This window comes from Clostridium sp. MB05, assembly GCF_046581255.1.
Lineage (GTDB): Bacteria > Bacillota > Clostridia > Clostridiales > Clostridiaceae > Clostridium.
The window spans coordinates 2,207,303-2,264,973 of the sequence record NZ_CP174370.1 but is presented as its reverse complement, the minus strand read 5'-3'; the positions used below and the strand labels follow the sequence as shown (position 1 = coordinate 2,264,973).

General features: G+C 27.6%; 52 protein-coding genes (2 of these 52 running past the window's edge). 10 read left to right on the top strand and 42 right to left on the bottom strand.

Going from position 1 to position 57,671, the window contains the following annotated elements; all coding sequences use genetic code 11:
- Window positions 1–3,222: the 3' portion of a hypothetical protein gene (locus ACH36K_RS10570; RefSeq protein WP_411167591.1), read on the top strand. Its footprint begins 1,734 nt before the window's first position; 3,222 of the gene's 4,956 nt are visible here — the last part of the coding sequence; its start codon lies off the left edge, out of view; the stop codon is at window positions 3,220–3,222.
- A 17-nt stretch (window positions 3,223–3,239) separates the two neighbouring features.
- On the opposite strand, the gene ACH36K_RS10565 is transcribed toward ACH36K_RS10570, so the two are convergent.
- The 9 genes from ACH36K_RS10565 to ACH36K_RS10525 form a co-directional block, all read right to left on the bottom strand.
- Complete coding sequence (locus tag ACH36K_RS10565; protein ID WP_411167590.1) at window positions 3,240–3,521, bottom strand: DUF4176 domain-containing protein; 282 nt, start codon at window positions 3,519–3,521, stop codon at window positions 3,240–3,242.
- Window positions 3,522–3,637: 116 nt separating this feature from the next.
- Window positions 3,638–4,366: a hypothetical protein gene (locus ACH36K_RS10560; protein ID WP_411167589.1), complete on the bottom strand. Its 729-nt coding sequence runs from the start codon at window positions 4,364–4,366 to the stop codon at window positions 3,638–3,640.
- Window positions 4,357–5,649, bottom strand: coding sequence for a hypothetical protein (locus tag ACH36K_RS10555; RefSeq protein WP_411167588.1), 1,293 nt, complete (start codon window positions 5,647–5,649; stop codon window positions 4,357–4,359). The genes ACH36K_RS10560 and ACH36K_RS10555 overlap by 10 nt, the downstream gene beginning before the upstream one ends.
- A 2-nt stretch (window positions 5,650–5,651) precedes the next feature.
- Window positions 5,652–5,972, bottom strand: coding sequence for a hypothetical protein (locus ACH36K_RS10550; RefSeq protein WP_322382055.1), 321 nt, complete (start codon window positions 5,970–5,972; stop codon window positions 5,652–5,654).
- 9 nt (window positions 5,973–5,981) lie between these two features.
- Entirely contained in the window at window positions 5,982–6,329 is a 348-nt protein-coding gene (locus ACH36K_RS10545; protein WP_411167587.1) for a hypothetical protein, read from the bottom strand.
- 22 nt (window positions 6,330–6,351) lie between these two features.
- Window positions 6,352–6,654: a hypothetical protein gene (locus ACH36K_RS10540; protein WP_411167586.1), complete on the bottom strand. Its 303-nt coding sequence runs from the start codon at window positions 6,652–6,654 to the stop codon at window positions 6,352–6,354.
- A gap of 169 nt (window positions 6,655–6,823) precedes the next feature.
- On the bottom strand, window positions 6,824–7,186 hold the full coding sequence (locus tag ACH36K_RS10535; RefSeq protein ID WP_411167585.1) for a hypothetical protein: 363 nt from the start codon (window positions 7,184–7,186) through the stop codon (window positions 6,824–6,826).
- Window positions 7,187–7,220: 34 nt separating this feature from the next.
- Window positions 7,221–7,355 carry a hypothetical protein gene (locus ACH36K_RS10530; RefSeq protein ID WP_411167584.1) on the bottom strand — a complete coding sequence of 45 codons (135 nt, stop codon included), beginning with the start codon at window positions 7,353–7,355 and terminating at the stop codon, window positions 7,221–7,223.
- Window positions 7,356–7,370: 15 nt separating this feature from the next.
- Window positions 7,371–7,616 (bottom strand): hypothetical protein, encoded by a 246-nt coding sequence (locus ACH36K_RS10525; protein ID WP_411167583.1) that lies wholly within the window; start codon window positions 7,614–7,616, stop codon window positions 7,371–7,373.
- A 664-nt stretch (window positions 7,617–8,280) separates the two neighbouring features.
- Here ACH36K_RS10525 and ACH36K_RS10520 point away from each other — a divergent pair.
- Entirely contained in the window at window positions 8,281–10,104 is a 1,824-nt protein-coding gene (locus ACH36K_RS10520) for an LTA synthase family protein (protein WP_411167582.1), read from the top strand.
- A 57-nt stretch (window positions 10,105–10,161) separates the two neighbouring features.
- On the opposite strand, the gene ACH36K_RS10515 is transcribed toward ACH36K_RS10520, so the two are convergent.
- The 6 genes from ACH36K_RS10515 to ACH36K_RS10490 form a co-directional block, all read right to left on the bottom strand.
- Window positions 10,162–11,274, bottom strand: coding sequence for a YcjF family protein (locus ACH36K_RS10515; RefSeq protein WP_411167581.1), 1,113 nt, complete (start codon window positions 11,272–11,274; stop codon window positions 10,162–10,164).
- Window positions 11,275–11,356: 82 nt separating this feature from the next.
- On the bottom strand, window positions 11,357–12,106 hold the full coding sequence (locus ACH36K_RS10510; RefSeq protein WP_411167580.1) for a hypothetical protein: 750 nt from the start codon (window positions 12,104–12,106) through the stop codon (window positions 11,357–11,359).
- 233 nt (window positions 12,107–12,339) lie between these two features.
- A complete protein-coding gene (locus ACH36K_RS10505; protein WP_411167579.1) occupies window positions 12,340–13,662 on the bottom strand; it encodes a 6-phospho-alpha-glucosidase in 1,323 nt (440 codons plus the stop codon).
- A 28-nt stretch (window positions 13,663–13,690) separates the two neighbouring features.
- Window positions 13,691–15,247: a PTS transporter subunit EIIC gene (locus tag ACH36K_RS10500; RefSeq protein ID WP_411167578.1), complete on the bottom strand. Its 1,557-nt coding sequence runs from the start codon at window positions 15,245–15,247 to the stop codon at window positions 13,691–13,693.
- 194 nt (window positions 15,248–15,441) lie between these two features.
- The gene (locus tag ACH36K_RS10495) at window positions 15,442–16,182 is read right to left on the bottom strand and encodes a MurR/RpiR family transcriptional regulator (RefSeq protein WP_411167577.1); all 741 of its coding nucleotides are present in this window, start codon (window positions 16,180–16,182) and stop codon (window positions 15,442–15,444) included.
- 9 nt (window positions 16,183–16,191) lie between these two features.
- Window positions 16,192–17,328 (bottom strand): NADP-dependent malic enzyme, encoded by a 1,137-nt coding sequence (locus ACH36K_RS10490; RefSeq protein WP_411167576.1) that lies wholly within the window; start codon window positions 17,326–17,328, stop codon window positions 16,192–16,194.
- A 231-nt stretch (window positions 17,329–17,559) separates the two neighbouring features.
- Between ACH36K_RS10490 and ACH36K_RS10485 the strand changes: the two genes are divergently transcribed.
- Window positions 17,560–17,958 carry a PTS sugar transporter subunit IIB gene (locus ACH36K_RS10485; protein ID WP_411167575.1) on the top strand — a complete coding sequence of 133 codons (399 nt, stop codon included), beginning with the start codon at window positions 17,560–17,562 and terminating at the stop codon, window positions 17,956–17,958.
- Between the two features lie 6 nt (window positions 17,959–17,964).
- Here ACH36K_RS10485 and ACH36K_RS10480 read toward each other — a convergent pair whose 3' ends face one another.
- Window positions 17,965–18,612, bottom strand: a complete 648-nt coding sequence (locus ACH36K_RS10480; protein WP_411167574.1) for a hypothetical protein — start codon at window positions 18,610–18,612, stop codon at window positions 17,965–17,967.
- 164 nt (window positions 18,613–18,776) lie between these two features.
- On the opposite strand from ACH36K_RS10480, the gene ACH36K_RS10475 reads away from it, so the two are divergent.
- Window positions 18,777–18,980 carry a hypothetical protein gene (locus tag ACH36K_RS10475; protein WP_411167573.1) on the top strand — a complete coding sequence of 68 codons (204 nt, stop codon included), beginning with the start codon at window positions 18,777–18,779 and terminating at the stop codon, window positions 18,978–18,980.
- A 314-nt stretch (window positions 18,981–19,294) separates the two neighbouring features.
- Here ACH36K_RS10475 and ACH36K_RS10470 read toward each other — a convergent pair whose 3' ends face one another.
- The 6 genes from ACH36K_RS10470 to ACH36K_RS10445 all read right to left on the bottom strand — a co-directional run bounded on the left by ACH36K_RS10470 (window position 19,295) and on the right by ACH36K_RS10445 (window position 28,430).
- A complete protein-coding gene (locus tag ACH36K_RS10470; RefSeq protein WP_411167572.1) occupies window positions 19,295–19,873 on the bottom strand; it encodes a uridine kinase in 579 nt (192 codons plus the stop codon).
- A 161-nt stretch (window positions 19,874–20,034) separates the two neighbouring features.
- Window positions 20,035–20,382, bottom strand: coding sequence for a hypothetical protein (locus tag ACH36K_RS10465; RefSeq protein WP_411167571.1), 348 nt, complete (start codon window positions 20,380–20,382; stop codon window positions 20,035–20,037).
- A gap of 235 nt (window positions 20,383–20,617) precedes the next feature.
- Window positions 20,618–24,658 carry a collagen binding domain-containing protein gene (locus tag ACH36K_RS10460; protein WP_411167570.1) on the bottom strand — a complete coding sequence of 1,347 codons (4,041 nt, stop codon included), beginning with the start codon at window positions 24,656–24,658 and terminating at the stop codon, window positions 20,618–20,620.
- A gap of 231 nt (window positions 24,659–24,889) precedes the next feature.
- Window positions 24,890–25,843, bottom strand: coding sequence for an AraC family transcriptional regulator (locus ACH36K_RS10455; RefSeq protein WP_411167569.1), 954 nt, complete (start codon window positions 25,841–25,843; stop codon window positions 24,890–24,892).
- Window positions 25,844–26,115: 272 nt separating this feature from the next.
- A complete protein-coding gene (locus ACH36K_RS10450; protein WP_411167568.1) occupies window positions 26,116–27,621 on the bottom strand; it encodes a carboxypeptidase M32 in 1,506 nt (501 codons plus the stop codon).
- 197 nt (window positions 27,622–27,818) lie between these two features.
- Window positions 27,819–28,430, bottom strand: a complete 612-nt coding sequence (locus ACH36K_RS10445) for a hypothetical protein (protein WP_411167567.1) — start codon at window positions 28,428–28,430, stop codon at window positions 27,819–27,821.
- A 507-nt stretch (window positions 28,431–28,937) separates the two neighbouring features.
- Between ACH36K_RS10445 and hisS the strand changes: the two genes are divergently transcribed.
- The gene (gene hisS, locus ACH36K_RS10440) at window positions 28,938–30,236 is read left to right on the top strand and encodes a histidine--tRNA ligase (protein WP_411167566.1); all 1,299 of its coding nucleotides are present in this window, start codon (window positions 28,938–28,940) and stop codon (window positions 30,234–30,236) included.
- A gap of 111 nt (window positions 30,237–30,347) precedes the next feature.
- Here the strand turns inward: hisS and ACH36K_RS10435 are convergent, their stop codons facing one another.
- The 9 genes from ACH36K_RS10435 to ACH36K_RS10395 form a co-directional block, all read right to left on the bottom strand.
- Window positions 30,348–31,895: an acyl CoA:acetate/3-ketoacid CoA transferase gene (locus ACH36K_RS10435; protein WP_411167565.1), complete on the bottom strand. Its 1,548-nt coding sequence runs from the start codon at window positions 31,893–31,895 to the stop codon at window positions 30,348–30,350.
- A 199-nt stretch (window positions 31,896–32,094) separates the two neighbouring features.
- Window positions 32,095–33,054, bottom strand: coding sequence for a 3-hydroxyacyl-CoA dehydrogenase family protein (locus ACH36K_RS10430; protein WP_411167564.1), 960 nt, complete (start codon window positions 33,052–33,054; stop codon window positions 32,095–32,097).
- Window positions 33,055–33,082: 28 nt separating this feature from the next.
- Window positions 33,083–34,444 carry a short-chain fatty acid transporter gene (locus tag ACH36K_RS10425; RefSeq protein ID WP_411167563.1) on the bottom strand — a complete coding sequence of 454 codons (1,362 nt, stop codon included), beginning with the start codon at window positions 34,442–34,444 and terminating at the stop codon, window positions 33,083–33,085.
- Window positions 34,445–34,799: 355 nt separating this feature from the next.
- Window positions 34,800–36,512: a sigma 54-interacting transcriptional regulator gene (locus tag ACH36K_RS10420; RefSeq protein ID WP_411167562.1), complete on the bottom strand. Its 1,713-nt coding sequence runs from the start codon at window positions 36,510–36,512 to the stop codon at window positions 34,800–34,802.
- 213 nt (window positions 36,513–36,725) lie between these two features.
- Entirely contained in the window at window positions 36,726–37,607 is an 882-nt protein-coding gene (locus ACH36K_RS10415; protein ID WP_411167561.1) for a Cof-type HAD-IIB family hydrolase, read from the bottom strand.
- A 111-nt stretch (window positions 37,608–37,718) separates the two neighbouring features.
- Window positions 37,719–38,381: a hypothetical protein gene (locus ACH36K_RS10410; protein ID WP_411167560.1), complete on the bottom strand. Its 663-nt coding sequence runs from the start codon at window positions 38,379–38,381 to the stop codon at window positions 37,719–37,721.
- Between the two features lie 15 nt (window positions 38,382–38,396).
- Window positions 38,397–38,885, bottom strand: a complete 489-nt coding sequence (locus ACH36K_RS10405; RefSeq protein ID WP_411167559.1) for a hypothetical protein — start codon at window positions 38,883–38,885, stop codon at window positions 38,397–38,399.
- Window positions 38,886–38,900: 15 nt separating this feature from the next.
- Window positions 38,901–42,611: an AAA family ATPase gene (locus tag ACH36K_RS10400; RefSeq protein ID WP_411167558.1), complete on the bottom strand. Its 3,711-nt coding sequence runs from the start codon at window positions 42,609–42,611 to the stop codon at window positions 38,901–38,903.
- Window positions 42,612–42,994: 383 nt separating this feature from the next.
- A complete protein-coding gene (locus ACH36K_RS10395) occupies window positions 42,995–43,201 on the bottom strand; it encodes a DUF1657 domain-containing protein (RefSeq protein ID WP_322388505.1) in 207 nt (68 codons plus the stop codon).
- A 237-nt stretch (window positions 43,202–43,438) separates the two neighbouring features.
- On the opposite strand from ACH36K_RS10395, the gene ACH36K_RS10390 reads away from it, so the two are divergent.
- Genes ACH36K_RS10390 through spoVAE form a run of 5 tightly spaced genes read left to right on the top strand, consistent with a single transcriptional unit; the run spans window position 43,439 to window position 46,389 of the window.
- Window positions 43,439–43,645 carry a DUF1657 domain-containing protein gene (locus ACH36K_RS10390; RefSeq protein ID WP_411167557.1) on the top strand — a complete coding sequence of 69 codons (207 nt, stop codon included), beginning with the start codon at window positions 43,439–43,441 and terminating at the stop codon, window positions 43,643–43,645.
- A 12-nt stretch (window positions 43,646–43,657) separates the two neighbouring features.
- Complete coding sequence (locus ACH36K_RS10385; RefSeq protein ID WP_411167556.1) at window positions 43,658–44,518, top strand: DUF421 domain-containing protein; 861 nt, start codon at window positions 43,658–43,660, stop codon at window positions 44,516–44,518.
- A 12-nt stretch (window positions 44,519–44,530) separates the two neighbouring features.
- Complete coding sequence (spoVAC, locus tag ACH36K_RS10380; RefSeq protein WP_411167555.1) at window positions 44,531–45,010, top strand: stage V sporulation protein AC; 480 nt, start codon at window positions 44,531–44,533, stop codon at window positions 45,008–45,010.
- The gene (gene spoVAD, locus ACH36K_RS10375) at window positions 45,011–46,012 is read left to right on the top strand and encodes a stage V sporulation protein AD (RefSeq protein WP_322412490.1); all 1,002 of its coding nucleotides are present in this window, start codon (window positions 45,011–45,013) and stop codon (window positions 46,010–46,012) included.
- Between the two features lie 23 nt (window positions 46,013–46,035).
- Window positions 46,036–46,389 (top strand): stage V sporulation protein AE, encoded by a 354-nt coding sequence (gene spoVAE / locus ACH36K_RS10370; RefSeq protein WP_411167554.1) that lies wholly within the window; start codon window positions 46,036–46,038, stop codon window positions 46,387–46,389.
- A 267-nt stretch (window positions 46,390–46,656) separates the two neighbouring features.
- Here the strand turns inward: spoVAE and ACH36K_RS10365 are convergent, their stop codons facing one another.
- The 11 genes from ACH36K_RS10365 to ACH36K_RS10315 all read right to left on the bottom strand — a co-directional run.
- Window positions 46,657–47,112 (bottom strand): nucleoside deaminase, encoded by a 456-nt coding sequence (locus ACH36K_RS10365; protein ID WP_411167553.1) that lies wholly within the window; start codon window positions 47,110–47,112, stop codon window positions 46,657–46,659.
- Window positions 47,113–47,133: 21 nt separating this feature from the next.
- Entirely contained in the window at window positions 47,134–47,949 is an 816-nt protein-coding gene (locus tag ACH36K_RS10360; protein WP_411170689.1) for a purine-nucleoside phosphorylase, read from the bottom strand.
- Window positions 47,950–48,030: 81 nt separating this feature from the next.
- Window positions 48,031–49,035 carry a LacI family DNA-binding transcriptional regulator gene (locus ACH36K_RS10355; protein ID WP_411167552.1) on the bottom strand — a complete coding sequence of 335 codons (1,005 nt, stop codon included), beginning with the start codon at window positions 49,033–49,035 and terminating at the stop codon, window positions 48,031–48,033.
- 102 nt (window positions 49,036–49,137) lie between these two features.
- A complete protein-coding gene (locus tag ACH36K_RS10350) occupies window positions 49,138–50,271 on the bottom strand; it encodes a deaminase domain-containing protein (protein ID WP_411167551.1) in 1,134 nt (377 codons plus the stop codon).
- A gap of 438 nt (window positions 50,272–50,709) precedes the next feature.
- Window positions 50,710–51,777: a PTS sugar transporter subunit IIC gene (locus ACH36K_RS10345; RefSeq protein WP_411167550.1), complete on the bottom strand. Its 1,068-nt coding sequence runs from the start codon at window positions 51,775–51,777 to the stop codon at window positions 50,710–50,712.
- 20 nt (window positions 51,778–51,797) lie between these two features.
- Entirely contained in the window at window positions 51,798–52,739 is a 942-nt protein-coding gene (locus ACH36K_RS10340) for a 2-dehydropantoate 2-reductase (RefSeq protein ID WP_411167549.1), read from the bottom strand.
- Window positions 52,740–53,356: 617 nt separating this feature from the next.
- On the bottom strand, window positions 53,357–53,731 hold the full coding sequence (locus ACH36K_RS10335) for a hypothetical protein (RefSeq protein WP_411167548.1): 375 nt from the start codon (window positions 53,729–53,731) through the stop codon (window positions 53,357–53,359).
- 330 nt (window positions 53,732–54,061) lie between these two features.
- Window positions 54,062–55,213: a hypothetical protein gene (locus ACH36K_RS10330; protein ID WP_411167547.1), complete on the bottom strand. Its 1,152-nt coding sequence runs from the start codon at window positions 55,211–55,213 to the stop codon at window positions 54,062–54,064.
- Window positions 55,214–55,292: 79 nt separating this feature from the next.
- Entirely contained in the window at window positions 55,293–55,880 is a 588-nt protein-coding gene (locus tag ACH36K_RS10325) for a TetR/AcrR family transcriptional regulator (RefSeq protein ID WP_411167546.1), read from the bottom strand.
- A 433-nt stretch (window positions 55,881–56,313) separates the two neighbouring features.
- On the bottom strand, window positions 56,314–57,270 hold the full coding sequence (locus tag ACH36K_RS10320; protein ID WP_411167545.1) for a serine hydrolase: 957 nt from the start codon (window positions 57,268–57,270) through the stop codon (window positions 56,314–56,316).
- A 335-nt stretch (window positions 57,271–57,605) separates the two neighbouring features.
- Window positions 57,606–57,671 carry the final stretch of a methyl-accepting chemotaxis protein gene (locus ACH36K_RS10315; RefSeq protein WP_411167544.1) on the bottom strand. The gene runs 1,401 nt beyond the window's last position, so 66 of the gene's 1,467 nt are visible here — the last part of the coding sequence; its start codon lies beyond the right edge, outside the window — the gene reads right to left on this strand; the stop codon is at window positions 57,606–57,608.

The following is a 57,671-nucleotide window of genomic DNA, read 5'->3' as shown; positions in this document are numbered from 1 at the left end:
AGTCATAATCTAACTTATAAAATTATAAAGGACATTACTGCCCCAACTATAGCTCTAGAAGAAAGTGAAAAATATAAAGATATAGAAAATATGCTTTACTTTAAAGGGGATCCATCTTCAGAAAATGAAGTATCTTTTAAAGTTAGCGATTTTAGCGGTCCTGTTTATGTATCTTCAATAGAAAAAGCTATAGATGAAAATAATAGTGAGAAATTACCTGAATATAGAAGACACTCTGAATATTATTCTTATGATGAGGATTCAAAAATTTTAAAGATTAAAAATCTTGAATATGATAAGCCTGCTACCTTTAAAATTACTCTTAAGGATAAATATGATCATGAAATTAAATATAAATATTCCTTTTATTCGGATACTAAGGCTCCAGAGCTGAGTATTTTAAACAGTATTAATAATAGTTATGAAATTAATAATAAGTCTATATTCGTTCAGAATCATAAGATAGTAGATGGAAAAGTTAATATAAACTTTTCTGTTAAAGATAATGGCCGAGAGGATAATCTTACAATCGATAAAAGTTCAGTTAACTTCTATCTTAATGGTGCTGTTCAAAATGAAATTTCTTATGATGAAGAAAATAAAATATATACAGTAACAGTAAAAAAAGATGCTTTAAATTCAGAAGGTGTTAATATATCATACACTGCAAAGGATATAGTTAATAATAAAAGTATAGATAATAGCTATAAACTTTATTATATTTCTGAAGAAATTGATAGCAATAAGGTAAACTTTAATATATCAAGTACCTTAGAAAATAATACCTATGCTGAAGCTACTGTTAAAAACAGTAATAATAAATATGAATTAAATATCACAAATAAATTAAAAGATGACAAGTTAAAAATTGATTTTTCTAAGGATTTTATAGATATTAAGAATGACATAATATTAGATAAAATTAAAATTAAATATAATAATGAAGAAGATATCATAGATTATGATGATAATAAATATGATGTAAAAGAATTCAAGCTACAAAGGGGTATAAACATAATTGAATACACAATAGAAACTTATAATTCTATTCCTTATAAAGGTAAAATTATATTTAACTATGATTACACTCTCCCTACTCTAGAAATAATAGATGCTAATAATTCATCATTAAATTTAAATAGCTCACCATATATCTCTTCTCCAATAAAAACCTTAAGGATATTTGATGATGGTTTTAAAGAAGTAAATAATACATCTTTATTATTTAAAAATAATAGCACTGGTGAAGAAATAGCTTTAAGTCTTAATGATTTTAAAAGAGAAAATGAATACTTAATTTACAACTTACCAGACTCTTTAACTTTTAAAGAAGGTAACTACACCTTTAATTATAATATTAATTCTTCCTTAGATATTAATAGTGAATCAAATAATTTTAATACAGGAATAAAATCTTATACAAGTAATGATATTAAATTTATTTATGACGAAACTAAACCAGAAATTATTATGAAGAGTTTTAATATAGATTTTGCAAGTTGTAAAATTTATTCTACTCCACAAGATATTATAATTGGCAATTTAGGTAGTGGATCCGATATTGAGGCAGAGGATAACTTAAATAATGAATTAACCTTTTATTATCAAGTTATTGATTTGAAAACTAATGAGGTAGTTTTAAATGATAATACTAAAAATTCAATTTCAATTTCTACTTTAGTAGATGGAAAATATAAATTAGTATTAAAAGCTAAAGACATTATAGGTAATGAATCTGCTTCTTATGAAGGTTACTTTATAATTGATAGCACTTCACCCAACATAAGCCTTCAAGGATTAAGTAATATAGATAATAAATACTATACTTATAGTGTAAATCCAAGGGTAACTATTGAAGATTATAGTATTATAGATGGCAATATTTCAGTTGTTTTAAACGGCAAAACAATTAAAACCTTTGCTATAAATCAATCTCATATTAATAATTACTCAAATGTATTTGACTTAGGTGAACTTTCTGAAGATGGTAGATACAACATTTATATTGAAGTTAAAGATAGAAATAATAATAGTTCTACCTTTGTCAGAAATTTTTCAATTGATAAAACAGCTCCAATAATTAATAATGTTACCATTGGCGAAAAAACAGTTTCAGCTAATAATATTAATTATATAACTAATCATAATTCTCCTATACTTGCTTCTTATTCAGATAATCTAGAAAAAGTAGATGTTATTAAATTAAGTTTAATAGCTAAAAAAGATGGCATATCAAGAACTCTAAGTAATGGTGAAGCATTAACTGAAGATGGCGATTATACAATTACTGTCCAAGCTACTGATATGGCTGGTAATACTTCAGATTTATATAGCTATAGAATTATAGTTGATACAATATTACCAGAAATATCTATAAATGATGTAAATGATGGTCACTACTATAATAAAGATATTAAACCTACTTGGAATGTTAATGATAGTAATGCTCAAGTTTCTATTACCTTAAACGGTAACCCATATGATGGCTCTGTAATAACTAATGAAGGTAATTACACAATTAAGATTGTAGCTATAGATGAAGCTTCTAATACTTCAATAAAAACTTTAAACTTTGTAATAGATAAAACAGCTCCCAATATCACTGTTGAAGGTATTAAAAATCTTGGTTACTATACCTCTTCAGTTACTCCTATTGTAAAATGGGACGATCCTGATGCAATAGCTACTGTCCTTCTTAATAATATTAACTTCTTTGGAGAAGAAATAAATGAAGATGGTTCCTACGTACTATTTGCAAAGGTGGTTGATAAAGCAGGTAATGTTAGCAACTTATCTATAAAATTCAGACTAAATGTATCTAAGCCTGTAATAACAGTCTTAGGATTTAAAAATGGAGATGTTTTATCAGGTCCTATAACACCTTCATTTAAGTTTAAGGATACTGTTGAATATACAATCTTACTTAATGGAAAAGAATATCATGGTGAAGAGCTTAGTAAAGATGGTTTCTATGAATTTGTTGTAACTGCCAAGGATGAAGATGGTGTAGAAACTACTGAAACCTTTAGTTTTACAATTCAAAATACTTCAGCAGAAGTAAGCTCAAAAAATAACGCAAACTCTAAGTCTAATAATAACTCTACTAAGGAAATTAAAAATAGAGCTAACGTAGCACTTGCTATTGGAAGTGTTTCTGGTTTACTAGCTTTAGCTGCTATTGGATATATAATCTATAGAAAAACAAAAAGAAGAGAGGAATAAATAAAAAAAGCTCAATCCTAGGTTGTGGATTGAGCTTTTTCTCTTTGCATTGCTGCAGCAAGGGCAAATTGTAGTTCCTCTTCATCTTGGTATCCAATAAATAATAATCTTGTTAAATCTTTGTGATTAAATAACTTTATTTGATTTTGACTTTGTATTCCAAAAGGAGCTAAACATCCACAATAGTCGTAAACTTCTCCCCCTTCTTCCTTTCTCATAAGCCTTCCTATAATCATTATTTTTTCTTTCTTCTCAGGATCAATCATGACTACTGAACCAATAGGTAATAATTTATACATTTCTTTCTCTCCTTTTATCTATTAATTCTTTAATATATTTTTCTACCACCACGTGATCTCCTAAATACTTATTACTATTTTATTCATAAAAGCATAAACTTTATAAATAAATTTATCTATTTTTCTTCTATACTTTCTATATATTCTCTTAAATCTTCTATTAAATCATATTGTTTATACTTAAAAACAAGGTAAGTAGTAGCCCAGGTAAACCATAATATAAGTACATATGATAATCCTAAAACTAAGTAATAAGGTTTAAATATATTAAATGCTACTATCCCTACTGTTATTATTCCTCCCAGAGCTGGACTTACACCTCTATACTTCCTGTTTGTATTTGCAAATTCCTTTAAAAACCTCTTAGGTGAATCATATACTGTAGCTATTATTATTGGAATTAAGAAACTAATTAGTAAAATTATACTCTTTATATAATCTATGTCTTTCCAATTTCTAAATAAAATAATTTGAAAGATATATATTATGGTAAAGCTCATTAGAAATATTAATACAAAAAAATATATTGCACTTTTATACAATAATTTTCTATTGCTAAATTTATCCTCTCTTACTTTTAAGTCTAAAATTAGAGCAATAATGCTTACTATAAATAATGGCATGCTATAAAATAACTTTATAAATATAGATACTTGTCCAAAAAATAGTAAAAAAATACTTATACATATCAATAGTAAATTAAATACATATCTGCTTCTTTTTCCTTCTAATATTTTATTGCTTTTATAAAAATTTATTTGTTTATCATACTCTCTAACTAATACCTTCATTGACTTTATATCATTGTTCTCTTTTAATTCTTTAATATATTTTTCTACCACCATAATGTATTCCACCAATCTTCAATATCATTTGCCCTATATTTAGTCCAATCTAATCCTGGCTCTAAAACCTTATTGTAAATATCAGTTAGAATCGGATCTACTACCGCCCCATATAATACTCCTGTAGCTATTCCCCCTATAATTCCTAATATACCGCCAACTATTGTACCTATAGGTGGTGCAAAAAATGAGCCTACTGCTGCCCCTGTTTTAACTCCTATCCATGCCCCTGCATAAGCTGATCCAACTATACCTAATGTATCTATCCCAGCTGCAACAATTACATCATCTAATTCAACTCCATTTTCAGTATATTCTTCCCATTGCTCTGTAGTTATTTCATAAACTTGAAAAGCCAGTGCTGCTCGTCCAGCCCATTTTGCAACCTTGCCTGTGTAATTTTGAACTTTATTGAAGGTTGTAATTTTATTTACATTAGATAGCTTTGCACTTCTTATATTTTTTAATTTTACTAACTGCTCCTCCATTAAATTAACTTTAGCTTTAGATAACTGACTCCTACTTATAGTTGAAGTTAATTTATTTATTTGACCTTGTATAGAATTTATATCTAACTTATACATGCTTAAATCTTTACCAATATATTTACTGTGCATAAATGCTGCTATTGATCCACTAGAGACTATATCAGCAAGTTCCTTTACATTACCTGCGTGCGAACTTCCTTTATCAAGTGATAATATTTCAATTATAAGTAGCTCCTCTTGACTTTTCACTGCTTTATCATGAATTTCCTCTAACTTTTTCTTTAACTCACTTTCATTTAATTTCTCTAACTCACTTAAAATTCTCTGAGTTTCCATATCATATAACAAAGAAATTTTCAAAGCTACCTCCTTAGGTAACCCTTGATTAATTAATAAATCATACAACTTCTCTTGTACTTCATCCTCTTGATTGAATTTTAAAATTGTAATATAAGTGTTATAATCTTTGTTATCCTCTATATACTTTAATTGATTGTTTATAAGATCTTTTAGTCCTATATCCAAAGGTTCTATTTGACTATAAAAATCAACGAACTTTGGTTTAAAGTTCTCATATCTATTTATTTCATCATTAATATAACTTTTTAATGTATTAACATTATCAAGTAAATTTGACTTATCCCATATATAACTTGGTACACTTGCATTTGATACATTAGCAGTAACTGAATCTACAAGTGATTTAATCTCTTCTAAGTAATAAATATTACTTTCTATTTCTCTTATAGTATCATCACAATTGCTATAATCTGCTAAGAATATATCCTTTGACATAGCTAAACCTCCAAATAATTTGGTAATTGATCCCTCTCTTCAATTAGTCCTTCTGTTAATGCAGCAACTTCTTCTAAATATTGTTTAAGCTGTAATATCTCAGCAAGTCTTTGTAAATAGTCTAATTTCCATTCTTCAAACTTACCTTTAAAAGAATCATAGCTTTTTCCAACCCATCCCTCGTTGCTCTCTATATTAGAAATTTCCTTTTCTAAGTCTAGAAAAAGTTCGGTTAGTTTTTCTATTTCATCATTAAATGTATTACTTAATTCTTTTATGTTTTCCATCTCAACATAAAAATTACTATTTTTTATTCCTGCCATGTGTACCTCCTAATATTCTAACTGGTTATATAAGGAACTAATTCTATCATGTAAATTGTTTATTTCATTATTAACAGCATTTATTGCATTTGATATCTCATTGCTAATGTTATCATTTATAGAACTAATATTGCTATGAGATAACTTAAGTTTTTCAAGTAATACTTCTTCTCTTCCTATTCCATCTTCACAATTTCCACATACTTTTTCATATTGTGAAGTTTCTAGTTGCCTAATGCCATTACTTATAGAATTACACTTGTTATTTGCTTTTTTAAGATAATATATTGAGTCTTCACATTCTTGTATTCTTCTATTTAAGTAATGTATTTTTTCATATATCTCATCATTACTCATTATTGCCTCCCATAAATTGTTATTAATTTTTTTCTAAAGATTTAGATATTTCTATATCTTTATCAAAGGCATCATTACAAGCATCATTCATACACTCAGCTAGCTTTTTTATATTTTTAATTGATTTCTTAAAATTCTTTAGTATATCTTTCCTCTTATCATTAAATCCATCTCTATACTGGCCCTTCATCTTTGCTTCAGCAGATTCACATTCTCTATCTAGTTTTTCATAAGCGCTGTTTGATTTATCATATATATCCATAATTTTACTGTATGAAACTTTTATCAAATCATAGTTAAAATTAATAGTATCTTTTTTACTCACATAACTCACCTCAATAAAATTCTAATCATATTATACCATTTATTAACATATATTTCAAATAATAGTTATTGTCAAGTTATATATTACATTAATTTATCAAACTTTTCATTACAATTAATATTAATGTTGCTAAACTACTTAATTTCTCATTTCTTTTACCTACCTTGTTCTAATTCTGAATGTAAAAGAGTATTTTATCAACCAGAAAAACTTTATAGCTCGTTACGTAGAATCGTTGTAAAGTACCATTAAAATCAACTCCCTTGGCTTTTTGAAATTCTATGAAAGCCTTAATGTCACCAACATGGCTTTCAATTATTTTAGGACTTTTTCCATCTTCAATTAAACTTATATTGAAATCTTCTATTATTTCAATACCACCTCTTTCATTTGTAGAAAAAACTTGCCAACTATCTTTTATTTCCCTAATACCTATTTGATTTTCCTCTATATCTTTCCCATGAAATGTTATCTTTTTATATCTATTTAATTCTTCATCTTCTATTACTTTAATTGCTTCATTAAGTGTCATATAATTCATCCCCTTACTTAATTATTTTTAATAACTATAATTCTTCTAAAATATCTACTGGTAACGGTAGTTGATATTGTATTCCCCCACCACTTGACCCAAATCCAGACGCTATTTCTCCTTTATATGATATTAAATCATCGTATGACTTTATCTTTTTATATGCCATAAAATTATTGATATCTTAGACTAACTCTTTATCAGTGTAATTCCTTATATAATCACTTAATTTACTTAAATCATCTGTAAATTCATATTGATGATATTTAGCTAAGTCCTCTATATAAGGTAAAGAGCTGTTATCGTAACTATATGGCTTACCATCAATCACAGGTAATGTAAATGTTCCATCAGATGGCCCATATCTATCAATAATCTCTCCATTTGTAGGAAAATGTGTGTCCTTAATAGCCTTTCCACTACTATCCAAAACATAACCGCTATCTGGCACCGGCTCCAATCTACTGAACCTTTTGCTTTTAATACATCTGAACTTTTAGGTATTTGGAAATTATCAGGCCATTTTCCAGTATTCAAATACTGCTCTGCATAATTAGTTTTAAAATAATTATCATTGCTTTTTAGATATTGATATAATTTTTCATTAGAACACGTTATTTCTTTTAACAATTCTTGTATTATTCTTAAATTTCCTATAGGGTTACTAACCCCCTTTATACCATCGCTAATTTCATTAAGATTATTCATATTCTTTAAGAATTCTATATCTGAAATATGTTTTTTAAAACCTACTTCCCAATCTGCATATAAAGTATTAAAAAATACCTTTTTGCCTCTCCTTCAAATCCATTATTTCTTATATACTCTAGAATACTATTTAATCTATTTAATGAACCTTTTAGTTGTTTTTCAGTATTTTCATAAATTTTAAAATCATTTTCTTTTTCAACAATAGCTTCCTTAATATTATCTAGTGTCTTTACTAAATCATCTAATTGTTTTAAATAAACAGTTATCTTAAATAAAAAATCTCTGTTTTTTTGATATAATAATTATTAATATAGATATAATTTAATATTTGATATAAAATAAATTAGACAAGAAATAAACATGCATATTTGGGAGGATACTATATGAGGGAAAAATTAAAGAAAATAGTATTAAATAATTGGCTTTTTATATTTATGCTATTAGTCATACAAGTAAAATCAATGCTTTTATTATCAATGCTTAGAACTCCTAACTCATCAAGCATAAACTTTGCTACTATGTATTTTGGAGTCCCTGCTATTGGAACACACCTTTTAATAATAGCATTAATATTAAGTGTTATGTATTTATTTAAATACAAGGGGAAGGTTAAAGCAGCACTAATAATTGATGTAATTATCACAGCTTTATTTATAGCTGATATATGGTATTACAGAAATAACGGTACATTTTTATCAATTAGACACATTTTACACCCAGAAATATTTAATCCTACAGGAAAAAGTTTACTTAATTTCAAACCTGTAGATTTAATATTCTTTATAGACTTTATAGTTATCTTTATTTTATTTAGATTAAATAAAGTACGAGATTATAAGGATAATTCAAAATTAAGTTTAAGAATTTTAAAAGCATCTACAGTATTTTTAGTAAGTGGTTTTATGATTTTTATTTCTCACTATACTATAGATATAAAAGGAAAAATTCCGGGACAATCCTTATTTAGATTATCTTGGGCTCCTTTCCAAACCTTTAGTGATATGAGTCCACTTGGATATCATGGTTTTGATTTAGTTTACTTTACAGGAAGAAATAAAGAGTTAACTAATTCAGATATTAACGAAGTAAAAACATGGTTAGATAATAATAAAGAGATCATTCCTGACAATGAATACAAAGGAATGTTAGAAGGTAAAAATTTAATTGCTATTCAAGTTGAATCATTAGAAAACTTTGTTATAAATAAAAAAGTTTATGGTCAAGAAATAACTCCTACTTTAAATAAATTATTATCACAAAGTTTATATTTTGATAATATATATGAGCAAAATAACTCAGGGACTAGTTCTGATGCAGATTTAATGGTTAATACATCTATTTTTCCAGTAAGAGAAGGTAGTACTTTTCCAACATATCCTTGGACATCATACAATAGCTTACAAAACATATTAAAGGATAAAGGTTATACTACAATTTCGACTCATGCTGAATTACCTGGAAGTTGGAATTGGGCAGAGCCTCATAAATCTTTTGGTACTGATAAACTATGGGATATAAATGAATTTAATGTAGATGAAATCATTGGACTAGGCCTTTCTGATGAGTCTTACTTAAAACAAATATCATCTAAGCTAAAATCTGAAAATGATCCTTTTTATACATTTTTGGCAACACTTACAAGTCATGGACCTTTTGAAATACCAGAGGATAAGAAGTTATTAGACTTACCTAAGGATTTAGATGAAAATATGTTAGGGAAATATTTTCAAAGTGTTAGATATACAGATGAAGCAATAAAAATATTTATAGAAGAACTAGAAAAAAATGGTCAATTAGATAATACTGTCCTAATGATTTATGGAGATCATTGCGGTGTTCATAAATTCTATCAAGATGAAATAAAAAGTGCTCCTTTAAATGAAAATTGGTGGCAAGAAAATAATAAGAAAATACCTTTTATAATTTATAATAAAGATATAAAAGGAACAACTATTTCCAAATCAGGTGGACAAGTAGACTTCCTGCCAACTATATCTTATCTTTTAGGTGCAGATAGGTCTGAATTTGATAACACTTCTATGGGAAGAGTTCTTGTAAACACTAATAGAGATGCAACTATTTTAAATAATGGAGATATAATGGGTACTCCAAAGGATTCAAATGAAGAAAATCATTTAAAGGATTCATTTAAAATTGCAGATTTTATTATCGAAGGTAATTATTTTAAAACAGTAAAAAATAATTAAAATTAAATTATATAGACTTAAATGTGCTAATGATTTTTAAAAATCATTAGCACATTTTTATTTTCTATTTTTAAAATGCTTTTTAAGTTCATCATGCATCATTTGTGATATTTCCTCGCTTTTAGTTACCTTTCCTTCATATTGATTTATTGCTACTCTCTTCATAACCTCTATATAAGAAAAAGCTAAAGCCGTAGTCAATAAGCTAGCAGTTGTACCACTAATAGCTCCTCCAATTGCTGTGCCTGCAACTGGGATAAACTTTAATAAGTTTCCAACTATTGTTTTTCCTGCTATAGTTGCACCTGCTATTCCCCCAACGCCTGAGGCTATAGCTACTAATAAATCTTTATCAACTTTAACACCAAAAATAGTAGTTATATGTGCAAGCATTCCAACTTGTGCAGGAATAAGTATTGCTGAATCAGAAAAAGGTATTGGTGAGAACCCTACTCCAAAAGAAGTACCTACATAACCTAATGCCCATTTAGTAGCTGCATCTACTTTTCTTTTCATATCTACCTTCTGGGCATTGTTAAAAGCCCGTCTTATTCCTTGAGGCAAAACTTCATATGTCTTTTCTACAAGTTCTTCCAATCCAAAGCTAGGGATTTCGACACTTCCGAACTTTATTGGATCAGCAAGTACTCTTTGAATTCCCCTTATATTCAAATTTAAATTATCTATATATTCTTCAAGCTCAATAGAGTTATCACTAAAGCTTTGAGTTAAAACTATAATAACTGGAACTTTTTCAGATAAATCCTTTATCCATTCTATTTCAAAATTTTCTATTCTATTTGATAAAGAATTTACACAATACCAAACGATATGTATTAAATCATCAGAATTTATGTCTTTACTTTTATGTATTCTATCTATTTCAGTATCAATATCATTTCTAACTTTTTCTTGAATAGTTTTATCTAACTCTAGTCCTCTACTATCATATAAATTTATAGGAACACCTTCTTTAGTTATTTTCTTCAAATGTTCAGTAACTGGTCTTCCTATTCCTGTTTTAGCTAAGTTTTCTCTAAAAATACTATTTATTAAAGTGCTTTTTCCAACTCCAGTTTTCCCAATTAACATAATATTAGCTGGCGTTATTTTATTATTTTCCTCATTTATTTTATCAAATAAATCATTTATAAAATTATAGTTGTCCATCTAAACACCCCTATTTTATTATAGCATTTAATACAGAAAGCTGTACCTGTAAATTAACTTCTTATAACTATATTTATTATATCTATTTTCTAAATTTAATATAGGAGATTAATATAGTAAAAAACATTCCCATTACAATAAAAATAGAAAACATTATTCCGTTTTTATTTTTATTACTTTCTAAAGCTTTACCGCTATTTACTACATTTTTATTTTCTTCATCTCTATTTAATTTATACTTGGAGTTCTCTAAGTTTATATTATCTTCTTTATATTGTTGATTTACTTTAGAATCATTACTTAATGTTTCTTTTGATTCTCCAAACTCTTCTTCTATCGCCTCTTCTATATTTCCAATAATTTCTTTATTATTAATATCTCCTAAAACTTCTTTTGTAATTCCTTGCATATTATCTTTACACAATTCATAATATTTGTTTATTTCATTAACATTACCTTCAAATATTATGTCATTGGTATTTTTATCTTTAATAGAGAAATTACCATTTTTAAAACTAAAGTCTATATTTAAATTTAACTTATTTGCAATTGAAGTACCATCTTTATACATATTCAATATCTCACTTAGCTTAAAATCCTTTATATTAGTTTTATCTTTAATATCCTCTGCTAAGTCCTTTCCTTTATCTAATATATCTTCAATATCATTTTTATTTATTTCTAAATCATTTATATATTCAATAAGATTTTCACTATTTACACCTATAGATTCTAGATCTTTATATGTATTTGCAGAAACTCTTATTCTTTCAGCTATTAAAAATATACTTATAGCGAAAATCACTATTAAAATTTTTTTACTAGTTTTCATATAAATATACCCCACATCTTCTTTTATTAAGAGTATTGACGTATGCCCCCTATTTTTAATCATTTCACAAGACTTTTTTTGATTTTTATATTTATAAACTAAAAAATATCATTAATATTTTCTTTATCTAAATAATGCTACTATATAGTATTAGCTTTAGTAATATTAGAAAAATAAAAAATAATAGAGCCTTCTAAAAATGAAATATCTTTTTAGAAGGCTCTAATATTATATTAAGTTAAATACCAATAATCTTTATTTTTATCCATTAAATCATCTAATACAGCTTTTGCCTTTTCAGGATTTACAATAGTTCTATTCAAAGTTAATGCTTGTAATGCTTTAGTATAATTTTTTTCTAAGAAAGCTTCAACTGTAAGAAGTTCATATGCATGTTGTGCTTCCATTAATCCCTTATAAAATGGCTTTATTTCTCCATATTTATAAGGATGAGCTCCATCTTTTCCTACTGTTCCTGAAACTTCAACTATTGCATCCTTACTAAAGTTAGTTATTATATCATTATTTCTGCTCATAAGGATAAATTCGTTATGAAGATCGTATGATATTGATTCAGCAAGTTCAATCATTAAATCTCCAAATACACTATTTGTTATTAATTCTATATCTTCAACTGAATCAGTATCAGTAGCTTTAGCACATATATCCCAAACTTCTTTTTCTCTTGAATCCTTTGCTTCATCTGCTCTAGTATAATTAGGATCACTTTCAGCTACTATTTCTTCAGGGAAGAAATAATATTGAAGATATGTTGTTGGAATATATTCATCAAAGAAGTTCATATATTTATTTACTCTTAAGTAAGTATCTAACCAAGACTTAGAACGTTGTTCTGCATTATAAGGCTTAAAGTCATAATCTCTTAAGTATGTTCTCAATTGATCAAAATAGTCATTCCCATCTATATCTTTAAGCTCTGTAAACCATCCGAAGTGATTTAATCCAAAATAAGTAGCTCTTAAATTTTTTTGCTCAACTCCTAAAATTTTTGCATAAGATCTCATAAGTGAGTATGGTTGATCACATAAATTTAATATTCTCTTATCATCTGGGAACACTTTATCCAATCCCAAAGCTACTATTGCAGCTGGATTAGTATAATTTAATATCCATGTATCCTTTGAATGCTTACGTACTTGATTAACCATTTCCACCATTGCTCCAAGGGATCTCATTCCATAAGCGAATCCTCCTGGTCCACAAGTTTCTTGTCCCACTAATCCGTGTTTTAGAGGAATTTTTTCGTCAAAGCTTCTCATTTCATTTTTCCCTACACGCATTTGACAAAATACAAAATCAGTTTTTTCATATGCTACATCTGGATCAGTAGTAAAAATAACTTCTGTTTCCTTACAATAAGTTTTTAAAACTAATCTAATATAGTCCTCCATTTTTGATGTTCTTTCATTATCTATATCATAGAATATTACTTTTTTTAGTGGAAATCTATCCTTTAATTTAACTAAGCTCCCTACTAAGGCCGGAGTTCTTGCACTTCCTGCTCCAGTTATTGTAATTATGTTACTACTTCTCATTTCTATCCCTCCACTGTATTTTTTTATTTTACATATTTTCTAATTCTTCATCTACTGCATTTCTAACAAATTCAACTAAAGGTCCATAAACTATGTGAATATGCTTAGCTGCTGGGAAGAATATCCCTGTACAACCAGAACTCTCTAAAATCTTACGATCTACTTCTTTAACGTCTCCTAAGTCTATTCTTAAACGAGTTATGCAGTTATCTACATTTTTAATATTTGATTTTCCACCTAAACCTTGTATAACAATTTTTGCTATTTCATCATATCTCTTTTCTTTTATAAGTGTGTTGTCCGCTGATGGAGAATCTTCTCTTCCTGGAGTCTTTAAATCAAATTTTATTATTGCCCACTTAAATACAAAATAAGTAACAACTGCTAAAATTAATCCTATTATTATAAAGCTAATCCAATGAGTATTTTCATAAAGTAATCCAAATATTGCAAAGTCGAAAATAGTACCTCTTATATATCCTATTGCTACACCAGCAAAAGATAATGCTACTGCTCCTATTCCTATTATGCATGCATAAGCTACATACAATAATGGTGCAATAAATACAAATGAAAATTCTAATGGTTCTGTAACATTACCTAAAAGAGCTGTTACAATACAAGTTATCATTAAAGACTTAACTAACTTTTTATTTTCTTTATAAGCTGTTTTATACATTGCTAGTCCTATAGCTGGGAAAGCAAATAATGTACATAGCATTTGTTGTTGTGCCATAAATCTTGTTAATGAAGGCATCATGCTCCAATATTCACTAGTAGGTCCTTGTTTGAATAATACTTCATTTAAAGTAGGAACAACACCAACGAAGGTTTCTCCATTTATAACATAAGACCCTCCCGCTTCTGTAAATCTAAATAAAGCATTCCATAGATGGTGAAGTCCAAAAGGAATAAATAATCTTTCACCTGCTGCTGTAAAGAATGGTCCTACTGGACTTAAGAAAACTACAGATAACTTAGTTAATAAAGCTACAAATATTTCCCATATAAATGGTATTGTTAAACCGATTGCAACCATTATTCCCATTGTTATTATAGGAACTGATTTTTTACCTGAAAAGAATGCAAATGCAATTGGTAATTCAAGTTTATAGAATTTATCTGTTGCCCATGCTGCAACTAAACCTGTTATAATTCCGCCTAAAGCGTTTACATTCATGGTTTGTATTCCTAATACTTTTATTTGACCAAATTGACTCATGACTTCTGGTGCTGCTAACTTTCCAGTTACATTTAACCATACATTCATTGATACAATTAAAATTATATATCCTATTGTTGCTGCAAATACTGAGATCCCCTTATCTTTTTTTGACATTCCATATGCAACACCCATTGCAAACATTAATGGAATATTATCAAAAACAGCACCTGCTATAGTTCTTATGTTAACTAATATAGTATTAAGAACTTGATTACCTAGGAATGGGAATCTTGCAATCATATAAGATTGAACAAGGGCTCCCGTTATACCTAGGATCATTCCTACTGGCGCCATAACTGCAATTGGTAGTAATAATGTTCTACCAAATTGTTGAATCTTTTGACTAAACTCTTTTGACATTTCGCCTTCCTCCATTTATTAAATTAAATATATTTTATGAATACCTTTACTTAAAAGAGCGCTCTTCTCAATAAACATTTTACTTTCTGTTAGAAAATGTTGCAATAACTATAAGTGATACTCTTTTCCTTTATAAAGTCTCAGGTCACAAGAAGTGAACTAGGTCACAAAAAAATAGCCCGCAGATTTGCGAGCTATTTTTTATTAAACTCTTTAATTGAATTTACTAGCATTTCAATTACAATAAACATTCCTATTCTAGATATACTATCGTTAAATTTAGTTTCTGTCTCACTGGCTACACAATGTAAGGTATAATCACTAATTCTTGATAGTTCGTTATTTCCAAATGATGTTATAGCTATAGTTCTACACCCTTTAACTTTAGCTATGTTAGCTACCTCTAATATCTTTTGAGTAGTACCTGATAGAGATATTAAAATAACTAATTCATCACTTTCTAATGTACTTCCAACTAAGGTTAATAAATTATAATCCTTAACAAAAATACACTTAATTCCTAAAGTTAATAGTATATGATTTAAATAGTAACCAGCAGCTTTGCTTGTCCCCCTTGCAAAAACGTATACAGTTTTAGCTTCTATAACTTCTCTAGAAATCTTTTTATATAAATCTGCTTCTATGATCACAAAGGTTTTCTCAATATTTTGTCTTAGTCCATATTGTAAGTCCTCTAAAACCTTTATATCATCTTCAGCATTATTATTTGACTTTAAATAATATTTCAAATCAGAGAAACCCTCAAAGCCTAGTTTTTGTGACAAATTAATAATTACAGTTTTAGAAGTAAATGTCTCCTTAGCTAAATCACTTATTTTCATTTTTATTACTTTTTGTTGATTAGTATAAATATATGTAAACACCTTCTGCTCACTATTAGTTAATTTGTTAAATAATTTAGCTAACTTCTCCATAAAAACTCCTTACTTTTTAAAACTACAAATTACCTCACAAACTAAATCTACAATTTTCTTATCAAATACGCTTGGAATTATATTATCAGCATTTAGCTCATTTTCATTTATACAATTAGAAATTCCTTTAGCAACTTCTAATTGCATTTCTGTAGTAATTTTATTAACACGTGCTTTTAAAGCTCCTTTAATTATTCCTGGGAACACTAATAAGTTATTTATTTGATTAGGATAATCACTTCTTCCAGTCGCTATAACCTTTACATTAGCTTCCTTAGCTACTTCAGGCATTATCTCTGGAGTTGGATTTGCTAAAGCAAATATTATAGCATCTTTACTCATTGATTCTGCCATTTCTTTTGTTAGTATATTTCCAGCACTAACCCCTATAAATGCATCTGCTCCAACTAATACTTCTTTAAGTGTACCAGTTTCATTTTTGTTAAATTTAATAGCACATTCTTTTTGATATTTATTACTTGAATTATCACTTGTGATTATACCATATCTGTCACAAATTACAACATTATGAAATCCAGCTTCAAATATTAAATTAGCTATAGCTATTCCTGCAGCTCCAGCTCCATTAACTACAATTTTAATATCAAATCCTTTTTTTACAACTTTAATAGCATTTAAAAGTGCTGCTAAAACTGCAATAGCTGTACCATGTTGATCATCATGAAAAACTGGAATATCACAAATTTCATTTAATCTTTCTTCAATTTCAAAACAACGTGGTGCACTTATATCCTCTAGATTTATTGCACCAAAACTACCTTCTATAAGCTTTATTGTATTTATTAGTACATCTACATCATTATCATTTATACATATAGGAAATGCATCAACTCCTGCAAATTCTTTAAATAAAAGACATTTACCTTCCATAACAGGCATTGCAGCTAAAGGCCCAATATTCCCAAGCCCTAATACAGCACTTCCATCAGTAATTACACCAACTAAGTTTCCTCGTCTAGTGTATTTATATGAAGCTTCGCTATCCTTTTCTATCTCTAAACAAGGATAAGATACACCAGGAGTATATGCAACTGCTAAGTCTTCATTGCTATTTACAGGACACCTGCTTATAACTTCTATTTTTCCTTTCCATTTTTCATGGGCTTTCAAACTTTTTTCTTTCATAAAATCACCTTCCTTCCTATGTATAATAGGATTTTTTTTGTTATCATTCAATAAAATTTGCAGATTTAAGACCTAGGTAATTTTTATAAGTGCTATTTATTTTGTTAATGTGAAAAATATTTTTTAATAAAAAGTTATTATATTTTATTTTATAAACTTTATATCTTTATATATAATAGAATTATATATTAGTAAATATTTATATAATTAAAGTATAGGGGGTATTTCAAATTGCTAGTTTATATATGTTGTGCTGGAGGGCTTACTTCTAGTTTGTTTTGTTCAAAAATAAAAAATGCTTCTACTGAAGATAATATTCTTATTGATGATATTATGACTGTTCTATTAAATTATGAAGAATTTAATGAAAAGTATGATCTTATCCTTGCTTATGGTCCTGCTGAATTTATAAAAGAATCTTCTGTAAATGACTATAGTTTAAATAATCTTATTGATTTAATTTTAATATGCCCTCAAGTGAGATTTTTGTTGCCTTCAATAAAGAAAGTTATGGATCCTTATTCAATTAAATGTGATGTGTTAAATATGAAAACCTTTGGAACTATGAATGGAGAAAAAGCATTAGAAGATATAATTGAATATGCTAATAATTTAAAAAGTCAAGGATAGCAAATGCTATCCTTGACTAATATTATATACTTCACGTAACTTATCTTTATAATCTATTGGATAAATTATATTAGACCTTATTAAAACAGTATCAATTTTATTTACCTTTAATTTATATATTTTATCTACAGGTTTATATATAAGGTTAGGCTTGTCTATTTCTAAATGATATTTTTTAGTTCTAGAAGAACCTACTTCTAACTTAATTAAATTATTTTTATAATCATAAATAAAGGTAGAAGAGGAATACGGAAATAAAAATAAAGTAATTGCAATGACTGTTAAAACTATAAGCCAAAAAACTGGTTCAAGAATAATATTATACTTAATCATATTTCCTATATTAATAGAAATTAATATAATCCAAAACCATCTTGGATACACATAATGGACATTTGTTGAAAAAAGTATCTTTTCTTTATTTAATTCTTCTGCTAATACACTTAATAAAGGCTTTTCATCATTTTTTATATTTGCTATTTTGTAAATTCTAATTCTTTTTCCATATAATATTCTTAAAAAATAGTCATCATCTATATAAGCTGCTCTAACCTTATTTAAGTCTAAAGTACTCTTATATAAGAATCTATAGAATATTATTTTATTATCTTTTATTTCAATATATTTCTTATTGTGATAGTTATGTATTATCATCTGCTTTTACCCCATGTTCAATTTTGATCTCATTAAATACATAATAAAGCTCATACATTATATACTTATATTAAAATAATATTGCAATATTGTAAAGTTTTTACATAAAGACTCTATTATTCTATCTTCCTCCAACGACTACATCATAAATTGCTTTTTATACTTTGAAATTTTGGGGTCATCCTAAGGTTTCATTAACTTCTAATATAAAAGAGGACATGGTTCATAAAGACTTAGAAAGCAATACAACAAGATTTTATATTTTTGATAAAACACCAATAGATAGGGCTACCGGAAATAAATTAAGAAGTTACAAAGTGGAAAAACTAGGATTTTTGTATTTAGCAGAATATTATGGAGAAACATAATATCGATAAACTACTTCTTAATAACTATATACTAATTTAAGTGACCACAATGTATTATTGCTGATATTATTATTCCATTATTTCCCAGAAAATATATTTACTTATCTAGACCTAAACTATAAAAAGCTTTCTTTTAACAATACTTTAGAAAGTTATATATTTGTATGTTATGTAAATAAATATAAAAGTAGAGCTAATAAAAAATATTTATTGACTCTACTTTTTAAAGTTAGTTTCTCTGTATTAATTATTTTATAAGAATATTAGGACACTATCTTCTAATTATCTCCACAGCCATTTACTACTAAATCTGCTCATTCAGATGGTCTATGTTCTATCATGTATTTATCTTCTTCTACCATCCATACTTTTTCCCATATATCCTTTCCTGACTCTCCCTCACGTTCAATTCCTCTTCTCAGTCTCAATTCTCTTGGACAATCAACGAAAATTTTAAAGTCATAAAAACCTGCTAATTCTTTTCTTGTTGAATATACACCTTCTATAATTACAATTCCACCAACAGATACTCTATGCCACTCGCTTAATGAATCGGAACACCAATCATATCTTTGATAATTTCCTTCTTCATTATTTGCTAATGGCATCAGCACTTGTTTTCTTAATCTTTGCCAGTCAAAATCTGCACCAATAGGCTTTTCTTCTGGAGTATCATTTATTCTTGAATTTGACGGCAAATAAAAATCGTCCATATGTATAATTGTTATTTCATTACTTAATTCTGAAGTTTCTTTTGCAAATGTACTTTTACCAGAGCCTCCACATCCATCTACTCCCATTAAAAGTGTTGACTGCTTTCTTTGTAAATTTTCCATAGTAATTAATAGTTGTTGAAATGATTTAAATGTTCCTCTAACACTCTTAAAATTCATATCTTATTAGTCCCTCCATCAAGATACATCCTTAACCGTGGCTCTGTTAAATATTTTTGTTGATATGATAGTTGCGTAATCACATACAAACAAATTCTTAGAATTTCATTCTTTCTATAGTAAATATCCTAATATAAAATTTATTAGAATTCTAATAAATTTTAGTTAAGTGTTTTTACTATTTCTAATCCATATTTATTTAATAGCTCTAAATCAGGTTCACTATAAAACTCTAATAGCTGACTTAATATAACATTAGTTTCAGTTTTATAGCTTAACACCCTAGCCTTGGCTTCTCTTCTAAAATCACTCCAAGTCCAAAGATGTGCTGTTTCTTCAATTGCTTGAACTTCACATATGTAATTATTAGATTTTAGAATATACTGTGCTAATGACACTTTTTTATTATCTTTGTCAGTTATATATTCTTGTGAATACAATTTTATAACTTCTTTAGTTTCTCTATCTAAATTAGAATATTTAATATATAATTCTTTAAACTTTCCCATTGAAATACTCCATTGTTTTTATATTTATATTTATTGTTATATTATATCATTTTAATTAATAAAAAAGTGGACATATGTAAACTGAAGGTAAGGAAAGTATAAAATAGATCTACTTTTCCACATTGAATTACTAAAAGCCTTATATAACCACATTTTCAAAACTTTAAACTTTTATAACTGGTCTAAACATTAAAATAGGCTTAATAATATTTTTTAATACTATTAAGCCTGTATATTATTTATTTTTTCTTAAATATAAACCTAATGATATTGTTGCTAAAGCCAAAACATATAATCCTGCAGTACTTCTGCCTCCAGTTTTAGGCAACCCCTTATTGTTTTTTGGGGTTATTGTAATATCATTATTAGGCTTACTTGGTTCTTCAGGTTTTATAGGGTCTTTTGAGTTTTTAATTTCTAATTTTATCTCTTTATTTTCTTCATTTATAGTAATCTTTTGTTCATTTTTATCTAAAACATATCCTTTGGGAGCCTCTATTTCTACTAGCTTATATTCTCCGTATGGTATATTTATAAATTTAGCCTCACCATTTTCTCCTGTTACTACTGTTTCAATTACCTCATTATTTAAATTTCTAAGTTCGAATTTAGCACCCTGAAGCAATTTTTCTTTATTATTACTATCTACCTTCTTTATAGAAATAGATCCTAGTAGTAATTCAGGTTTCTCTGGAATTAATGGTATTTCTTCGTTTTCAATATTTAAGTTAATATCCTTAACTTCTCTATCTATTTTAATTTCTGTTTCATTATTATTTAATAAATATCCCTTTGGAGCTTCTATTTCTACTAGTTTATATTCTCCGTATGGTATATTTGTAAATTTAGCTTCACCTTTTTCATTTGTTGTTAATGTTTCAATTACCTCATTATCTAAATTTCTAAGTTCAAACTTAGCACCTTGTAGTAATTTTTCTTTATTTTTGTTATCCGTCTTTATTATTGAAATACTACCTAATTTATAGTTTTTAACTACAAGATCTAATTTTTCCTTTGAGCTTATAGATACTTCTATATTTCTCTCTTCATCCAAGAGCTGATATCCTACTGGAGCCTTTACTTCCTGAAGTGTATATCTTCCAAACTTTAATTTAGGAACTTCTATAACACCATTTTCATCAGTAACTGCTTTTCCTATAAATCTTTCTTTTGAATCATATAAGTCAAACTCTGCTCCTGACAGCTTGGTTTCCTCATTATCAGCATCAACTTTCACTATCCTTAGACTACCTACCTCTCCACTACCAGTACCTGATCCATCTGTAATTCTAACTACTATTTCTTTTTCAAATGGTTGGTTTTCAGTTTTAAATCCATCCCCTTCAAAATGAACACTATTTGATATTTTAGAATAATCTACATCTGTTATTATCTTAGTTTCATATTCCACATAATACATAGTATCAATTGGTTTTAAAAACTCAAATTTAAACATTTGTTTACCACTTGTCAAATCTGGTGGGTTAACTGTAACCTTATAGTCAGTATATAAACTATTATCTGAAGCTTTATAAACTTTAAAACTATCTTCTATAACTTGATGACCTTCACTTAAGGTATCGACTAAAGTTGCATTTTCTATTTCTGACAAGCTCTTATTTACAGCTATTCTCCACTTGATGTTTCTTCCTATTTGCTGCCCTTCTTTTTCTACAAATTTATCATGATCTGTATAAGTTACCTTTCCTGAATAATCAACATCACCTACAGTTGCGGTGTTTAGGTATTCTGATTGAGATTTACCTATTATTTTTGTTTTAAAAATAATCCTATAAGCACTAGTTGCGCTATTTATTTCTATTTTAAAGCTTTTTTCATTTATTTCTTTTATTGTATATTTGCTACTATCTACCTTTTGGCCAATCTTCATATTGCCATTTGCTTCAACTGAATATTCATAAACTTCTATAGAATCCTTATCTATTACTTGATTATCTTTTATAGTATCTAAAACTTCTATACTTCCTAGATTTTTAGATAAATAATTTAAATTGATTGTCCAAGTAATTTCCTTTTTATTTCTATCTAAAACCCCTGATTTATTCCCATTATCACTTGCTATATTGCTTACTGTTTGAGTTGCTGATTTAGTTATCGGCGCTTTTATATTGCTTCCTGTAAATACAGCTTCATTTACATACTTTGTTTTATTAGCTATATTCAAATGTATTTCAGGATCAAAATTTGTTCTATAAGTTATTGTATATAAAGCATCCTTAACATCTTCTAAAAATATAACCTTAAATCCTTTAGTTAAATCATTAGCTTCTATAAGTTCTAGCTTATAATTAATATCCTTTTTTAAAGTAGTATTACCTTTCTTCACTATAAAAGTATCACTAATTAATGATAATCCTCCATTTGGAAATGTATCTCTTATCACTAAATCTTTAATAGGCTCTTTTAATGGATTTATAGTTATTTTCCAGCCCATTGTCTTTTTAGAATAATCTATACTACCATCTGATGATTTTGTAAAACTATTTGTAATTGTAGGTCTTTTAATAATATTTCCTGTTCCAACTCCATTAAGAAAAGCTTCGTTACTAAAACTTACTTCATCATTGTTTGTAATATCTGTTCTATAAACTAATCTATAGGCACTATTTATATTTCCTAAATTAACCTTAAAACTTGTATTTCCATTTTCATTTTTTATATCTTCTGCTATATATCCTGGTAAGGCATCTCCATCTATAGTAGCATTTCCATTGCTATCTAACTTTAATTTATAAACCTTAGGTGAGTTTTTATCAAAGCTCAAACCTGGTTTAATAGTATCCTCTACTATAGCTTGATCTATTGATTCTTCCCCAGTATTTACATCAATTGTCCATATAATATACTTTTCATTATAACCTATAGTTTCTTTACCACTTTTACTTATTAAACTTCCTCTTCTTATATTTACTGTGTAGGATACATTCTGACCTGAAAAACTAGCATTATTTGAAAAACTAGTTTTAGTTTTATCTGTAATATTTGTATCATATTCTATTTGATATGAATCAGATATATTTCCTAAATTCACCTTAAATAAAGATGGATTTTCATAAGGCTCAAAACTTAGAGTGTATTCTGATGGATTTACTATAGTCTTATTTAAAATACTTCCGTCATCATTTAAAGTTAATTTATATACATTTACGGAGCTTTTATCTAAAGATAATCCTGCTTGCATTGTATCTTCAACAATAGCTTCATTTATATTTGACATTGATTTATTTATATCAATAGTCCATTTAATTTTACTACTATTAAATGTCTTATCTGCTTCCCCTTTTTTACTTAAATCGCTTCCTTTATTTATAGTAACTTTCCCAGTAGATTCTTCTCCATTGAAATTTGCTTTATTAGAAAATAAGGTTTTGCTTCTATCAATTATTTTTGTGCTATAAGATATTCTATATGCACTATTTATACTTCCTAAATTTAGTTTAAAACCATTTTTTGTCTTATCAAATGTATATTTACTTGAATCTACTATATCCCCTAAAGTTGTACTTCCATCTAAATTTACATTTAATTTATATACCTTTAGAGAAGCTTCTTCAAAACTTAAGGACTCATCAAAAATATCCTCAATTAATGCATTATCCACTTTTGCTAGTGTTTTATTTACATCTATTGTCCATGCTATTTTATCTGAATTTACTGGTTTATTAGCTATACCACTCTTTTCTACTGAAGATGCTATATTTTCTGGCTTAAATCTTATTACTATTGTTTTTTCTTCTTTATTAGAAATTGGGAAGGTAATTTTGACTGGATTTTCTCCTTTAATAACTTCTTTATTAAACTCACTATTAAATTGTACTGTTCCTTTTACATTTGAATGAGTATTTGCATAATCATTAAAAACAAGTCTTAATTTACCATCCATGCTTAGATAAAATTTTCCTACTGATTCTCCATCTCCTATATAAAGATCACCTTCAACAGTATTATATATGCTAAATACTTTAGGTACTTGTATTTCTGTATAATCTCCAGACTTAACCTCTTCTCCATTACCTATTTCCCAGTTATAAAATAAGGATACTTTAGCTCCTTGGTCCATTGGGTATTCAGTATTTTCATCAATTATATTGCCCTTTGAATCTTTCAAGACTACAGATTTGATAGTATCTATTGCCTTATTTTCATCTTTAGTTAAATTATCATTAGCATATGCAGGGAAAGACATCTGAATAAGAAAAAATATGGTAACAATAATCGATAGTATCTTAGGTTTAATTTTTTTGTTAGAAATCATTACAAAATCCTTTCATATTTTATCACGCATATGAATTGTAATTTATTCCCACAAATTCATCTATATTGTTTTTGCTATTATATATACACTTTCTTGCTATAGGATAATTATTTTTAAAAGAAACTAATTATTTTTATATAACATATTTGAAGTATTTAAAATTTGGGATCTGTTAGACATTTTTGTTGATATGATAGTTTCGTAATCACATATGAGCAAGTCTTTAGAATTTTATATATTACTATTGCATAAACTTAAATATGAAAATATATTTCTTAAAATTTCTGTTTTATATTCATTTTTATATTCTATATTAAAATTGCTACTTAGATATTTATTACTTTTTCTATATTCTCTAGGAGAGCACTTATAAATAGTTTTAAAAATTTCATTAAAGGTTCTTGTACTTGAAAATCCACTTTCATATGCAATTTCTGTTATAGAATTGTTTGTCCTTAATAGTAAGTTTAATGCTTTGTCTATTCTTGCATTATTTATATATTCTTGAAATGATATTCCTATATTCTTTTTAATAAAATGAGATAAATAATAAATACTTAAATTCTCTCTATTGGCTATTTCAAGTAAAGTTATTTTTCTATCTAAATTCTCATTAATATACTTTAAAATATTTTGAATTCTAGCTAAATCTTTAGTTATACTTTCCTTATTTTCAATATCATAAGTAAAATTATTTATTAAATGTGCTCCAAGTAAATTTATATCACTTCCAACTATAAACTGATAACCCCTTCTTTTTTCAGTTAATTCCCATACTATTTTAGCTAAATAATACCTTATAACATCAAATTTTTTTTGCTCATCATCACTATAAATAAAAGATTTACAGTCAAACTTAGTATTATTAAATAGTGTATATATTAAAGCATAATAATCAATATCTATATTAGCTTCTAATATAATATTATCTTCCTTAGTTTTTATTAAATTATGAACTTCATTAGTATTTAATAAGATAAGGTCTCTTTCTTTAAGAAAATATATATTGTTACCAACTCTAATATTAAGGCTCCCTTTTAAAATTAATATAATTTCTATTTCTTTATGACATTGAAGTTTACTTTCGTAAATACTATATATATAAATTTTAATAGGTAATCCATCTTCTATTTTTATTAGCTCATTGCTATAGTTCATATTTACCTCTCTTTTTTCATTGTTCATACAATATGTATCTTCTTATTTAGCTAAACATAGAGTTTAATTTTAAAAATATATCTTTTATTAATTCATTACCTATGTTACATATTTCATATATATTATTTACTTAAATTTATATGTTAAAATAAGTATTATTTATATCTTTTATTTTTTAGTACTTTAAATTTTCAATATATATTCTTTATTGGATTTTAATATTTATATGATTAAAATATTTTATATAAAAAGGTGTTGTATCAAAAGTTGTTTTGATACAGCACCTTAAAATTCTTCTACTATTTTACATCATATATTTTATAATACTTGTTTTTTAAATAATCTATAAAGTATTTAGGATTAAGTTCTTCTCCAGTTATATTTTTTATAATTTCTCCTGGCGTATATAAAGAACCATGAATATGAACTTTTTCTTTTAACCAGTTTGTTATTTCAGTAAAGTTACCCTCTTTAACAGCTTCCATTACATTTGGCTTTTCTTCTAATAGTTTATGGAACATTTGAGCTCCATATAAATTACCTAAAGCATAACTTGGGAAGTATCCAAAAGAACCATCTGACCAATGCATATCTTGAAGTATTCCTTCGCTATCAGTTTTAGGCTCAACTCCTAAATATTCTTTGTATTTTTTATTCCATAAATCTTTAAGCTCAGCTACTGTTATTCTGCCATTAATTAATTCTTTTTCTATTTCATATCTTATTATAATATGAAGTCCATATGTTAATTCATCTGCTTCTGTTCTAATTAAAGATGTTTCAACATAATTCATAGCTTCATAAAATTCATCCAAAGTAACATTTTTAAAGTCTTCAAAATACTCTTTAGCTATAGGCAATAGATAAGAACAGAATTCTTTGCTTCTTCCTAATATATTTTCATAAAATCTTGATTGTGATTCATGTATTGCCATAGAAGCTCCAGTTTGAAGTCCTGTATTTTCTAAATCATCACTTATATTTTGCTCATAAATACCATGTCCACCTTCATGAATTGTGCTAAATAAAGCTGAGGTAAATTCATCTCCATGATAATTAGTAGTTAATCTTACATCTTTGTTTCCAAAGTTTGTTGTAAAAGGATGAATACTCTCATCTAATCTACCAGCTTCTAAATCAAAACCTATTTTTTCTAAAATATATAATGATAAATCCTTTTGCTTTTTAGTATCAAAACTTCCAAATAAGAAATCATTATTAATCTTTTTATTGCTAGCTTTAATATTATTTAATACTTCTATTATTCCATCTCTTAACTCTGCAAATACCTTATCTAATTTTTCAATTGTAAGTCCTAACTCATATTTATCTAAAAGGGTATCATATTTATCATTTTTATATCCCCAATAATTGATAAATTCCTTTTGGAATTCAACTACTTTTTCTAGATGAGGCTTGAATATCTCAAAATCATTTGCATCCTTAGCTTTTTCCCAAGCTAATTCTGAATTACTACAAACACCAACAAAAGCTATATATCTATCTTGTGGTATTTTTTTTGTTTCATTATAGTTTCTTTCAAGCTCTTCTAGCATTCTAAGTTCAGTAAGATTCATTTCATTCTTATATTGTGATAAATCCTTTATAAAATCTCCTACCTTAGAGCTAGTAATCATATTAAAGCTTTCTCCTGATAGATATTCTAAAACTTTAGATCTTGATTCTCCTGCTTTAGGTGGCATATTTGTTCTCATATCCCAATAAATTAAGTTTATTGCTTCATTTAACTTTTCATATTGTCCTAAATACTCTTTTAGTTCTGTAATTTTATCTTGCAATGTCATTTTCAAAGCCTCCCATTATATAGTTATATTTATTATAAATATACCACAAATTAACTTTTTTCATAAGTAAATTTTAATAACTTGTATGCTATAAATAATTTATCCACATATTTTAAAAATATAATTTCCTATAGAGCAAAAAAAGAATATGACCTTAAGCCATATTCCTTTCTTATTTAAATAAGTATTTGTAAAATTTATTCATTTAAATAATTAGATAAACTTTCTTCATTAATATACTTCTCCATATTATCATAATCAATTGAAGACGGATCAAAATTTAAAAGTAACTTACTTAACTCATTTTCATCAGCTAACTCCCATTTCTTATTTTCTTTTACTAAAGTTAACTTTCCTGTCCTATCAGTGAACTCACTGCCTTTAATAGACTCTAATATAACATCACTAATCATTTTGTTTTGTTCTTCTTCTGTCATGTTAACACCTGAAAAAGCTTGTTCAATAGCAGTCTTAACTATTTGTGGCATTGCTTTATTGATAATAACTTCAAAATCAGGTCCATTAATATCAATATAGACAGTTGCCTCATTTTTGTTAACTTCTTCAGAAGTTATTTTATACGTAATTTTTTGTACTTGTTTAATAAGTTCTTCATTAATCTCTGCTTCTTCTTCATTAGATATAACCATACTTTTTGCTACTAATGATACAAGCTTATCATTAGCACCCTTCATTTCATCTAAATTGCTTTTTACAAAATCTGATGGTGAAGCGCTTTTACAACCGTAAAAAACACCAATAGTTAATATTAATGTGATGCATAGTGATATTTTTTTTAGTAATTTCATATATTTACCCCCTTGATAAATTTCATCAATATTTTACTATAAATACTAAATTAAATCAAATTTTACCATAATTTATTTAAATTATCTTTTCTTGAAAATTTAGTGACTAAATTATCTTTTAATTATCTATAAAAATCTATTGATATTTTTCATACTCTATATTGATACTATTTATTATTAAAAAATGTGAATACTTTTTATTTTTAAATACTTATTTCATAATATAAATAACTATAGCTGTTAAATATCCTTGAAGAAGGTTATTGATTGTTATATAATGTATTTATCAAATTTAGGAGGAAAAATTATGAAAGCACTAAGTAATTTAGTTAATTTAATACATCATCATCGCTAGAGAGACTTGCTTTTATTAAAGAGTGCAAGTCTATTTTAAGTGGGCTTGTGTCTCTAGGCTATGATGTGTTTAGTGCAATCATATTTAGTAAGCCATGTGGGATATTTGCCTACATGGCTTTTTGTTATTTTAAAATAAAGGAGAAATGTGAAATGAAAAACAATAAAGTTAAACCAAGTATTTTACCAGGATTTATGGAACTACTACCTATAGATCAACGAAAATTTAATGATATAGTAGAGAAAATCACAAAAGTATATGAGGAAAATGGATGTCTTCCAATAGATACTCCAATTATTGAAAAAGCAGAAGTTTTGCTTGCTAAAAGTGCTGGAGAAACAGAAAAGCAAGTTTATGCATTTCAAAAAGGCTCTAATAATTTAGCATTAAGGTTTGATTTAACAGTTCCTTTTGCTAGATATACTTCCCAATATTATAATGATTTAATCTTTCCATTTAAAAGATATCAAATAGGAAAAGTATATAGAGGTGAGAGGAACCAAAAGGGACGGTATAGAGAATTTTATCAATGTGATGTTGATATTATAGGAAAAGACACTTTAAGTATTAAAAATGATGCTTTAGTTATAAGCTTAGCCTCAAAAGCTTTTAAAGCTATAGGATTAAAAGATTATAAGTTCCAAATAAATAATAGAAAAATACTATCTTCATTACTAAACTCACTAAATATAGAAAATTCAGTTGAAATTATGATTTTAATAGATAAGTACGATAAAATAGGCAAAGAAACCTTCGAATCTGAATTAACTAAATTAGTTAGTTATGAAAAAGCAAAAATAATAAATAAAGTTATAAATATAAGTGGCTCTAAAGTTAAAGTTTTAGAAGAGTTAAATTCATTAAATATAGGTGATGAAAAATTTATATTAGGATTAAATGAACTTAAAGAGGTTACTACTACTCTAGAAATACTTGGAGTAAATGATATTGAATATATAATAAATTTAAAAATTATACGAGGACTAGATTATTACACAGGTACAGTATTTGAAACTTTATTAACTGGCAATGAAGAGTATGGTTCAATTTGTTCTGGTGGTAGATATGATAACTTAGCAGAAAATTATACTAACAATATATTACCTGGAGTTGGAATATCCATTGGATTAACTAGACTATTCTTTATTTTAAAAGAAATAGGTTTTATTGAAAACTATAATGTTTCTTCTAAAGTTGAGTATTTAATAATACCAATTGGAGATACTTTAAGTTATTGTGGTGAAGTATATAAAAAGCTAAACTCCTTTGGAAGATCTGTAGAAATATATTTTGAAGACGATAAATTAAAGAAAAAAATGAATTATGCTAATAAACTTGCTATATCAAAGGTTATTCTTTTAGGTGAAGAAGAAGATACAAATAGGACTATTAATATAAAAGATATGAATACTGGAATACAAGAAACAATAAAATTTGAAGATATTATTTAAAATAAAGGGCTGTAGCTAAATATAACTACAGCCCTTTACTAGTATTACTTTTATTATGATAAATAAGACATTAATTCATTATAATTACTTTAATCTAATGACTATTTTGATTTAAAGTAGTCCCATTAAGCCTTCTTTAAAAATTCTTTCATCCATCAATTTTAAATCTTTAGATATTATTGGTTTAAAAGTCATATTTAGCAATATATCCTTCTCTAAATCTACACCTGGAGCAATTTCTTCTAGTACTAATCCTTCCTTTCCTAATCTAAAAACTGCCCTTTCTGTAATATATAAAACTTGTTGTCCTACTTTTGATGCATATTCTCCACTAAAGGTTATTTGTTCTACTTTATCTATAAATTTAATAACTCTTCCTTCATTAACAATATTTAGTTTACCATCATTTATTTTAATTTTTAATCCTGATGCTGTGAATGTTCCACAATATATAACCTTTTTAGCATTTTGAGTAATATTAATAAATCCACCACATCCAGCTATTTTAGTTCCAAATTTACTTACATTTATATTTCCATTTTTATCACACTGTGCAAGTCCAAGGAAAGCAATATCTAAGCCTCCACCATCATAAAAGTCAAATTGATTAGCTTGGTCTAAAATAGATACTGGATTTAATGATGCCCCAAAGTTTAAACCATTAGCTGGAACTCCTCCAATAGGTCCTGATTCTACTGTCAATGTAAATCTATCACCTATTCCTTCTTCATTAGCTACACTAGATATACCTTCTGGCATACCTATTCCTAGATTTATTATAGAGTCTGGCTCCAACTCTAATGCCGCTCTTCTTGCTATTACTTTTCTTTCGTCTAGCGGTAATGAATTAACTGAATCTATTGGTAATTTAACTTCTCCTGAATATGCTGGATTATACATTTCAGCATAGGTTTGCATATGTGTCTCTGGCTTAGAAATCACTATAGCATCAACATATATTCCTGGAATCTTAACTTTTCTTGGATCCAATGTTCCCTTAGAAACTATCTTTTCTACCTGTAAAATTACTATTCCTCCACTATTCTTGGCTGCTTGTGCCATTGAAGTTGCATCTAGTGTTGCAACTTCTTTATCAAATGTAGCATTACCATCTTCATCAGCATAAGTTGCTCTTAATATAGCCACATCTATTGGTATAACTTTATAAAATAGGTATTCTTTATCATCAATATTTATTACTTTAACTATATCCTCTGTAGTACTTTCATTTAATTTTCCACCACCAAGCCTTTGATCCACAAAGGTTTGTAATCCAACCTTAGATATTGTTCCAGGCTTCCCAGCTGCAATATCTCTATACATATGAGATATTATTCCTTGAGGAATATTGTAAGCTTGAGCTTCATTATCAATGGCTAATTTCTGTAATTTAGGACATAGAGCCCAATGCCCTCCAATTATTTTTGAAACAAGTCCCTTATGGCCAAAATGATTCAATCCTTTATCCTTACTATCTCCTTGGCCTGCTGCATATATCAGTGTTAAATCATTTGGAGTACCATATTTTAAGAAACTTTTTTCTATTTCTGCTGTAATTGCTTCTGCATGTCCACTTCCAATAAATCCTCCTACAGCCACTACACTACTATTTTTTATTATTTTAATTGAATCTTCTAAACTTATAATTTTAGATTTCATTTTATATACACCTCGATAACTATATTACTATAATTGTCCTATATACTATTTTCTATTTAGGCATTATCAAATAAATAATAAACCAGTTTTCTCGCCTATTTGCCACGATTACTTCGTCGTCAAAAGGCTGGCATAGCTCCACTATGACAGTCTTTTAACTTCTTGTCTCGTGGCAAATATGCTTCGAACCTTTGGTCCATTATTTATTTTCACATGCCTTATTTTCATTGCTGTCCCTGTCTAAAAAATATAATAAAACTTCAGTTCTTTCATTTTGCTTATTTTCAATTTTTTCCTTATCCCATTTATAGAATCCTTCACCAGACTTAGTTCCTAACTTATTTTCCTTAACTTTATTTTCTAATAACTTAGATGGGTCAGTATAATTACATAAATCCTCAAATAAATATGATGAAATATTATTAAATATATCTAATCCGCCTAAGTCTGCGCTACATAAAGAACCTGTTACAGATAATCTTCTACCATGTCCATATTCCATAGCCTTATCTACTTCCTCTGGTTTTGCCCATCCTTTTTCTACTATATACATAGCTTCTCTAAGAAGAGCTAATTGCAATCTATTACCAATGAAGCCTAAGCATTCTTTTTCCATTTTAACTGCCTTTTTACCAATAAAATTAACCCATTCAACAGTTATGTCAACAGTTTCTTCACTTGTTTTTTCTCCTGGAACAACTTCTACTAGTGGTATTAATTGAGGTGGATTCCAAAAATGTGCTATTACAACTCTCTCTGGATAAGTAGTAGTTTTCGCTATATCAGTTGGGCTAAGTCCTGATGTATTACTTGCTAATATAACCTCTGGCCCGCATAATGAATCCAACTTATTAAAAATATTTTGCTTAAGCTCTAAATTTTCTGCTACTGATTCAATTATAAAATCCGTATCTTCTGCTACCTCTTCAAGAGTTTTTACACCTTTTATTCTTCCAAGAATCTCTTGACACTCAAATTCACTAAGATTTCCTTGAATGGTTAATCTATTTAAACTTGCTATTATGCTACTAATTCCTCTATCTAAGCTTTCATCAGTTCTACCATACATTTTTACATTTAATCCTGCCTTCGCTGATAAAAGTGCTATTCCATGTCCCATAGTTCCAGTTCCTAAAACCGCTACATTCTTTATATTCATTTTCTTCTTCACCTTTCCTTATAAAATTTTATATTAATAATAAAAATCCTCCGAATATAATTACTCCTGTAACTAATAAGTCTACAATGCAAAATCCCATAATATCTCTTGCATTTAAGCCTGCAATTGCTAAAGCTGGTAATGCCCAGAATGGTTGAATCAAGCATGCCCATGCATCTCCCCAAGCTATTGACATTGCCGCTACGCTAGCATTGACTCCTAATTGTTGAGCTGCTGGCATTATTATTGGTGCTTGAAGAGCCCATTCTCCACCACCTGAAGGTATAAATATAGTACAAAAAGCAGTACTTAATAGTGACAATATAGGTAATGTACTTTGATTTGCTATTCCTATTATTCCATTAGCTATAGTTCCACCTAATGAAATTCCACTAGCACTAGCTCCAACCATCATTCCCATTATTCCTGCATAAAATGGGAATTGTATAATAATACCTGTAGTAGCTTTTACTCCTGATGCTGCAGCATTTAAAAACTTACGTGGAGTACCATGAAGTAGTATACTTAAAAATAAGAATGTGAAATTAACTACGTTTAAATCAAGTTTAAATCCATTTTTAGTAAAATAATAAACTATATAAATAAGTCCCATTCCCCCTACTAATATAGATACTATAGGGCTGTTTTCTAACCTTTGAGCTGGTGTCATATCTTTTAAGCTAACTGTACTCTTAGATACAGTATCACTCTCTTCTAATAACTTAGGATCTATCTCAAATACATCCTTTCCTTTCGGATGCATACAACAATTAATTATAGGTAATATTATTAAAATAGCTAATACGATAAATATATTATAGGTACTAAATATTGTTTCACTTGTTGATATTGCAGATTTTATTACCCCAGCTGAAACAGCTTCTACATCCTTTCCACCAGCAGCAATTGTAAGTGGTATTGATCCTGATAAACCACCATGCCAAACTACAAAACCGGAATAAGCTGATGCAATCAAAAGCCTATAGTCAACATTTCTAACTTTTTTCGCTATTTCTTTTGCTAATATAGCTCCTAATATAAGTCCGAATCCCCAATTTATCCAGCAAGCTATTCCTCCAACTAATGTTGTTATTACTATTGCTTGCCATGGTTTTTTAGGAATAGATGCTATTTTCTTTATTCCTTTATTAGCTATTGGAGTACTTGCCAAGGCATGCCCTGTTACAACAATTAATGCCATTTGCATTCCAAATGATAATAAACTCCAAAATCCAGTATTCCAGTGATTTAACATTTCTAATGGCCCTTGTTTAGTTACTAGCATACCTGCTATATAAACCATGATTGTAAGAATAGATGCAAAAATAAATGGATCCGGTAAATATCTTTGTACCAAAGTAACGCAACCATTTGTAAATTTTTTAAACATTTAGATTCCCCCTAGAAATTTTATTTTTTGTCACTTAGAAATTATTAATTATGTTTTTAACTAAGATTACATTTTTATTTATAGCAATAATCATGCCATTTCCCAATTTAAGTAAATAGCTATATATTTCAACATCCACTAATTCCATCATATTTTTATGTGTCTATTTTTTATACACAACTTTTATCTTTATGCCTCTATGTAAAGCTCTACATCAAACTTTATGAAATAGTGTATATTTATTATACATGTATAATAAATATACACTATTTCAAATTACTTAATCTCTATACGTAAAAAAGCTAGGCATAAAATTAAATTTATTATATAGACACCTAGCTTTTGTAGTTGATTTCTACCTTTCCTCAATATTATATTTCTCAATCTTTTTATATAAGCTTGCTCTACTTATTCCTAATAATTTTGCTGTTTTATTCTTATTCCATTTAGTCTCCTTTAGGCATCTTTCTATTGCTCTTTTTTCTACCTGATCAATAATATCGCTTAAAGTTCTTTCTTCTTTAAAAGAATTTTTTAATTTATTATTTATAATTTCTTGTGGCAAATGTTTAGGTTCAATTATTATACTCTCAGAATCTAAAAGATTTATAGCTCTCTCTATTACATTTTCCAATTCTCTTATATTTCCAGGCCAATTATAATTTTGTAATATTTTAATGGCTTTTTTTGATATTCCTTCAACATAAATACCCAATCTGTTTGCGACTTTAACTCTCAAACTGTCTGCCAATATTTCTATGTCCTCTTTTCTCTCTCGTAATGGATGGATTTCAACCTTCATGACATTCAATCTATAATAAAGATCTTTTCTAAATTTTCCTTGCTTAACAGCCTCCTCTAAATCTATGTTTGTGGCAGCTATTATTCTTATATCTATTTTCTTTACAGTATTTCCACCTATTCTCTCTACCTCCTTCTCTTGAATTACTCTAAGTAATCTCACCTGCATGTCCATAGGCATTTCTCCAATTTCATCCAAGAATATTGTTCCTCCGTCTGCCATTTCAAACTTTCCTATCTTTCCACCTCTTTTAGCTCCTGTAAAGGCCCCATCATCATATCCAAAAAGTTCTGATTCTATCAAATTAGTAGGTATAGCTCCACAATTTATCTTAACCAATGGTCCTAATGATCTTTTGCTAGAATTATGTATTGCACAAGAATGTAGTTCTTTACCAGTACCACTTTCCCCTACTATCAACACAGTAGAATCAGTATTTCCTAATAGTTTACATATTCTTTTTACCTCTATTGCCTTTTTTGATATTCCGATAATGTTATCAAAAGAATATTTTTCACTTCTTTCTTTTCCTAATTCACTTTTATAAAATTCAACTTCGTTTTTTAATCTATTAAGCTTATTATTAAGTAAAATTAGTTCCTCTATATCCTTAAACATTATTTTTCCTATAGCGCCAGTTATATCTCCATTTGTCTTTATAGGTACTCTCATTGCTATAACTTCTTTATTCTTTATTAGTTGAACATCACCATATTCTATGTTTCCTGACTTCAATATCTTAGGTAATCTAGTATTATCTATTATATCCTCTACATATTTTCCTTCTGGATTATCATATCCAAGAAACTCTTTATAACACTTGCTCATCATTGTTATAATACCATCTTTATCAACCACTACAACACACTCTTTAGTAGTATCCATAATAGTATTTAGTATATCTAAGCTCAGAACATTAGAAGTGATACCAATTAGATTTTCATAAATCTTAATATCTTGAAAAACACCTACAGCACCAATTATATTTTCATCAACTGATATAGGTATCTTATTCATAATAAAGTTATTTCCATTAAAATTAAACTTTTCATCTAACTTTAGTTGACCCTTGCATAATTGTTCTTTAAAATCTATCTTCCTTATAAGATCATAGCTTTTTTTACCTATAAAATCATCTCTATTAATATTCAATAATGACTGTGCCATATTATTTATCAAAATTATATTTTCATTTTTATCTATTAAAATAAACCCCTCGTATAGCCTATCGCATATACCTTGAAATAAATTTTTTAAAGTAACCATTTATTCTTGGTGAGTCTCTATATATAAATAAAATCCTCACCAAAATCCCCCCTTCTTCTCTTCTTAATCTCTTATATTAAAACAAAATTAACCTTTGTATATAATTTAACATAAAATCAATTTATATCCAATAAATAAAATAAACCCACGATGATACATTAAAGTATGATCACTGGGTTTATTTTCATCTAAATATACTATTAGAAAGTTTTTTTACTTTATCATTTTATATATTTCATCATTAATCACATTATAGATAGCCTTAGCAACTCCTAAATTATCATTGCTATCTGTTATGTACTTAGCTATAACCTTAACTTCTGGTATAGCATTCTTCATTGCAACAGTTTCATCAAATATTTCAAACATTGAGTAGTCGTTAAAGCTGTCTCCGATAATCATAACATCCTCTATTGCTATTGACATTTTCTTAGCTACTTTTTCTAAAATAATCCCCTTTTGAGCATTTATATCAGTTATTTCTATATTATCTCTAAATGATGAGGATATTTCTAATCCTTCAATTTCTGTCGTAGCTTTTTTTGTCTTATCTATAAGTTCTATATCTTTATTAAATGCTACAAACTTTTTAACTGCTACTTCACTTTCAAAGAATTTATCTATATCATCAATGTACTGTAAGCATGTTAAAAAGCCTTGCTTTTGAGCCATTTCTCTTGCTTCATCTTCTGTTAAAGCTGGATTTAAGGTCATAGTTCTAAATACAATTTCTTGAAAAGCCTCTTCTTTCGTAGATGTAGTAAACACTCCCTTATCTGTAAATATACGAGCTGGTAGTTTATTTTTATTTAATATCTCTATTATCTTCTTTGCATTCTCTTCTCTTATATTGATAACATCTAATATATTTCCATTCTCATCTCTATACTCTGCTCCATTTAAAAGAACACACTGAGCTTTTATATTATGTTTATCTAATAGTTCCTTAACACTTTCATATTCTCTACCAGTAGATATTGCAAAAATTATACCAGCCTCTTCAGCTTTTCTAATTGCTTCAACTGTTTCCTTATCTATATCATGATCATTATTTAATAAAGTTCCATCCATATCTGATGCTATAAGTTTTATCATTTTACTGCTCCTCCTTCAACTATTGTTACTCTATTAGATTATCACACTTTTTTAATAAAATGAGAGAACCTACCTCATTATAGAATAACTGATTATTTTAACTGTAACAAATTATCTGCTTATAATTGTGTAAGTATTCATAGCATTAAGTGGAACAGTATTTAAATATGTTTCTCCTGTTTTATTGAAGTGAACAGCATAGGTTATCCCATTATTACTTCCATCTCTTACGCCTTGCACTTGTATAACTGCTTTATCAGGAACACTTATTTTTGCAGGTTTATGCCTTATAGAAAAAGGCGCTCCTTGCTCAACTCCATCAATAAAAACTTGTACATAATCATTATCTTCCTTCTCTGCAAAATTCCATATTGATATCTCTATATTTCCATACCCACTTGAAACTTCTATAGAAGCATCTTTTGCATCTAGCTTTAAGGCATCTTTACTTAATACATCACCAACATTTACATTTTCTACAACTCCAGATGTTAATTGATCTTTATAATTCTTATTTATTTTTTTTGTAAATGGAAATGATATAAAAAGAACTAAACATACTACACCAATAATTAGTCTGAAATTTTTCATAGAAGAATTTATATACGGATCTTTCTTTTCTTCTTCTAAAACTTTAAGAGTCTGATCTTCAACATTTTCATTTTCTTCTATAACATTGTCTTCATTTATATCATTTTCTTTACTCGAAAAATTAACACTAGAATTATCTATTTCATTAAAATTATCTGAATCACTTTCTTTAAATCTTCTCATAATAACCACCTTTCACTAGACAATTTCTGTATTATAATTTTGTATTTTCTCTTCTTTTTTCATCATAACTTTTGAAAGAGGCCTTTTCTTGTAATATAATGAAACAAATACTCTCCAAAGCACTATAAATCCTACAAATGAGCATATTCCTATTATCTTTCTAGATGTTATTAATGCTATATAACTCCAATTAAGTATCTCTGTTCCTATTCCAATAAATATGCTTGCTATTAATAAATATTTAATAGTTTCAAATAAGGATGGAAAAATCATATATATCCTTCTTAAAGCTCTAAACCTTAAAGAAAAGTACATAATCATTGTCATTCCTATAAGTAAACTAATATAATCACCAGTTACCGTATATCCTGAACTAATTATTTTAAAAGCATCTGAGGTTACCATTATTGGAAATATTATAGCCATTAATATTAATAAAGGCATGCATATTACTCCATAAGCGATAGTTATTAAATTACTTATTAATTTAGATATAGATTTCATATTATCACCTCTTTACTATAAATCAACTTTAGATACATCACACTCTTCAATAGTGATAAGATTATCTTTTGTCAAATTATTAATCTTTTCAAGTCTTACTGCTTGGTTTCTAACAGTTTTTTCAAATATATTTCTTACATATCTTCCATTTCCGAAGTCAGGTACTTTGCAAGCCTCTTCAAAAATATTACCCATCTTATTTCTAGCTTCCTCAGTTAGTATATATCCTTTACCCTTAAATAAATTATCCGAAATAGTTAATAAGTCTTCAACTGAATAATCTTTAAACTCTATAATATTTGCAAATCTAGATTTTAAACCTGGATTTGTTGCTAGAAAATCGTCCATATCATTACTATATCCAGCTAATATTACTAATAGATTGTCTCTATTATCATCCATAACTTTTACAAGTGTATCTATAGCCTCCTTGCCAAAGTTACTTCCACTACCTCCATCTTGAGATAATGAATAAGCTTCATCTATGAAAATTATTCCTCCAAGAGCAGACTCCAACTTGTCTTTAGTTTTTATTGCTGTTTGTCCTACATATCCAGCAACTAACCCGCTTCTATCTGTTTCAACAAAGGTTTTGCTATTTAATACTCCAATATTATATAGAACTTCACCTACTATTCTTGCCATGGTAGTTTTACCAGTACCGGGATTACCCTTGAATATCATATGAAGAGTTTGTGATTCATCTACAGGCAGCCCTAAGCTCTTTCTTTGTTCTTGTATCTTTAATTGTGCTTGAAGGCTTCTTATAAAGTCTTTTACTTCAGTCAGTCCTACAACTTTATTTAACTCTTCCTCTAGATTAAATTCATTTGTTGATTTTACATAAACTCCAAAATCTTCTTCAGTTAATAATATTGCTGAATCCTTATCAATTATATCCATATCAGCTATTCTTGAAGATTGTTCTCTTATAGCTTTTTCTATTATATTTCTTACCATTCTACCATTTCCAGATTGTAAACCACTTTTTTGTTTTTCTTTTCTTACAGCATCCTCAAGTTCATCTTCAGAATTTCCTGCAAGTACAAAACCCTTACCCTTTATCATTAACTTACCTATTTTAAGTAATTCACTTACTTCATAATCTTTAAAGTTTACATTTAGAGGGAATCTTGATCTTAACCCTGAATTTGTATTTAGGAAATCTTTCATTTCTTTATCATAACCTGCTAGTATAACTATTATATCTTCTCTGAAGTCCTCTATAAGCTTAACTAAAGTATCTACTGCTTCTTTACCTAAAGGATCATTTTCGGAGGACATAAGGGAATATGCTTCATCTATAAATAATACTCCACCTAAAGCAGACTTAAACACTTCTGCCGTCTTTTTAGTTGTTTCTCCTGCATATTGACCTACAAGAGTACTCCTATCAACTTCAACAACTTGACCTGATTTCAATATTCCCATTTTACTCATAAGATTACCTATTAGTCTTGCCACAGTTGTTTTACCAGTACCAGGATTTCCAGTAAATATCATATTAAGAGATTGAGATGATTCAACCTTTATACCAAGTTGTTTTCTTTTTTCCTTTGCTACTAGTTGTTTTTCTAAATTTCTTACAAATTCTTTTACATCATCTAATCCAATTATTTTATTTAACTCTTCATCTAAATCAAATTCTTCCTTCTTATCAAGCCCAAAATCTGTTTCTATAAGCTTATTTATATTATCTTGATTTATACTATCTTCATCTAAAGTTGCTAACCTTTTTGATTGATTTGTAATTGCTTGTTCAATAATATTTCTTGCTAGTCTTCCATTTCCACTATCATTTTTACCCTTTATTTGTTTAGTCTCAAATAACTCTACTAATCTTTCATCTAATATCTCATCTATTATATATCCATTTGATTTAGCTATTACTTTAGAAATTTCAAGCAATTCTATAGGTGTATAATCTTCAAAATCAACAGTGTAATTAAATCTAGATTTAAGTCCACTATTTATCTTTAAGAAATCTTCCATTTCCTTAGTATATCCTGCTAAAATTACTACTAGATTATCTCTATTATCTTCTATAGCTTTAACTATAGTATCTACCGCTTCTATTCCGAAAGTATCATTTTCATCTCTAGCTATGGAATAAGCTTCATCTATAAATAATATTCCACCCATAGCTGAATTTAATTTCTTAATAGTTTTTTGCGCTGTTTCCCCCACATATTGACCTATTAAATCATTCCTAGATACTTCTACTAAATGTCCACTTGTCAAATATCCTAACGCCTTTAAGTATTTAGCCATTATTCTAGCCATTGTAGTTTTACCTGTACCTGGGTTTCCAGTAAATATCATATGCAGTGAGATCTTAGCTTCTTTTGATCCCTTACTTTTTCTTATATTTTGCACCCTTATATTGTCTTCAAGCTTCTTTATAAAATCTTTTACATTTTTTAATCCAATAATGTTATCTAGCTCTTTATTTAAAGCATCTAAATTATCCAATTCATTAGGTTTTACTAAAGATTCTAGTACTATAGAATTTAGCTCATTAAAAATAATTAAAGACTCTTCTTCCTCTTTTAATCTATATGCTTGTCCACTATTAATTTCACCATTCAGTTTTAACTCAACTAGAGGTTCGTATATATTATTTTCAATATACTCAGACAATCCATGAGCTCCAATAGTTCTATCAAAATTTTTAATTACATTGTTTAATACTGAATCTTCAAATTCTAGTAACATATTTAAATTATTGTTTATCTTAGTACTACAATCATTTAGTATAAATTTACATATTGTAGAAAGATCTTTATCTGTGAGTTCTTCCGTAGTTAAAATATCCCTAATTTTTTTCATAAAATTGCCTGAAAAAGTATTTCTAATATAGTCTTCACTTTTTTCAGTTATAAAAATTAAATACTTCCCATTTGCTTGTATTTCACCTGTTGTATTTAATGTAAGATTTCCTTTTCCTGTAACGTCCACCATTTGACCTAATTGCTCTGTATATCTTCTGTTAAGTTCAAGCTTCTCATTTATTACAAGATTATTAATTAAATCAAGAACACTTTGATGGCACTTATCAAAATTATCAAATACAATAATCCTGTTGCCTCCATAAAGTCCATTGTAAAGATCAGTTAAAAATAAATTTTCTGCATCCTTTTCAATCTTATATTCCGAAAGATCTATTGAGAATACTTCGCTACTTTTTAATATCTTATATTCTTTTAAGAATCTTGATATTGCTTTTATAGATAAATGTCTTCCAGAACCTTTAGGCCCTGTTATAAATATTGTATTACTTATACCATCTTCTTTTCCATAGACAAATGGTCTTCTAAATGCAATTGCTAATTTAGATAAATAATCTTTTTGTCCAAGCACATAGTCTGAAAGAGTATTCTCTACTAAATTAAAGACATTATCTAATTCTAATTTATTTACCTTAGTATTTCTTTCTATATTAATATCTTTTTTTACTGTACTTGAACAAACATTACCAGATACTTTTGTAATATTCTGTTCCTCTTTATTGATTAAATTAGAAACATTAGACATATTAACGTTGGATTTTTGGCTCATAGTATTCTTCGCATTCACGACAGTATTATTTACTGCTTTCTTCTGCTTCTTAATAAATTGCTTATCTAATATTCCTTTTTCTTTTATATGATCAAATACCTGAATTTCTGGAAATAAAACTCTAACTAGTTTAGAGCCAGATAATGATTCATCTTTTAATTTAGACATTCACTTTCCCCCTTAATAACTTTATTAAGCATCATAAATATATTCTATCATAACATAAATTTTTATTCACTTTTTTCCTTAATATTTAAATATATATTAATTTTGAAATTTTTTACATACTGTTATTCTGATCACAAAATTATGCACACTATATTCATATCTATACTATTTAGGAGATAACTTTAATAACTAAATATCTTACAATAGTTATTCACAATAAATATAAAAATATAATTTCCTAGAAAACAAAAAACAGCTAGCATATATACTAACTGTTTTTTAAGTATAATAATATCCTCGACAAAATCTTATCCGTAATTTTATATATAGATAATCTCTTATATATAAGATCAACAAATAATATAAAAATATCTATTATTTTATTATTGTTTATTATATTGAGGTTCTTCTTGTTTTACAAAATCAAGTCTTGATTGAAGGCTTTGCTGCACACTCTCCATTGTAGTTGCAAGTTGATTAAACATTTGTTTTGCATCTTGATTATCTGTGTCTAAAGAAAATGTCTTCATATCAGCAGCCAATCCTTTTGCACTAGCTAATGCTGTTTCAAGTTTAGTTCCTGTTGGCATAAAAATTCCTCCTTTATAATTTTTTATTGCAAATATATTTTGTTCATAATCAATTTAAATATTCAGTTTATTTATAATGAAATATATTCCTTTTAAAATCTAATCTATAATTATTGAACTTTATCAATTAGCTTTTAACAATTGAATAAATATTTATATTAAGAAATGAATTAAAATTAGGCTTATTGGTTAAAGTAAGTTAAGAAGTAATTTAATAAATATAAAGGAGACTTTTATATGACTGCTATTTCAAAGGTAAAACAAACATTAGCTACATTAAAGGGAGCTGAATCAACTTTAAGGATTTACTCATTACAAGAGCGTGATAAAGAGTCTAGAGCTATTTATGATGAGACATATAAAGAAATAAGCAAAATTAAAACAGATTTAGAAAAAAGAATAGGATCTATGGAGTTTGAAGAACCCCAATACAAAGGCAACTAAGTGAGGTGGCATATGAGTTCTTGGTTAATAATATTATTTAATTCAATAGTTTTATTTTTTTTAGCAATAGTTATAACAAAATATATGAAAAAGAAAACTTTATCTAGGGCTACTCCCCTTGACTTTATTTCTTATGCCGTAATCGCTATTATAATTACTTTAATTTCTTTAAATATAATTGATAATATTTACTTTGGACTAGTTGCACTAGCTGTTTGGGCACTGATGCCTATTGTCTTAGATTTTGCTTCTATGAGAAGTAAATCAATTTATAACCTAATACATGGTAAAGAAAGAGTATTAGTTAAAAACGGCAAAGTAATGGAAGATAACTTATCTAAAGAGAGAATTACAGGGCAAGAGTTCCTACAAGAAATGCGTTCGAAAAAAGCATTTAGCTTAGCGGATGTTGAATTTGCTGTAATGGAAACAAATGGAGACATAAATGTTAGCTTAAAAGCTGATAAGAAACCTGTTACTCCATATGATTTAGGAAAACAAGTATCATCTAAAGCTGAGCCACAAACAGTTATTTTAGATGGAAATATATTAAATGAAGGGCTTACTAATGCTGGATTAAATAAAAGCTGGCTTACAACTCAGCTAGAAATGAAAGGTGTTTCCATTGAAAATGTTTTTCTTGGGCAAGTAGACTCTTCTGGAGACTTATATTTAGATATTTTCGATGATATGATACAAATCCCTAAAGCGCAAGTTAAAGAAATGCTATATGCTAGTATTCAAAAAAGTCAAGCAGATCTTATGTCATTTTCTTTAGATTGCGACAATGAAGGTGCAAAAACTATGTACTTACAAAGTGCTGAAAAATTAGAAAAAGCAATGCAAAAATTAGAACCATATTTATTACGTTAGAGGGTGAGATAAATGTCAAATATGAAAAAGAAAAAAATGACCACAACTCAGCAGCAATATGATGCATTAGTAAATAATATAGAGCCTAAAAGACCTATTGTAACTAATTGTATTAGAGCCTTTCTAGTAGGTGGTGCAATATGTACAATTGGTCAAGGATTACAGTGGATGTTTATTAATTATTTTAATTTTGATGAAAAGACATCAGTAGGGCCTACTTCTGTAGTTTTAATATTTTTTGCAGCTTTATTTACTGGTCTTGGGATTTATGATCATCTTAGTCAATGGGCCGGATGTGGATCTGCTGTTCCTATTACAGGCTTTGCTAACTCTATAGCATCTGCTTCAATTGAGCATAAAAGTGAAGGATTTGTACTTGGAGTAGCTGGAAATATGTTTAGGCTTGCAGGTGCAATTATAGTTTATGGAGTTTTTTCTGCCTTTGTAGTTGCTACGATAAAAATGACAATAAAATGGTTGGGGGCGATGTAAATGCTTAAAGGACATCAATCTTGGATTTTTAACTCTAAACCTACAATACTATCCTCTTCCGCTGTTGTTGGTCCCTTTGAAGGTAATGGTGCTTTAGCTAATGACTTTGATATAATTTATGAAGACTTGTGGCTTGGGCAAGATAGTTATGAAAAAGCGGAAAGAGCTTTACTTGAACATTCTTGCCAAAGAGCAATACAAAAAGCAAATTTACAAAAAGAAGATATTAACTTTTTTTTAAGCGGAGACTTAATGAATCAAATTATATCTAGTAGCTTTGCTGCAAGAACTTTAGAAATACCTTTTTTAGGGATTTTCGGAGCTTGTTCTAGCTCCATGGAAGGCTTATCATTGGCAGCTCAATTAATAGAAAGTAAAGCAGCTAAATATGTTATAGCAGCTGCAAGTAGTCATAATGCAGCTGCTGAAAAACAATTTAGATATCCTACAGAATACGGAGTACAAAGACCACCTACTGCTCAATGGACAGTAACTGGAGCTGGAGCTGTTGTTCTTGGCCAAAAAGGTAATGGCCCAAAGATAACCTCTGCTACCATAGGAAGAGTGGTAGATATGGGAATTTCAGATCCTTATAACGTTGGTGCAGCTATGGCGCCAGCAGCCGTAGATACCATTGAAGCTCATTTTAGAGATTTGAATATTGATGCTTATCATTATGATCTTATTGCTACTGGCGATTTGGGAAAAGTTGGTCATGAGCTTGCTAATGCTTTATTAGAGAAACATGGTATAAATATGCCAAAACATATATTTACAGATTGCGGACTTTTAATATATACAAAAGATCAACCAAGTTTCTCTGGTGGCAGTGGCTGTGGTTGTTCTGCTGTTGTAACCTATGGACATTTACTTAATCGTATGCGCAAAGGAGAGTTAAAGAAAATACTAATTGTTGCAACAGGTGCTTTAATGTCTCCTGTCTCCTTTCAACAAAAGGAAAGCATACCTAGTGTTGCCCATGCTGTTTCTATAGAAATGTAAAAAAAGAAGGTGTGATTTAAGTTATGGAAAAATTTATTTTTGCATTTATAATAGGTGGCTTAATTTGTGTTATTGGGCAACTTATAATGGATATTTTAGAAGTTACTCCTGCACATACAACTTGTACACTGGTTGTAATTGGTGCAATATTAGGTGGTTTTGGTTTATATGATCCTTTAGTTAAATTTGCAGGTGCAGGAGCATTTGTACCTATAAGTAGTTTTGGAAATACCCTTGTAACAGCGGCTATAACTGAAGCTGAGCAAACCGGCTTTATAGGAATATTTACTGGTGTTTTAAAGACAGTTAGTGCAGGAGTTTCTGCAGCAATAATATTTGGATTTATTTCTGCTATGGTATTTAAGCCAAAAGGTTGAAAACATGAAGAAATACTTTATAATTTACATTTCTTTCATATACTACATATATTGAATTGATATATAAATATCTATATAGTGATTATAAATATAAGGTATTTTTCTAAATCACTACAGACTAAATAACCCACGATAACACAATTCTGTATTGTCGCGGGTTTTATAGTGTATACTAAGTATTATAAAAAATCTTCTCTTTTTAGTATATATACTGAAAGAATAAGATACACAAAGTGTTAGAATCTACATAAATTCATGTTATAAATTCTAAAATTTATATTCATCGAATACTTTTAATCCTTCTTCATTTAGTACATTTTCAACAACTATAGGTTTATTTGGGCTTTTTTGAAAAACTTCTTTACAAGATATCATAATATTGCTTCCAGCTATCTGTGCAAGTTGATCATGTGACACACTGTACACTACCTTATGTAGATTTGCCCATACCATAGCACCAGAGCACATTACGCAAGGTTCGCAACTAGTATATAAAGTATATTCTTTTAAATCAAATATATTATTTTCCACGCAAAACCTTCTTATAAGTCCAATTTCTGCATGATGAGTGGGATCAGATAAAGTATTAATTTGATTTTCTCCACTCATTACTATTTCATCATCTTTTACTAAAATTGCTCCGAAAGGCTCATTGCCTTCATTTCTTGACTTCATAGCAAGCTCTATAGCTTTTTTCATAAAATACTCATCATTTTTTATCATAATAGAATCCTCTTTTTTTATTTAACCAATATTCTCTATTATTTTAGCTATCCATTTACAAAAATCTATAGATGCCTTTTGTGCTATGGCTACAACATTCTCATGTGAATGTTTTTGCTTTTGTATTCCTGTAGCCATGTTTGTAATACAAGATATTCCAAGTACATCTATACCTAAATAATTAGCAGCTATAGTTTCAGGAACTGTTGACATTCCAACAGCATCTGCCCCTTGATTTCTTATTGATCTTATTTCTGCTGCTGTTTCATAATAAGGACCCATAAATCCTGCATAAACTCCCTCTTTATATTCAATTCCAATTTCATCTGCTACTTTCTTCGCTTTATCTATTAACTCAAGCTTAAAGGGCTCAGACATATCAGGGAATCTTGTCCCAAATCTCTCATCATTTATACCAATCAATGGATTATCTGAAACTAAATTAATAAAATCATTAATAATCATTAGAGTACCAGGCTCAAAGCTTGTATTTATACCGCCGCAAGCATTAGTTATTATAACTTTTTCAATTCCTAATTGCTTCATAACAAATATTGGATATGAAACTTCCTTCATTGTATATCCCTCAAAATAATGGAATCTTCCTTGCATTGCTAAAACATCTATACCTTTTATTTTTCCAAATACTAATCTACCGTTATGACCTTTAACTGTTGATGTTGGAAAATTAGGTATGTCTTTATAATCAATGTATTTTTTATCTTCTATTGCCTCAACTAAATCCCCTAACCCTGAACCTAAAACAACACCAACCTTAGGCATTAATTCAATTCTACTTTTTATATATTCAGCTGACTCTAAAACTTTTTCATACATATTATCCATCTTTTTTACCTCCAGAAATTTTATATTAGAAACCGGTTTCTAATTATTTAAAAAAATAAAATTCTATTAATTTTATTTTATTTTTTTCGTACTATTTCTAGTTATAAGTTCATATCCCATAACTATAGTTCTATTTTCCATACTATCATTATTAATTTTTTCTAGTATCAACGTTGCTGCATTTTTACCTGAGTCATAATAATCATAATTTATTGTAGTTAATGTTGGCTCAAACATAGATGACATATCCATATCATCTATACCAGCTATTGATATATCCTCTGGAACCTTATAAGAAAATTCTCTTAAACACTTAAGTGCTCCAAATGCTAAACGATCTATTGCGGTAAATACAGCTGTAGGCATTTCTTTAGAATTATTTATTATATCATTCATTGAATCATATCCTGAATTTATATTAAAATTTCCTACTGCCATATATTCTTCTTTAGTATTAATTTTACTTTCTTTTAATGCACATAAATATCCATTTTTTCTTAAACTAGCAAATACAACTCTAGATTCATCCAATCCAATGTAGGCAATTTTTTTATGACCTTCGCTAATTAAATACGAAACCATATCTTTAGCTGCATTAAAATCATCATATATTACACAAGATGCAGCTATTTTGCTATTTTCTTGCCCCATCATTACTATAGGTGTATTAATATCATCTAATACTTTTATATGTTCCTCTGTAATGTTAGTTGGGAAAAAAATAATCCCATCTACATGCTTCTTTTTAAAAATATCAAAATATTTCAATTCTTCCTCTATTTTTCCTCTTGAATTAGCCAATATTACGTTATATCCATTTTCATTTAATTTATCAATAATGCCCTCTGTTATATTTGAAAATGTATCAATTCCAATTCTAGGAATCATTATTCCTATTACTTTTGTTTTCTTAGTAACTAACTCTTGAGCTAACAAATTAGGGGTGTATCCTGTTTCCTTTAATACTTTTTCTACTCTTTCTCTTAACTCTAAACTTACATTCTGTGAATTATTAATTACTCTTGATACTGTAGATTTAGAAACTCCTGCTAAATTGGCAATATATTTTATGTTCATATTTTTTCTCCAAAATCCTTGCGGTTTTAGAAACCGGTTTCAAGTTGATTATATAAAGTTTGCTTTTAAAAGTCAAGTTTTTTGAATCAATTTACGGCTCTGTTATTCACCATATTTTTTAATATATTTCACCTGTACTTTTATATTGGGATGCTTTTCACAAAACTGACTAATTACAAAACAGCAACTTGGGCATGGTTCCCATTTACTATATAAAATAAGATTTCCTTCATTTTTCAGCACTTTTGCTTCTATTTGTTTATGTATTTCTTCAAATATCTTTTTTTCACTATCATTAACCCTATTATATCCTACCCCTAATTTACCTAATTTATTAACTTTAATACTTTTAAAAATTGCTCTTTCTAAGGGTGGTGCGATGCAATAATTTGTTATATTGTTACTGCCACTTATTGCTTTAAACTCCTTATTGTCATATATTGCTAATGCTATATTTATAGAGTCCTGTAATGCCTTGCTTTGATCTATTTTAAATGTTGTTTTTTCTTTTTCATCAACTTTCATATACTTATCCATATTTCTTATTAAACGTTGCATTCTTGGTATATTATTACTTAAATGTTGATGATACTCTACAGTCCCCTTCTTGGATTTAATATATTGATAATTTATTTCCTTCGGTATCTCTATGGATATTGTTTTAGTTTTAGTTTTGGCATTATATTTTTCTTTTACGCCTTCTTTTCTAATAAGAACCATTTTTTTTAATAGTTCAATATCCTTTGCATAAAGATAATCCTTATCTAATTCTTTTTCTAAGTCCTCTAATTTTATTTTCTCTTCTTCACTTTTTATTCTATATATATGGCTTTTTATCTCTTCTATGGCTTTTATGATATGTTCAACACTATCTTGAGAACTTGTCTCTCGTTCATATTCAATTCTATCTATATTTAGTTTTTTTATTTCACTTATTTTTTTACATAGTTTGTTATGTTCATTTTCAAATAATATCATTTTTTCTATATAGTCTATAAAATCCCTAATATCATTTGCTTTATAGGTAGTCTCAGTATCCTTAATAGATATGTGCAATCTTTCTGTTACACTTTTATCTACTTCAAAAGTCTTTGTAATTTCTTTTTTAAATTTTTCTTCATCAAATTCATTTACTTTATATCCTTCTCTTTTTAATTCATCCTTAAACTCTTTTAAATTATTAATTTTTATTCGGTCTTTTTTCTTTCTCTTTAAGGTCAGATTTTCTTGCGCCATATTCACCTCTTATCTTTGGATTTCATATAAAAAAATAATACTATAACTATTATTAAAGTGACTCATTAATATAACCGTTTTTTTTGCTGTCCACTGATACTTCTATTATATCCAAAAGGTTAAATAAGTTAAATATTTTTAATCTTTTTCACATCCAGGATCCTAATTCTAGAAACTTTGTTTTCAGAATTTACTGCATAAAAAAGTGGACATATGTAAGTTTACTTATTCCGTCGCTTCGCTCCAAGTCAACGCAAACTTACATATGTCCACATACAAACTGAATGTAAGGAAAGTATAAAATAAATCTACTTTTCCACATTTAATTACTAAAAGCCTTATATAATCACATTTTCAAAACTTTAAACTTTTATACTTTCCTATAAAGTAAAAAAATAACCAGATCAAATAACTTTGACCTGGTTATTTTTAATTATTTTATCCAAGATAAGCAAAAGCTTCTTCTTTTTTATATAATTTAAGTACTTGTTCAAATATTACTAATGATATTATTGCTAATGCTGTAGGAATAACAAACCATACGCATATTGCTACAAATATATTTAATCCTGCATCAATAGATGCTAATGGTCCAACTAATCCAACTAATCCAAAACCTGCTGATGAAGGTGTTCCAACAACGTTAAATAGTGCAACAGGTATTGCTGATAGCGCTGAAGTAAATAAAATAGGTATTAAGATAATAGGATAGCGGAATAAGTTTGGCATCATCATCTTCATTGCACCTAATCCAATAGCTGCAGTAACACCTGATTTATTAACCTTCCAAGAGTGAACAACTAATACTATTGTTGTTGCTGCAACTCCCATAGCTGCCGCACCTGCTGATAAACCATTTAATTGAATAGCCATACCAATAGCAACTGTTGATATTGGTGAAATAATCAACACTGCAAATGAACATGCTATTAAAATACTCATTACTACAGGTTGTAAATTAGTAAATGAATTAATCCCATTACCAATTAGAGCTGTGAAACTCTTAACATATGGAAGAGTTATTAACCCTATTAATCCTGCTCCAGAACCTATTAAAATAGGTGATAGTATTATATTTACTGAACCAAATTTTTCTCCAATTAATAATATTAAAATAACCGCTACTGATGCAGTAATCATAGTGTTAATAATGTCACCTGTTCCTGCACTTACATATGCTCCCATAGCTTGATTTGCCATATTTTGCATTTGAGGATTAAATACAGTAACACCTGAACCAACATAAGCTGCTCCTGCAACGACAGCCATTTTCATTGGATTAAATCCAAATTGTAAGGCAATAAGTGCTCCAATTAATAACGGTGTAGTTAATTGGAACATAACAACTGTCTGAGTCAATAAAACTACAAAGTGTGTTTGATCAAATAATTTTAATACAGCTGCTAATACAGCATTTGGAATAAGACCTACAATAATTGCTAATGCTGTACCTGCTAGAACTTTATTAAGAAAGTCCTTAGGGGTAATTTTTTTACTCTCTGACATATTTAAAGTCTCCTCTGTTATTATTTTGCGCCTAAAATTTCTTCCTTAGCATGAACTAATTCTGTTAAGAACTGACAATAAGGTGTTGAAACATTATATTTTGCACCTTTTTTACATACTGCTCCATTAATATAATCAATTTCTGTTAAACGATTATTTTGAATTAAGTCTTGATGCATTGATGGATAGTGTTTACCTACTCCATTTGGATCAAAAGTAGATTTAACGTGACCTACTATTTCTTCACGATCAAGGATAACTCCTTCTTTTTCAGCTACATCTGCAAACTCATTAATGATTGTACGAATCATTTTATCAGTTACACTTGCTGCTCCAAAACTTGCAATATTAGCATCTAAAACAGTACATGTACCATTTAATGTACCATTAACGCAAGCTTTTCTCCATATAGAATACATTACATTTTCACTATATTTTCCATTTAATCCAGCTTCCTTAAGTGTTTTTACAACTTCTAAAGCCGCTTCTTTACCATTTGGGTGTACATTTTGAAGCTCTACTTCTCCATTACCAAAAAGTTTTGCTTCACCAGGTCCTGTTAAACCAGCTGTCCACATAGTATTTCCAAGTAAAATATTTTCTTTAGCCACATACTTTTCAACAGTATCTTCATGACCTAATCCATTTAATAAACATAATACTTTCGTATCTTTTGATAATATTGATTTTATTGATTGTAACATATCATCTAATTGCATAGCTTTTGTAAATAATATTACAGTATCAATAGTATCTTTATATCCTTCCATTTCACTTGGGAAAAATGCTGGTATTTTTTCAACAACATTCTCACCATTATAATTTGCTTTTAAACCGAATTCTTTAATTGCATTAACATGGTCAGCCCATTTATCAATTAATACAACCTCATTACCAGCTTTATGTAACATAAGTCCAAATCTACTTCCCATAGCTCCAGCTCCAGCGATTGCTATTTTCATTTGTAACACTTCCTTCTTGTTATTTAATTATCATTCCATAAAGATATTATCATAAAAATATATAGAAATCTCTATGAATAATGACAGTTTAGATGTAATTATCTCAATTTTCACTTGTTTTTCTATATTTTTCTTTGTATTTCTACAAATATCGATTTTTATTTTTGTTAAAAAACTAACCTTTGCATTGAATTATAATAACCATTCTTGGAATGGCTCATAACTTACTTAGAATTAGAATAAATTATGATATTCACTTATTCTCTTAATGCTTTTTCGACATATTTCACATATAGAAAATCCTTCTTGTAATAATTTGTTATTTAAATTATTCCCAAAAAGAAGTACATTTTATTCATTCTACAAAAAGTTTTTTATTTAGACAAAATCTATGTTTATAAAATTAGAAACTTATAGTAAATTTTCTCGATTTTTTACTATTACAAATCTACCATTTATCATAATCATGTTTTATAATTTGTACTATTATAAAATTATATAATAAATATGTTATACACATGCTCCTTTTATTATAAAGTTATCTAAAAAGATAATTCTATAATAAAAGGAAGCATTATATTTTCTTATAATGTTAATTTATAAGTATTTTAATATTCTTAGAAAAGCAATATAAGATCTATAAGCCCATTTGTATATATAATCAATTCATCATATTTAAAAGGATTGCTTGACTCTATAATCCCAACTAAATTATTATTAACATCTTTTAAATACTTCAATAAATAATTTTTACTATTAGTATAACCTAGAACAAATGAATCATTTTCCAAACCATCAATTATTTCACTAACAATACTTTTTGACTTTGAAGCTTTTATATTAACTTCATTTATAAGCTCATCTGTAAAAGCTATGTTATTTTGAATATTTTGTCTCATAATATTTGTAATTTCTCTTAATATATATATTTCATCATTTAGATTAACGTAATTCCTTTTACCTATTATCTTTTCTATTAACTTCCTATCCAAAACTTCCTCCTTAAAACAATTTTAAATTAACTCTAATATAATTCTAATGTTATTGAGGATAATTTTCAATAAGATTTTTAATAGACAATTCCAAATAATAACTATAATTAAATTAAGTATTAATAAAAGTCTTTCACTACTTAATGCATGGTTTCGACTTACTTATGCGACTATATTTGGAATTGCTATACTGAATTCAATCTTTGTATTGCTTCTTTCTAAAGATACAGATTATTTATCATTAATTAAAATAAATAAAACACTAATCTATTTGCTTAATTTAAAGTAGATATTAGGACTTCCTTAAGCCTAAGCCTTTTCTTTTTGTATTTACATATTTATACGACTCCACTTTGATTTTACTTGTAATGTATCATTTACAATTTTTATATCACAGTTCCATAAGTAAGTTTTCATCCATAGTTTACCTGGCATTGGTTGCCAACCTTTTTGTGGGTTAATTTGAAGTTTAATTGAATCATTATTCTTCTTTACTAAATAAGTTCCTCCCATAACCCCTTTAACCTCGTCAACAGATAGTGAAAAATGTCCTAGTATTTCTGTATTATCCTTTAGTGAAACAATGTCTGGTATAGGTGGAGAAAAAGTTATTTTCATTTCACTATTGCTGTCAATCCTTCTTACACACTTTATTTCAGGATGTGTATCGTTTGTATTAATTGAATAAATGCAATTACCTATTTTTATTTCATCTTCATCTTTATTAAATTCTATTGGTTCTATAATACCTGTATAATTATTATTTAATTCTTTAATATTATTAAAATAAGAATACCTAGCTAAATAAACTCTCTTAAAATTACACAATGGAAAAAGTTTAATAGGCTTTAGTTCTTTTCCATCTATCTTTACAAATATATCTGTGTGTTTTTGCTCCACCATATTAAATTTTTTTAAATATATAACAGGAAATTTATCTGGGCTATCACTCATAATACCTACAGGTGCTATAAGACCAAAACTATCTAGTTTATTCTTATTTTCTTTTATTTTAAACTCTATAATTCTATTTTCCTTATCTCTTAAAGATAGATATACATCTATACCTTTTTCAGTTACATCAAACTGTACCTTAATAAAATCAACTTTATATAAAGTTACTTTATTCAGCAATGATTTGTACTTATCTTCATCAATTGTTAGTCCCTTTGTATAGTAAATATCTGATTCACCATCATGTCTTCCCATAAGTATGATGTAATAGATGGAATTTTCTTGTTTAACTTGCTGTAATTCTATAGCTTTGTAAGTAGTATCTCCCTGAAAATCAATTAAGCAAAGCTTCTCAATTACTACTTGTTCATCCTTAAATTTAATTATTGGATAAATGTATTTCTTCTTTCCTTCCTCATAAATTGATGGATTATTCTTTTTATCACCTAAGTACTTTTCTTCATTAACTGGATTGTTTTCAGGAACCATAAAGATTGGACAAATTTTTGAAATTAACCTTCCTATCACTTCTATACATCTCCTTTAAATTTTTAAAATGTATTAGGATCATTTTTATTATTTGATTTTTCAAATCTAATATTTTATATTACTGAGTTAGTAATTTATATAGATATTTTAGGTTTGATAAAACTATTGCTTTGGTTTCCTCTCTTGTATTTATAAAACTTCGATTATTAATCCATTTACATAATTCACCATGCAAATAACTATGCAGTATATTTCCAATATAATTTGCTTTTTCATTTGAAATGTTTTTATTACTTATTTTTATAAGTTCTGAAAATCCCTCTCCTGGTTTATTCAATATTTTAGTAACTTCAGGAGAGGGTTTTCCACCTATAGACTCAAACCATATAAATCTATACCATCCGGGATGCTCCGTAGAAAAATCAATTAAATTAGATAAAATTAAGAAGAACTTTTCTTCATCATCTTTTTCATTACTCAAAGAATCACTTGAATAATCCATCATTATAAGAAGTACCTTGCCAAGCGCTTCCCAAAATATTTCATCTAAACTACTAAAATAGTTATATAAGTTTGTATGTGCACATCCAACTTTTTTAGCAATATCTCTTAAAGTTACATCCTTTATTCCTTCATTTTTATCAATTAAACTTAATGTAGTTTCTAAAATAATTTCCTTACTTACATGTTTTTTATCACTTTTCAATTTAGCCTCTCCTTTCATTACCTAAGGTAATTACCATTGGTAATATTATACTAATATTTTCCTTTTTTGTTAATAAATTTTAATGCAATTTTATTTATATGTTTTCTAAAGTTTTACTTGAAAGTAGTTAATCTCATATTAAATTTACTTTATTATTTAAACTAATATATTGTTTCAAAAAATAATGAGACTATCTTATTATAAAAATTACTTTTTATTTTAAGATAATCCCACTATATATCTATATCCATGGTATTTATTAATTTTATTGTATTTATTATTAATAATAAGTTTTTATTAAAATTTTAAAAACTTATAGTTTTCTGCATATTTAAACAGTAGATAGAATTTTTTGACTAATATCCTCTTAGATCTAGTAAATTCAAGAGGGTACAAAGGAGGTAACGAAACGCGACACCCTTTTTTATTTTTACTAATTCTCAATTAAATTGTAGATTTCTCTAGATATACTTGCCATTATTTCTGATGCTAATTCTCCACCATCTAGTATTAATCTTTCGTCTTCATCTTTATAATTCCCCTCATCTAGTTCTCCCATATCTTTTGTCATTATAACCAGAACATATTCTTCTTTAGCATATATTATCCCTATATCGTGATAGTATCTATAATAGGTTCCTATTTTATGAGCTACATTATAGTATGGAAGATATTTATCTATTCTATCATGGAATACAGTTTCACTCATATACTCTAAAATATTATCATAATAAGGATTTTTTTCTTCATTAAGATATAATTTTTTTAAAACCTCTCCTAATTGATTTGCTGTATATTTATTTTCATCATTAATTAATGATACATTGCCTGTAATATTTGAAATATAATCATTTGTACTTATTGTAGATATTCTTCTAAGCATATTTTTTGCTATATTATCTGAATAAACTATTGATAAGTAAATAGCATCATCTACTGTTATTGGTGCTATATAATCTTCTTGCCAAAGAATGCCCGTCCCTTCTTCGTAATCATCATAACTATATTTTATTTCTGTATCCATTGAGTATTCTCCATTATAAACATAATCTGCAACAGACATAGCTAAAGGAATTTTAGTGGTACTTGCTGCTACATAATATTCATCACCATTATAAGAATACTCATCTTTTGTTTCAAAGTTATAGTAGTATAAAGATAAATTATCCTCGTAACCTTGAGCATATCTTTTTATAATTTCCTCAATTTCTCTATCATAACTTGTTGTTTCAACTACTTCTATATAATCTTCATCCTTATAATTAATATCTGAATAAACCTCACTTTCAATTAAAGACTCACTACTTTCTTTATTAAAAAAATTCATTCCAATTACACCAAGTAAGAATATTCCAATTAAAGATACAATTAAAATATAATTTTTCTTCATACTTATCCCCCTCGTTAATAATATTTTCTTCATAAGTAATGTTTAATAAATTTAATACCTATCTTAACTAATATTATTACGAATGAAGCTTAAAATAATCTTAAAACAACATACTTTAAACTATCATTTTATCTCTATAATCTTGATTTAAATTTAGAGTTAGCTGAAATTTAAGTTCTTTATTTTCATTAATAAAGCCGCCTCTTAATAAATATATTCTATTATAATTTAAAATAATCATCAATTATCTTTTTAATATTATTTTTTATAAATATTGCTATGCAAAAAGATGGTCACTACTAATTTGCAATAACCATCCTTTTATATTATCTATTCTACTCATTTATAGAGTTTAATTCATTACATATATTATCTATTTCGTCATAACTACTTGTTATACC

Bases quoted from the DNA above. Each gene is read 5' to 3' on its own strand.
- ACH36K_RS10565 (WP_411167590.1), bottom strand. From the start codon at position 3,521: ATGTATAAATTATTACCTATTGGTTCAGTAGTCATGATTGATCCTGAG.
- ACH36K_RS10560 (WP_411167589.1), bottom strand. From the start codon at position 4,366: ATGGTGGTAGAAAAATATATTAAAGAATTAAAAGAGAACAATGATATA.
- ACH36K_RS10555 (WP_411167588.1), bottom strand. From the start codon at position 5,649: ATGTCAAAGGATATATTCTTAGCAGATTATAGCAATTGTGATGATACT.
- ACH36K_RS10550 (WP_322382055.1), bottom strand. From the start codon at position 5,972: ATGGCAGGAATAAAAAATAGTAATTTTTATGTTGAGATGGAAAACATA.
- ACH36K_RS10545 (WP_411167587.1), bottom strand. From the start codon at position 6,329: ATGAGTAATGATGAGATATATGAAAAAATACATTACTTAAATAGAAGA.
- ACH36K_RS10535 (WP_411167585.1), bottom strand. From the start codon at position 7,186: ATGACACTTAATGAAGCAATTAAAGTAATAGAAGATGAAGAATTAAAT.
- ACH36K_RS10530 (WP_411167584.1), bottom strand. From the start codon at position 7,355: ATGGCATATAAAAAGATAAAGTCATACGATGATTTAATATCATATAAA.
- ACH36K_RS10520 (WP_411167582.1), top strand. From the start codon at position 8,281: ATGAGGGAAAAATTAAAGAAAATAGTATTAAATAATTGGCTTTTTATA.
- ACH36K_RS10515 (WP_411167581.1), bottom strand. From the start codon at position 11,274: ATGGACAACTATAATTTTATAAATGATTTATTTGATAAAATAAATGAG.
- ACH36K_RS10510 (WP_411167580.1), bottom strand. From the start codon at position 12,106: ATGAAAACTAGTAAAAAAATTTTAATAGTGATTTTCGCTATAAGTATA.
- ACH36K_RS10505 (WP_411167579.1), bottom strand. From the start codon at position 13,662: ATGAGAAGTAGTAACATAATTACAATAACTGGAGCAGGAAGTGCAAGA.
- ACH36K_RS10500 (WP_411167578.1), bottom strand. From the start codon at position 15,247: ATGTCAAAAGAGTTTAGTCAAAAGATTCAACAATTTGGTAGAACATTA.
- ACH36K_RS10495 (WP_411167577.1), bottom strand. From the start codon at position 16,182: ATGGAGAAGTTAGCTAAATTATTTAACAAATTAACTAATAGTGAGCAG.
- ACH36K_RS10490 (WP_411167576.1), bottom strand. From the start codon at position 17,328: ATGAAAGAAAAAAGTTTGAAAGCCCATGAAAAATGGAAAGGAAAAATA.
- ACH36K_RS10480 (WP_411167574.1), bottom strand. From the start codon at position 18,612: ATGATAATACATAACTATCACAATAAGAAATATATTGAAATAAAAGAT.
- ACH36K_RS10470 (WP_411167572.1), bottom strand. From the start codon at position 19,873: ATGAATTTTAAGAGTGTTAGAGGAACATTTAAATCATTTCAACAACTA.
- ACH36K_RS10465 (WP_411167571.1), bottom strand. From the start codon at position 20,382: ATGGGAAAGTTTAAAGAATTATATATTAAATATTCTAATTTAGATAGA.
- ACH36K_RS10460 (WP_411167570.1), bottom strand. From the start codon at position 24,658: ATGATTTCTAACAAAAAAATTAAACCTAAGATACTATCGATTATTGTT.
- ACH36K_RS10455 (WP_411167569.1), bottom strand. From the start codon at position 25,843: ATGAACAATGAAAAAAGAGAGGTAAATATGAACTATAGCAATGAGCTA.
- ACH36K_RS10450 (WP_411167568.1), bottom strand. From the start codon at position 27,621: ATGACATTGCAAGATAAAATTACAGAACTAAAAGAGTATTTAGGACAA.
- ACH36K_RS10445 (WP_411167567.1), bottom strand. From the start codon at position 28,430: ATGAAATTACTAAAAAAAATATCACTATGCATCACATTAATATTAACT.
- hisS (WP_411167566.1), top strand. From the start codon at position 28,938: ATGAAAAACAATAAAGTTAAACCAAGTATTTTACCAGGATTTATGGAA.
- ACH36K_RS10435 (WP_411167565.1), bottom strand. From the start codon at position 31,895: ATGAAATCTAAAATTATAAGTTTAGAAGATTCAATTAAAATAATAAAA.
- ACH36K_RS10430 (WP_411167564.1), bottom strand. From the start codon at position 33,054: ATGAATATAAAGAATGTAGCGGTTTTAGGAACTGGAACTATGGGACAT.
- ACH36K_RS10425 (WP_411167563.1), bottom strand. From the start codon at position 34,444: ATGTTTAAAAAATTTACAAATGGTTGCGTTACTTTGGTACAAAGATAT.
- ACH36K_RS10420 (WP_411167562.1), bottom strand. From the start codon at position 36,512: ATGGTTACTTTAAAAAATTTATTTCAAGGTATATGCGATAGGCTATAC.
- ACH36K_RS10415 (WP_411167561.1), bottom strand. From the start codon at position 37,607: ATGATAAAACTTATAGCATCAGATATGGATGGAACTTTATTAAATAAT.
- ACH36K_RS10410 (WP_411167560.1), bottom strand. From the start codon at position 38,381: ATGAGAAGATTTAAAGAAAGTGATTCAGATAATTTTAATGAAATAGAT.
- ACH36K_RS10405 (WP_411167559.1), bottom strand. From the start codon at position 38,885: ATGAAATCTATATCTAAATTAATAAGTAATTTAATAACTATCGCTTAT.
- ACH36K_RS10400 (WP_411167558.1), bottom strand. From the start codon at position 42,611: ATGTCTAAATTAAAAGATGAATCATTATCTGGCTCTAAACTAGTTAGA.
- ACH36K_RS10395 (WP_322388505.1), bottom strand. From the start codon at position 43,201: ATGCCAACAGGAACTAAACTTGAAACAGCATTAGCTAGTGCAAAAGGA.
- ACH36K_RS10390 (WP_411167557.1), top strand. From the start codon at position 43,439: ATGACTGCTATTTCAAAGGTAAAACAAACATTAGCTACATTAAAGGGA.
- ACH36K_RS10385 (WP_411167556.1), top strand. From the start codon at position 43,658: ATGAGTTCTTGGTTAATAATATTATTTAATTCAATAGTTTTATTTTTT.
- spoVAC (WP_411167555.1), top strand. From the start codon at position 44,531: ATGTCAAATATGAAAAAGAAAAAAATGACCACAACTCAGCAGCAATAT.
- spoVAD (WP_322412490.1), top strand. From the start codon at position 45,011: ATGCTTAAAGGACATCAATCTTGGATTTTTAACTCTAAACCTACAATA.
- spoVAE (WP_411167554.1), top strand. From the start codon at position 46,036: ATGGAAAAATTTATTTTTGCATTTATAATAGGTGGCTTAATTTGTGTT.
- ACH36K_RS10365 (WP_411167553.1), bottom strand. From the start codon at position 47,112: ATGATAAAAAATGATGAGTATTTTATGAAAAAAGCTATAGAGCTTGCT.
- ACH36K_RS10360 (WP_411170689.1), bottom strand. From the start codon at position 47,949: ATGTATGAAAAAGTTTTAGAGTCAGCTGAATATATAAAAAGTAGAATT.
- ACH36K_RS10355 (WP_411167552.1), bottom strand. From the start codon at position 49,035: ATGAACATAAAATATATTGCCAATTTAGCAGGAGTTTCTAAATCTACA.
- ACH36K_RS10350 (WP_411167551.1), bottom strand. From the start codon at position 50,271: ATGGCGCAAGAAAATCTGACCTTAAAGAGAAAGAAAAAAGACCGAATA.
- ACH36K_RS10345 (WP_411167550.1), bottom strand. From the start codon at position 51,777: ATGTCAGAGAGTAAAAAAATTACCCCTAAGGACTTTCTTAATAAAGTT.
- ACH36K_RS10340 (WP_411167549.1), bottom strand. From the start codon at position 52,739: ATGAAAATAGCAATCGCTGGAGCTGGAGCTATGGGAAGTAGATTTGGA.
- ACH36K_RS10320 (WP_411167545.1), bottom strand. From the start codon at position 57,270: ATGAAGAAAAATTATATTTTAATTGTATCTTTAATTGGAATATTCTTA.